General features: G+C 67.5%; 48 protein-coding genes and 1 tRNA gene (1 of these 49 running past the window's edge). 36 read left to right on the plus strand and 13 right to left on the minus strand.

Annotated elements, in window-relative coordinates; translation table 11 throughout:
* Together AC3WLN_RS08565 and AC3WLN_RS08570 are read right to left on the minus strand one after the other, a co-directional pair.
* Window positions 1-791, minus strand: a 791-nt coding sequence (locus AC3WLN_RS08565; protein ID WP_492480597.1) for a TPM domain-containing protein, incomplete at its 3' end; no start/stop codon positions are given.
* A 6-nt stretch (window positions 792-797) separates the two neighbouring features.
* Window positions 798-1436, minus strand: a complete 639-nt coding sequence (locus tag AC3WLN_RS08570) for a LemA family protein (RefSeq protein ID WP_492480598.1) — start codon at window positions 1434-1436, stop codon at window positions 798-800.
* A gap of 228 nt (window positions 1437-1664) precedes the next feature.
* On the opposite strand from AC3WLN_RS08570, the gene AC3WLN_RS08575 reads away from it, so the two are divergent.
* The 7 genes from AC3WLN_RS08575 (at window position 1665) to AC3WLN_RS08605 (ending at window position 9550) form a co-directional block, all read left to right on the plus strand.
* Window positions 1665-1982, plus strand: a complete 318-nt coding sequence (locus AC3WLN_RS08575; protein ID WP_492480599.1) for an Rdx family protein — start codon at window positions 1665-1667, stop codon at window positions 1980-1982.
* Window positions 1983-2005: 23 nt separating this feature from the next.
* Entirely contained in the window at window positions 2006-4204 is a 2199-nt protein-coding gene (locus tag AC3WLN_RS08580; protein WP_492480600.1) for a sensor histidine kinase, read from the plus strand.
* A gap of 554 nt (window positions 4205-4758) precedes the next feature.
* The gene (locus AC3WLN_RS08585; RefSeq protein ID WP_492480601.1) at window positions 4759-6132 is read left to right on the plus strand and encodes a methyl-accepting chemotaxis protein; all 1374 of its coding nucleotides are present in this window, start codon (window positions 4759-4761) and stop codon (window positions 6130-6132) included.
* Between the two features lie 106 nt (window positions 6133-6238).
* On the plus strand, window positions 6239-7771 hold the full coding sequence (locus AC3WLN_RS08590; protein ID WP_492480602.1) for a class I adenylate-forming enzyme family protein: 1533 nt from the start codon (window positions 6239-6241) through the stop codon (window positions 7769-7771).
* A 172-nt stretch (window positions 7772-7943) separates the two neighbouring features.
* Window positions 7944-8035: transfer RNA gene (locus AC3WLN_RS08595), tRNA-Ser, on the plus strand.
* 250 nt (window positions 8036-8285) lie between these two features.
* Window positions 8286-9071 carry a DNA-binding protein gene (locus tag AC3WLN_RS08600; protein ID WP_492480603.1) on the plus strand — a complete coding sequence of 262 codons (786 nt, stop codon included), beginning with the start codon at window positions 8286-8288 and terminating at the stop codon, window positions 9069-9071.
* A gap of 158 nt (window positions 9072-9229) precedes the next feature.
* Window positions 9230-9550, plus strand: a complete 321-nt coding sequence (locus AC3WLN_RS08605; RefSeq protein ID WP_492480652.1) for a GmrSD restriction endonuclease domain-containing protein — start codon at window positions 9230-9232, stop codon at window positions 9548-9550.
* A 96-nt stretch (window positions 9551-9646) separates the two neighbouring features.
* On the opposite strand, the gene AC3WLN_RS08610 is transcribed toward AC3WLN_RS08605, so the two are convergent.
* Entirely contained in the window at window positions 9647-11911 is a 2265-nt protein-coding gene (locus AC3WLN_RS08610) for a hypothetical protein (protein WP_492480604.1), read from the minus strand.
* Between the two features lie 321 nt (window positions 11912-12232).
* Here AC3WLN_RS08610 and AC3WLN_RS08615 point away from each other — a divergent pair, with 321 nt between their 5' ends.
* From AC3WLN_RS08615 to AC3WLN_RS08650, 8 genes are all read left to right on the plus strand, one after another.
* Window positions 12233-12781 (plus strand): metallophosphoesterase, encoded by a 549-nt coding sequence (locus tag AC3WLN_RS08615; protein WP_492480605.1) that lies wholly within the window; start codon window positions 12233-12235, stop codon window positions 12779-12781.
* Window positions 12778-13578: a metallophosphoesterase gene (locus AC3WLN_RS08620; protein ID WP_492480606.1), complete on the plus strand. Its 801-nt coding sequence runs from the start codon at window positions 12778-12780 to the stop codon at window positions 13576-13578. The genes AC3WLN_RS08615 and AC3WLN_RS08620 overlap by 4 nt, the downstream gene beginning before the upstream one ends.
* Window positions 13579-13908: 330 nt before the next feature.
* Window positions 13909-14790 (plus strand): STAS domain-containing protein, encoded by an 882-nt coding sequence (locus AC3WLN_RS08625; RefSeq protein ID WP_492480607.1) that lies wholly within the window; start codon window positions 13909-13911, stop codon window positions 14788-14790.
* Window positions 14791-14795: 5 nt separating this feature from the next.
* On the plus strand, window positions 14796-15200 hold the full coding sequence (locus AC3WLN_RS08630; RefSeq protein ID WP_492480608.1) for an STAS domain-containing protein: 405 nt from the start codon (window positions 14796-14798) through the stop codon (window positions 15198-15200).
* Window positions 15181-15585 (plus strand): anti-sigma regulatory factor, encoded by a 405-nt coding sequence (locus AC3WLN_RS08635; RefSeq protein WP_492480609.1) that lies wholly within the window; start codon window positions 15181-15183, stop codon window positions 15583-15585. Before AC3WLN_RS08630 ends, AC3WLN_RS08635 begins: the two co-directional genes overlap by 20 nt.
* A gap of 2 nt (window positions 15586-15587) precedes the next feature.
* Complete coding sequence (locus AC3WLN_RS08640; RefSeq protein WP_492480610.1) at window positions 15588-16589, plus strand: ATP-binding SpoIIE family protein phosphatase; 1002 nt, start codon at window positions 15588-15590, stop codon at window positions 16587-16589.
* Window positions 16586-18502 carry an ATP-binding protein gene (locus AC3WLN_RS08645; RefSeq protein ID WP_492480611.1) on the plus strand — a complete coding sequence of 639 codons (1917 nt, stop codon included), beginning with the start codon at window positions 16586-16588 and terminating at the stop codon, window positions 18500-18502. Before AC3WLN_RS08640 ends, AC3WLN_RS08645 begins: the two co-directional genes overlap by 4 nt.
* Window positions 18499-19071 carry a GAF domain-containing protein gene (locus tag AC3WLN_RS08650; protein ID WP_492480612.1) on the plus strand — a complete coding sequence of 191 codons (573 nt, stop codon included), beginning with the start codon at window positions 18499-18501 and terminating at the stop codon, window positions 19069-19071. The genes AC3WLN_RS08645 and AC3WLN_RS08650 overlap by 4 nt, the downstream gene beginning before the upstream one ends.
* Before the next feature lie 12 nt (window positions 19072-19083).
* On the opposite strand, the gene AC3WLN_RS08655 is transcribed toward AC3WLN_RS08650, so the two are convergent.
* Window positions 19084-20027, minus strand: a protein-coding gene (locus AC3WLN_RS08655) for an IS630 family transposase (RefSeq protein ID WP_492480613.1) whose coding sequence is annotated in 2 segments (ribosomal slippage) — window positions 19084-19691 and window positions 19691-20027 — 945 coding nt in all. Because the reading frame shifts where the segments join, the coding sequence is not laid out codon by codon here.
* Between the two features lie 220 nt (window positions 20028-20247).
* Window positions 20248-21687, minus strand: coding sequence for an IS1182 family transposase (locus AC3WLN_RS08660; protein WP_492480614.1), 1440 nt, complete (start codon window positions 21685-21687; stop codon window positions 20248-20250).
* 164 nt (window positions 21688-21851) lie between these two features.
* Here AC3WLN_RS08660 and AC3WLN_RS08665 point away from each other — a divergent pair, with 164 nt between their 5' ends.
* A complete protein-coding gene (locus AC3WLN_RS08665; protein WP_492480615.1) occupies window positions 21852-22043 on the plus strand; it encodes a ribbon-helix-helix domain-containing protein in 192 nt (63 codons plus the stop codon).
* 16 nt (window positions 22044-22059) lie between these two features.
* Window positions 22060-24171, plus strand: a complete 2112-nt coding sequence (locus AC3WLN_RS08670; protein ID WP_492480616.1) for a hybrid sensor histidine kinase/response regulator — start codon at window positions 22060-22062, stop codon at window positions 24169-24171.
* A gap of 528 nt (window positions 24172-24699) precedes the next feature.
* On the opposite strand, the gene AC3WLN_RS08675 is transcribed toward AC3WLN_RS08670, so the two are convergent.
* The 5 genes from AC3WLN_RS08675 to AC3WLN_RS08695 form a co-directional block, all read right to left on the minus strand.
* Entirely contained in the window at window positions 24700-27438 is a 2739-nt protein-coding gene (locus AC3WLN_RS08675; protein ID WP_492480617.1) for a PAS domain-containing protein, read from the minus strand.
* Between the two features lie 169 nt (window positions 27439-27607).
* Window positions 27608-29491, minus strand: a complete 1884-nt coding sequence (locus tag AC3WLN_RS08680) for a sensor histidine kinase (RefSeq protein WP_492480618.1) — start codon at window positions 29489-29491, stop codon at window positions 27608-27610.
* Window positions 29469-29615: a hypothetical protein gene (locus AC3WLN_RS08685; RefSeq protein ID WP_492480619.1), complete on the minus strand. Its 147-nt coding sequence runs from the start codon at window positions 29613-29615 to the stop codon at window positions 29469-29471. Before AC3WLN_RS08685 ends, AC3WLN_RS08680 begins: the two co-directional genes overlap by 23 nt.
* A gap of 215 nt (window positions 29616-29830) precedes the next feature.
* Window positions 29831-32824: a response regulator gene (locus tag AC3WLN_RS08690; RefSeq protein WP_492480620.1), complete on the minus strand. Its 2994-nt coding sequence runs from the start codon at window positions 32822-32824 to the stop codon at window positions 29831-29833.
* A gap of 298 nt (window positions 32825-33122) precedes the next feature.
* Window positions 33123-34112, minus strand: a complete 990-nt coding sequence (locus AC3WLN_RS08695; RefSeq protein ID WP_492480621.1) for a zinc-dependent alcohol dehydrogenase family protein — start codon at window positions 34110-34112, stop codon at window positions 33123-33125.
* A 126-nt stretch (window positions 34113-34238) separates the two neighbouring features.
* On the opposite strand from AC3WLN_RS08695, the gene AC3WLN_RS08700 reads away from it, so the two are divergent.
* Both AC3WLN_RS08700 and AC3WLN_RS08705 read left to right on the plus strand, forming a co-directional pair.
* Window positions 34239-35123 (plus strand): LysR family transcriptional regulator, encoded by an 885-nt coding sequence (locus AC3WLN_RS08700; protein WP_492480622.1) that lies wholly within the window; start codon window positions 34239-34241, stop codon window positions 35121-35123.
* 277 nt (window positions 35124-35400) lie between these two features.
* Window positions 35401-36135: a substrate-binding domain-containing protein gene (locus tag AC3WLN_RS08705; RefSeq protein WP_492480623.1), complete on the plus strand. Its 735-nt coding sequence runs from the start codon at window positions 35401-35403 to the stop codon at window positions 36133-36135.
* Between the two features lie 160 nt (window positions 36136-36295).
* On the opposite strand, the gene AC3WLN_RS08710 is transcribed toward AC3WLN_RS08705, so the two are convergent.
* Window positions 36296-36538 (minus strand): alpha/beta fold hydrolase, encoded by a 243-nt coding sequence (locus tag AC3WLN_RS08710; RefSeq protein WP_492480624.1) that lies wholly within the window; start codon window positions 36536-36538, stop codon window positions 36296-36298.
* A 93-nt stretch (window positions 36539-36631) separates the two neighbouring features.
* Here AC3WLN_RS08710 and AC3WLN_RS08715 point away from each other — a divergent pair, with 93 nt between their 5' ends.
* Window positions 36632-37912 carry a flavin monoamine oxidase family protein gene (locus AC3WLN_RS08715; RefSeq protein ID WP_492480625.1) on the plus strand — a complete coding sequence of 427 codons (1281 nt, stop codon included), beginning with the start codon at window positions 36632-36634 and terminating at the stop codon, window positions 37910-37912.
* Between the two features lie 17 nt (window positions 37913-37929).
* Here AC3WLN_RS08715 and AC3WLN_RS08720 read toward each other — a convergent pair whose 3' ends face one another.
* Window positions 37930-38823, minus strand: coding sequence for a LysR family transcriptional regulator (locus tag AC3WLN_RS08720; protein WP_492480626.1), 894 nt, complete (start codon window positions 38821-38823; stop codon window positions 37930-37932).
* A gap of 132 nt (window positions 38824-38955) precedes the next feature.
* Here AC3WLN_RS08720 and AC3WLN_RS08725 point away from each other — a divergent pair, with 132 nt between their 5' ends.
* From AC3WLN_RS08725 to AC3WLN_RS08760, 8 genes are all read left to right on the plus strand, one after another.
* Entirely contained in the window at window positions 38956-39351 is a 396-nt protein-coding gene (locus AC3WLN_RS08725) for a (R)-mandelonitrile lyase (protein ID WP_492480627.1), read from the plus strand.
* A 44-nt stretch (window positions 39352-39395) separates the two neighbouring features.
* Window positions 39396-40598, plus strand: coding sequence for an MFS transporter (locus AC3WLN_RS08730; protein ID WP_492480628.1), 1203 nt, complete (start codon window positions 39396-39398; stop codon window positions 40596-40598).
* 39 nt (window positions 40599-40637) lie between these two features.
* Window positions 40638-41399 carry an SDR family NAD(P)-dependent oxidoreductase gene (locus AC3WLN_RS08735; protein WP_492480629.1) on the plus strand — a complete coding sequence of 254 codons (762 nt, stop codon included), beginning with the start codon at window positions 40638-40640 and terminating at the stop codon, window positions 41397-41399.
* 133 nt (window positions 41400-41532) lie between these two features.
* Complete coding sequence (locus AC3WLN_RS08740) at window positions 41533-41895, plus strand: cyclophilin-like fold protein (protein ID WP_492480630.1); 363 nt, start codon at window positions 41533-41535, stop codon at window positions 41893-41895.
* On the plus strand, window positions 41892-42935 hold the full coding sequence (locus AC3WLN_RS08745; protein ID WP_492480631.1) for an SMP-30/gluconolactonase/LRE family protein: 1044 nt from the start codon (window positions 41892-41894) through the stop codon (window positions 42933-42935). Before AC3WLN_RS08740 ends, AC3WLN_RS08745 begins: the two co-directional genes overlap by 4 nt.
* 35 nt (window positions 42936-42970) lie before the next feature.
* A complete protein-coding gene (locus AC3WLN_RS08750) occupies window positions 42971-45388 on the plus strand; it encodes a membrane-bound PQQ-dependent dehydrogenase, glucose/quinate/shikimate family (protein WP_492480632.1) in 2418 nt (805 codons plus the stop codon).
* A gap of 58 nt (window positions 45389-45446) precedes the next feature.
* Window positions 45447-46214, plus strand: a complete 768-nt coding sequence (locus AC3WLN_RS08755) for an SDR family oxidoreductase (protein WP_492480633.1) — start codon at window positions 45447-45449, stop codon at window positions 46212-46214.
* Between the two features lie 294 nt (window positions 46215-46508).
* The gene (locus tag AC3WLN_RS08760) at window positions 46509-47693 is read left to right on the plus strand and encodes a PQQ-dependent sugar dehydrogenase (protein WP_492480634.1); all 1185 of its coding nucleotides are present in this window, start codon (window positions 46509-46511) and stop codon (window positions 47691-47693) included.
* Between the two features lie 16 nt (window positions 47694-47709).
* Here AC3WLN_RS08760 and AC3WLN_RS08765 read toward each other — a convergent pair whose 3' ends face one another.
* The gene (locus AC3WLN_RS08765; RefSeq protein ID WP_492480635.1) at window positions 47710-48603 is read right to left on the minus strand and encodes a LysR family transcriptional regulator; all 894 of its coding nucleotides are present in this window, start codon (window positions 48601-48603) and stop codon (window positions 47710-47712) included.
* Window positions 48604-48872: 269 nt separating this feature from the next.
* Here AC3WLN_RS08765 and paoA point away from each other — a divergent pair, with 269 nt between their 5' ends.
* The 8 genes from paoA to AC3WLN_RS08805 form a co-directional block, all read left to right on the plus strand.
* A complete protein-coding gene (gene paoA / locus AC3WLN_RS08770) occupies window positions 48873-49466 on the plus strand; it encodes an aldehyde dehydrogenase iron-sulfur subunit PaoA (protein ID WP_238272321.1) in 594 nt (197 codons plus the stop codon).
* Complete coding sequence (locus tag AC3WLN_RS08775) at window positions 49463-50413, plus strand: FAD binding domain-containing protein (protein WP_492480636.1); 951 nt, start codon at window positions 49463-49465, stop codon at window positions 50411-50413. Before paoA ends, AC3WLN_RS08775 begins: the two co-directional genes overlap by 4 nt.
* A gap of 3 nt (window positions 50414-50416) precedes the next feature.
* Window positions 50417-52621: an aldehyde oxidoreductase molybdenum-binding subunit PaoC gene (gene paoC, locus AC3WLN_RS08780; RefSeq protein WP_492480637.1), complete on the plus strand. Its 2205-nt coding sequence runs from the start codon at window positions 50417-50419 to the stop codon at window positions 52619-52621.
* Between the two features lie 52 nt (window positions 52622-52673).
* On the plus strand, window positions 52674-54884 hold the full coding sequence (gene paoC / locus AC3WLN_RS08785) for an aldehyde oxidoreductase molybdenum-binding subunit PaoC (RefSeq protein ID WP_492480638.1): 2211 nt from the start codon (window positions 52674-52676) through the stop codon (window positions 54882-54884).
* A gap of 118 nt (window positions 54885-55002) precedes the next feature.
* Window positions 55003-55401 (plus strand): (R)-mandelonitrile lyase, encoded by a 399-nt coding sequence (locus AC3WLN_RS08790; RefSeq protein WP_244483689.1) that lies wholly within the window; start codon window positions 55003-55005, stop codon window positions 55399-55401.
* Window positions 55402-55436: 35 nt separating this feature from the next.
* Window positions 55437-56156 (plus strand): RibD family protein, encoded by a 720-nt coding sequence (locus tag AC3WLN_RS08795; protein ID WP_492480639.1) that lies wholly within the window; start codon window positions 55437-55439, stop codon window positions 56154-56156.
* Between the two features lie 919 nt (window positions 56157-57075).
* Complete coding sequence (locus tag AC3WLN_RS08800; protein WP_492480640.1) at window positions 57076-57351, plus strand: hypothetical protein; 276 nt, start codon at window positions 57076-57078, stop codon at window positions 57349-57351.
* A gap of 154 nt (window positions 57352-57505) precedes the next feature.
* Window positions 57506-57671, plus strand: the 5' end (the start) of a protein-coding gene (locus AC3WLN_RS08805; protein ID WP_492480641.1) for an AAA family ATPase. Its footprint extends 1880 nt past the window's final position; the window shows 166 of its 2046 coding nt (coding positions 1-166); it begins with the start codon at window positions 57506-57508; its stop codon lies beyond the right edge, outside the window.

Consider the following 57671-nt stretch of genomic DNA (forward strand, 5'->3'; position numbering starts at 1 on the left):
CCACCCGACGAGCCGCCGCCGCCCGAAAAGCCGCCGCCGGAGAAACCGCCGCCATCGAAGCCGCCCGAAACGCCGCCGCTCCAGCCGCCCGAGGACGGCCCGGGCAGGATGATGAAGCCGCCTCCCCCACCGCGACGGCCGCGGTTCATCCGGTAGACGACGAACAGGATGACGAAGAACAGGACGATGAAGATGATCACCTGCCCGGGATCGGCCTCGTCGCTGCGTACCTCCGCCTTGCGGTGCCACTCCTCGGCGTCGCCCGAGAGGATCGACAGCATGGCGTCGACGCCCGCATTGATGCCGCCGGCGTAATCGCCGGTCTTGAAGCGCGGCGTGATCGCCGTGGTAATGATCACCTTCGAGAGGGCGTCGGTCAGCGCGCCCTCGAGCCCGTAGCCGACCTCGATCCGAACCTTGCGCTCGTTCGGGGCGACGAGGAGCAGCGCCCCGTTGTTGGTCTCGGCCTGCCCGAGCTTCCAGGCGCGGAACAGGCGGTTGGCGTAGTCCTCCACCGTGCGGTCCTGCAGGCTCGGCACGGTCGCGACCACCACCTGGTCCGAGGTCTTGTCCTCGTAGGCCTTCAGCTTGGCCTCCAGCGACGTCCGATCCTCGGGCTTGAGGATGCCCGCGGCGTCGACGACCCGCCCGGTCAGGGAGGGAAAGGTCGGCTCGGCCGCGGCGGCCGGAACCACCGCGTGACCGAGGACGAGCCAGACCCCGAGGATCAGACGCTTCGCGAGATCCCGAACGGGATACGCCTCAACCCATCCCGGACGCGGACGGCCCATGGCGCTCTAGAACTTCACGTTCGGCGGGCGCTCGGCATTGGGCGTCGCCGTGAAGGTCTCCATCGGCTTCGCCTCGGGGTAGAACCAGGCCGCGATCCAGCGCCCGGGGATGGTACGGACCTCGGTGTTGTAGTCTTGGACGGCGGCGATGTAGTCGCGGCGCGCGACGGCGATCCGGTTCTCGGTGCCTTCGAGCTGCGATTGCAGGGCGAGGAAGTTCTGGTTCGACTTGATGTCGGGGTAGCGCTCCACCGTGACGAGCAGGCGACCGAGGGCGCCGGACAGCTGGTTCTGGGCGTCCTGGAATTCCTTGAACTTCTGCGGGTCGTTCACCGTGGAGGCATCGACCTTGACGCTGGAGGCCTTGGCCCGGGCCTCGGTGACGCCGATCAGGACGTCCTTCTCCTGCTGCGCGTAGCCCTTCACCGTCTCGACGAGATTGGGGATCAGGTCCGCCCGGCGCTGATACTGGTTCTGCACCTCGCTCCAGGAGGATTTCGCCCGCTCCTCCAGGGTTGGCACGCGGTTGATCGCACCACAGCCCGTCAGGGTCGTGCCGAGCGCAAGGGCGGCGACCGCGATCCGGACCCGGCCGAGCCAGGTCCTGACCGGCCCCGCCGCCGGGATGACGACACCTGAACGCATGCTTGGACTCCTCGGAAGCGGATCGCGGCCGCGGAACGGAAGTCCCGGCGACGCGGAGTGACACATAGGTACGCGTCGGCTGCGATAAAGGCGCACAGTGAAAAACGTGGCCGCACGCGAAACTGGCGAGACACGAATCGCGTCCGCTTCGCCGCCGCCAGGCGCCGCGCGTGCCGGTTGACGAGGTGCCGGTTGACAAGCCGTGAGCGATCGGTCGCTTTACCCGCCATGGACGAAACGCCCCGCCCATCGCCCGAGAAGCCGCGGGTTTCGATCACCTACTGCACGCAGTGCCAATGGCTTTTGCGGGCGGGATGGATGGCGCAGGAGCTTCTGTCGACCTTTCGGGACGATCTCGGCGAGGTCGCCCTGATTCCCGGCACAGGCGGCATCTTCGTGATCCAGTGCGGCCCCCACCTGATCTGGGATCGGACGCGCGACGGCGGCTTCCCCGACGTGAAGGTCCTCAAGCAGCGTGTCCGGGACCAGCTCGCGCCCGACCGCGACCTCGGCCATATCGATCGCGTGGGCGTCGATCGCCCATGAGCAACCCGCCTCACGATGAACCCATGGCCGCGCGCCGCCCGGGGCGTCGGTGGTGGAGGCCGAGATCACTCGCCTCCGCCTACGCCCATGTCCGCCAGCGCGGGTTCTCGACCCAGGTCTACCTGATCGCCCTGGTGATCGCGCTGATCGGACCGGGACTGATCTTCACGGCGATCCTCCTGGTACGCTATGCCGGAACGGAGCGGGCCCGGTTCGAACAGGACGCCCGCGAGAATGTCCGGGGCATCGCCCTGTCCGTCGATCGCGACACGGCCGGCCTCGTCTCCGTGTTGCAGACCCTCGCGACCTCGCCGCGGCTGAAGGACGGCGAGTTCGAGAATTTCGACGCTCAGGCCCGGCTCGTGCGCGACGCGGTCGGCCTCGACATCCTGCTGCGGCGACCGGACGGACAGCAGGTCGTGAACACGGCGGTGCCCCGCGGTGCGCCCCTGCCGCGCAGCGGTCTGCCGTTCGACCGGGAGATCGCCTCGGGTAACCAGCGCGCGGTGGTCTCCGGCTACGTCAAGGGCATGAAGCCGACGGACGCGACCTACGCCGTCGCCGTGCCGGTGCTCGGCGAGGCCGGCGTCCGGCACATCCTCAGCTTCACGGTACCGATCAGCCGCCTGGAGAGCCTCGTCGCCCGGGAAGCCGTCGAGGGGTGGACCACCGGCCTCTCCGATCGCGACGGGATCGTCCTGGCGCGGGTGCCGGACCCCGATACCGTCGTCGGCACGCCGCGCCTCGCGACCCTGCGCCAGCACCAGACCGCGACACCGAACGTCTGGGAGGGCAAGGATCGACGCCTGAAGCCGGTGACCGTCGTCGAGGCGCGTTCGCGTCTCACCGGCTGGACGGCGGCGGCGATCATCCCGCAGGCCCTTGTGGAGGCGCGTCTGCGCAACTGGATCTGGGCCTTCTGCGGCTTCGGGCTCCTGGTGCTGGCGACCTCGTCCATCCTCGCCGTGCACCTGTGGTCGCGGGTCTCGCGCCCCCTGCGCCGGCTCGCAGCGACCGGGCCGGCCCTCGCCCGCGGCGAGGTCATTCCCCGGATCACCTCGCCGATCCACGAGATCCGGCGGCTGGGCGACGTTCTGGCCGATGCCTCGCAGCGCCTGCGCCTGCGCAGCGACGAGCGCGACCGCGCCCTCGCCGAGACCGAGCGCGGCCTGAGCGCCCTGCGCGAGAGCGAGGCGCGCTTCCGGCACATGGCCGATTCCGCGCCGGCCCTGATCTGGATGACCGACGAGACGGCTCAGATCAGCTTCGCCAACATGCATTTCGACCACATGTTCGGTCTCCACACCTCGGCCGTGCTGGCCGGCGAGGATTGGCGACGCATCATCTTCGCGGAAGACTACGAGACCTTCGCGACGCGCTTCCGGGATGCCTTCGCGGCGCGGGTCCCGTTCCAGGCCGACGTGCGGGTGATCGACCAGGACGGAGTCGTGCGCTGGCTGCGCTGCGAGGGCGTCCCGCGCACAGACGATACCGGAAACTTCCTCGGCTATACCGGCTGCAACGTCGATATCACCGACGCCAAGCGGGCCGCCGAGCATCAGCAACTGCTCATCCACGAGCTCAATCATCGCGTGAAGAACACCCTAGCCACCGTGCAGTCCATTGCCGGCCAGTCCCTGCGCCGACTGGAAGGGCCGGAGGCCACCGCCGCCCGCGCCGCCTTCGAGGCGCGGCTGCTCGCCCTCGCGCGGGTGCACAACGTTCTCACCCGGGAGAGCTGGGACGGTGCCGAACTCGGAAACGTCGTCGCCGATGCCATCGCACCGCTGGATGCGACGGAGGGGCAGCGCTCCCGCTTCCTCGTATCCGGTCCCACCCTTCGCCTGCCGCCGCGCCTGGCTCTCTCGATCGCCATGGCGCTGCATGAGCTCGGCACCAATGCGGTGAAGTACGGCGCGCTCTCGCGGGAGGGCGGCACCGTCACGATCGCCTGGTCGGTGGAGCGACAGGCGGAGACCCGCCTGATCCTGCGCTGGAGCGAGGATGGCGGGCCGACGGTCGTCCCGCCGACCCGCACCGGCTTCGGTTCGCGTCTGATTGAGCGCAGCCTCGCCCGGGAGCTCGATGGCGAGGTTCAGCTTCTGTTCGCCGCGACCGGTGTCGTCTGCACCATCGAGGCACCCGTCCCCCCGCCGACCCTGCTGGAGCGCAAGGCCGATCTCATCGGACCGCGCGAAGTCGCCCTGTCACGCTCGGCCTGAGCGGCGATTCCGCCGCAGGTGCCGGCGAGCCGTGCTCAGCGCGGCTTCCGGTATACAACCTGGAGATGTCGCTGTGGCGAGCCTCCCGGGAGGGCCGGTTTTGGTCGCCGCTTGAGCGATTTCAGTTCAGCTTGGCAAAATTCCATCCTGCCCGAGGAACGACTGATCGAGGGCCCCTCCCCGAAGGCGGAGCGGTCGGATCGCGCGACTGTTCGGAAATAGACGTAAGCTCGGGCGCCTCTCCTGGCGCGCCGTCTTATGGGAAAATCGGCGCCGACGTCGGGAAACATTGCCCGCGATCTCGGCTGCCAGGATATTGAAGGCTAATGCTTCGGTTCAAGCCTTATAAATCTTTCCAGCTCGCGAACATCGCGCGACTAGAAGAAAACAAGCACCGATTGCGCGAACGCGGCTTCGTTGTTTTGCAGTGCAGCGAGTTTTGTCGGTGCCCAACTGAGAAGGCTTCAAATTTTGGCGCCGATGTTTGGCGCAATAAGGATACATTAATCGAAGACCGGTAGATCACAGCGTTACACCCTACAGGACCAACCGCGATGCTCGGCCTCCCCTTCGCTCGTTCCGCCACGAAGCAGCCCGCCGGCGACGCTGCGCCGGACGCCACGCGCACCGGCGACGAAGCGCGCCTCGTCCGGGCCGTCGAATCCCTGATGGCGAGTCAGAACATCGCGGGCGTCGACCTGCCCGAGGGACCGCTTCGCGGGGCGATCGAACGGCTGCATGCCGACCGCGAGGCCGATCTTCTGCGCAGCCTCGGCACCACCGCCGCCGTGGCGCGCGAAGCGTCCGAGGCCGCGACCAACACCGGCTGGATGACCTACGACGTCGGCGAGGTGGCGAGCGCGACCCAGACGATCGCCGGCGCCACCGAGGAGATGGCGGCCTCCGTGGCGGAGGTGGCGCAGACCTCCGAGACCGTGGTGACCGTGGCGCAGGATGCCCTCGCGGAGACTCAGGCTTGCATCCAGGACGCCCAGAAGGCGCGCACGGCGATGCACGAGATCGACGAACGGACCTCGCAGATCTCCGAGCGGGTCGTCGTTCTCGAGCGGGCCATCGCCCAGATCGAGGTGATGGCGACCACCATCGCGGCGATCTCGGCCCAGACCAACCTGCTGGCGCTCAACGCCACCATCGAGGCGGCGCGGGCCGGCGAGGCCGGTCGTGGATTCTCCGTGGTGGCCGCCGAGGTCAAGTCGCTCTCGGCCCAGACCGCGAAGTCCACCGGCGAGATCCGCGGGCTCCTGAGCACGCTCACCGCCGAGATGGGTGCGATCTCCGAGGCCGTGCACGAGAGCCGCAGCGCCGTCACCACCGGTCGGACCATCGTGGACCAGCTCGAGCACCGCATCGTCGAGACGAATGCCCGCATCGCCCAGGCGAGCGACCTCAACCAGGCGATCTCCCAGATGCTCGGCCAGCAGCGCGCGGCGACCTCCGAGATTTCCACCAGCGTCCAGAACATCGCCGCCAAGGCTGCCAAGACCCACGAGGAGATCGAGAAGATCACCAGCCGCCTGGTGCGCGCCGAGGCCACGGGCCAGACCGCCCTGAACGCCAACGCCCGCGACGTGCCGCTCTACGCCCTGGTGCGCCTGCCGGCCGATATCGGTGCCTGGAAGCGCAAGCTCGCCCGTGTGCTCGTCGGCATGGCGCAGCCGGACCCGTCGCTCGCGACCCTCTCGGGCCAGCCCGGCCGGAGCCTCAAGGCGGACCTCGCCGGCACGGCCCCCGCCACCCATCCGGCCTTCGCGCGCCTCGCGGCGGCCGAGACCAAGGCCTTCGCGGAGGCCGGTCGGATGCTGGAAGCCCTGAAGGTCAGTAACTGGGACATCGGAACGCCGGCCTATCAGGCCGCCGCCGAGGCGATGAAGGAGATGCTGACGGCCGCCCGGGAGATCACCGGCTGAGACGTCGGACCCGGGGACTGTCGCCGGAACGGTCGATCGCAGGCGGGCGCCCTTGTCGGGGCGTCCGCTTTCGGCTTCCCTGCGCGGGTCGCTCCGGAGCCTTCGCTTGACCGCATCCCCCGCCGCTGCCCCTGAGGCCTCCTTGTTCAACGGCGCGCGCTACTGCCTGGCCGAGAACGCACGCCTGCGTCCCGACAAGACGGCGTTGATTATGGCGGGGGCCGGCGACGACGTCCGGTCCCTGACCTTTGGCGAGGTCGACCGCGCGGTCCGCAGCATCGGTGCCGGGCTTCGGTCCCTCGGTCTCGAGCCCGGCTCTCGGGTGATGATCCGCATGGGCAACGAGGCCGACTACGTCCTCGTCTATTTCGCGGCCCTGGCGGCCGGCCTCGTTGCCCTCCCCTCCTCTCCGCAGCTGACCGAGCCCGAGGCCGCCTTCCTGATGGAGAATGCCGGTGCGTCGGTGGTGGTCGTCGGCGCCGGCCAGTCCATCGATCCGGCCGGGCTCGGCGGCCGCATCCTGCTTCGGTCCGAGGACATCACGGCCATGAAGGCCGGTCCGGGGCTCGCTAACTACGCCGACACCGGGGCCGACGATCCGGCCACGCTGGTCTACACCTCCGGCACGACCAGCCGGCCCAAGGGCGTGCTGCATGCCCACCGCGCCATCCGTGGGCGCCGGCCGATGCATGCGCACTGGCTCGGCCTGTCTGAGCACGACGTGATGCTCCATGCCGGCACGATGAACTGGACCTACACCCTCGGCGTCGGCATCACCGACCCCTGGGCCTGCGGCGCCACGGCCGTGCTCTACGACGGTCCGCGTGACCCGGCGGTCTGGCCGACCCTCATCGCCCGCCATCGGGCGACGCTGTTCGCCGCGGTGCCGAGCCTCTACCGACAGATCCTGAAATATGCCGATCTCGGCGCCGTCGATCTCGGCACTCTGCGCCACGGCGTGACGGCCGGCGAGGCCCTGCCGCCCGAACTTCTGGTGGCCTGGACGCGGGCGACCGGAAAACCCCTCTACGAAGCCCTCGGGATGAGCGAGTGCTCGACCTACGTGTCGAGCGGACCGACGATTCCGGTGCGCCCCGGCTCGCCCGGCAAGCCGCAGCCCGGACGCCGGGTGGCGATCCTGCCGACGGAGGGGCCGGCTGAGCCGCTGCCGCCCGGGCAAATCGGGCTTCTCGCGGTGCACCGCTCCGAGCCTGGCCTGATGCTGGGCTACTGGAACCGGCCCGACGAGGAGGCGGCGGTGATGCGCGGCGAGTGGTTCGTCGGTGGCGACCTCGCGAGCCTCGACGCCGACGGTTATCTCACCTTCCACGGCCGCAACGACGACCTCATGAACGCCCTGGGCTACCGGGTCTCGCCCAACGAGGTCGAGGGCGTCCTGATCGAACATCCCGGCGTCGCCGAGGTCGGCGTGGCGGAGATGCCGGTGCGGGCCGACCTCAGCGTCATCACCGCCTTCGTTGTGCCGAAGCCCGACGCCGTGCTGGAGGTCGACGACATCCTGGCGTGGTGCCTCGATCGGCTGGCCGCCTACAAGTGCCCGCGCGAGGTGCGTTTCCTCGAGGCGCTGCCACGCACCGCCAACGGGAAAGTCCAGCGCAAGCGCCTCGCCAGCGTCTGACGGCCGCGGCACCTTCGGGCGGTTCGCACAGAGATTTCGCGTCGCCGCATGCCTGTCATCCGTCGCGCCTGTGCCCCGGGCGGCACGCGGAGCGGGAAGGCGCCGATTTCCCGATGGCGACCCCAATCGTAGCTTGACCCGCCGGATGCGAAATTCTAGATCGACGGCCTGCGGAGACGTGGCCGAGCGGCTGAAGGCACTCGTTTGCTAAATGAGCATACCCCGAAAGGGGTATCGAGGGTTCGAATCCCTCCGTCTCCGCCATCTACCCCAAGCCGCTGTAAGCCATTGGCAAACAAGCGGCTTTTTCTTTGCCAAAAACTCATATGACCCCGATATGACCCCGAAAATCGGGGGTGTGGAAAACCTGGGCGTGGGCGGCTTCGCCGACCCCTGATACAGGACGCCAGCGCAATCCCGGGGTGAGTCGGGTCAGAACAGGCCGAGAAAGGTTGGAAGGGCTTCTTCAGGCTTGCGGTGCAGGATGGCTCAGACCAGCCGAGCCAGTTTTCAAATGATCCTCCAGCACCTCTTCGATGCCCTTGCCGACGACCTCGTCGCCGAAGGGACCAAGGTGACCTACGACACGGTCCAGGCCGCACTCCTCTCCAAGCGCGGTCATGGAGCGTCCGACCGGGATTTGCAGCAACCCTTCGCGGACTGGCGTCGGCGACGGCGATACAAGGGCCACTTGGCAACGCTCGATCTACCTGAGGAAATGGAGAAGGCGATTGCCGCCTTCGCCGCGACGGCGATGGGCATTGCCGAAGCCAGGGCTCAGGCCGCTCATCCGGTTTTGGTCAGCCAAAGCGGCGCCGGCGGGTTGCTGGAACAGATGCAACGGATTGTCTGTGGCTTGGAAAGGCAACTCGCCAGCCTTGCCGACGACAACAAAGTTCTGCGTGAGCAAATTATCGCCCTACAGCCAAAACCCGTGAACCTGGAGCCAATCGCTGATGTCGCGAAGGCTTCAAGCCCCAGTGGCGTGCGGTCGAGGAAATCCGGGGCAGCGTTGATCGCAGCGACTGCATTCTGGGACAAGGTGGTGGCTGACAGGGCCGCACAAATTCTCGTCCACGGGCGCCCCATGAGCGTCGATGAAATGCTCCTAGAAATATCACAAGACACGAAAGAGTTCGCTGCACTCGCCTTTCAGACTATCGACAAGAAAGCGCTCGACCATAAGATAAGACAGCGCATCGATGGCAGGAAGTACGGACTGTTTCGCCTGGGTGATGGGCGATACAGCGTGATACCGCTGGCTTCGGACTATCATCAGTCCAACGCTCTCGCCGCCTGATGACGCGGAGCTGAGCCAAGGCTTAGAGTACGGTATCAGGTAGAGGGTAGCGCTACCCCTTACCCTACCGCTGATAGGCGTATGCCTATAAATCCGATCAAAGAGCCGACGAGGAGGCGAGAGGTGAGTTCGGTGACAGAGCCGGCGACCCCGCGCTGATCCAGCGCCTCGGTAACCTGATGCTGGTTGAAGGCGCGGTGAACCGCGTGATCAAGGACGTGGCCTACGGAAAGAAGGCCCTCGTCTACCCAACGTCGCAATTTCTCCTGGCCCGCTGCCAGGCATCTCCGATGGCGGCTGGGGTCAACGACAAGATCACGCAAGCGGTCCAGCGCCTGAACCCGTCCCCCGTTTGGAACAAAGCTGCCATCGAGGCCCGGCAGAGGTGGATCGCGGAGGCGGCCGTCGAGGTCTGGGGGCTCGGCACGGCCCCGGGCGTGATCGACGGGTCGGGCGCGTCCGCGGCCTCAACGCCCTAAGTCTCCATGGCGGCATTGGGCGTCCCTCGCCGATGAGCCGCCTGGGCACTGGAGCGATGAACCTACAGAGGCTGCCCGCTACCTGGCGGGTTGCGTCTATCTGCCTTCGGAGGCCAGGGTCACGGCGAGCGGGTGTAGGAGAGCGATGGCCTGTTCACGCGCCCCCTCCTTCCATCCGACTCGGCCGTAGTCGATTTTCAGTGCCGCCTCATAGGCGTGTTCGTCCAGGTGGAGGGACTTCAAGCGCTTCCGAAGGCTTCGGCGTGCAGAGGTGTTGAGAATGTTCTCGAATCCGAACTTCGGTTTCTGCCGAGTTTCCTGGATCGTTTGGTAGACGCCGATCACGGCCATGACGGCGACGGCGCCGAAGACAGCATATTGGTTTGTCGCGATCCCGAGCGTGCTGCCTGCGAAGGCAACGAGGGCTAATCCCCATAGGACGAACAACAGCGTCCGCTCCAGTCGGCGTGTCCCCCGGTTGACGATTGCAATCGCCGCGTCGACGCGAGCGGCATCGCGCGCCCGGGCCGCGAATGCCTCGCTCCGGAGATGCTCTCGTTCCGCTTCGAGTTCGAGCAGCCGCTTGGCGTTCACCCGTAGGACGTTCTCCTTCTCGGCAAGCACTGACTCCGCCGCCGCCTGCTCCGCCAGAAGCTTAGCAGCGGCTTGCTCATCCAGTTTCTTCCTTTGCTGGCCATGCCGCTGGGCTTGCTGCCGAAATTTGAGGTCATACTCGTCATGCACCTCCTGGGCGGTGGCACGCCTCATCTCGTCGAGCAGCTTCTCGGCACTTTCCGCGGTGACGAGGGCTTCCACGTTCAAGGTCTCATCCATCAAACGTTGAACGCTGCGCTGATCGGCCAGCAGGAGCTCGTACTGGGCGGCCTTGTCTGGAGCGAACTCCCGCAGCTTGTCGTGGACGGCCCTCACCACCTCCCGTCGCGGGCGGAGCACCTGCTCGCAGGAGGCGATCAGGTGGCTTCGCGGGATTTCCCGACCTAGCTCGCCGCCAGCCCCGCTCAGGCCTGTCCTTAGCCATGCCGTGGTCGACACCTCGCGCTGGAGAATGACCGGCGGCACCTGCTGCGCATTGATCAGGCGGTTCTGGCGGCAGAAGTCGCGCGCGTAACGGACAAACATCGGGTTGGTGGTCACGAAGGCGAACTTGGACGCGAGAAGGTCGACACGCCGGGTGCCGGACCGAAGCCGCATGGTAAGGGCGGCACAGGTCGCATCGTGCTCGCGGGCATCGACCGAGCCGTGCTTCCAAGTGATACCGGCGAAGAAGTCTTCGTACGTGTCCTTGTCGAAGTGCCGCGCGCCGGCAGGGAAGTTGCCGAGCTCCAGGGGCCGAACAGTCACGCCGACCGAACCTAACGCACGTTCTGGATTGTTTAGTACGGACCGGACGAAGTCCTCGTTGATCTCGCCCTTGCGCATCGCGTCATGGGTCGGCCCGTGCCGGTCCGGAAGCGAGTTCGCCAGCATGCTGGAAAGGTTGCGGGTCATCTCCTCGCAACTAACCGGGAACACGATGAATGAGCAGCCTAGCGCCCGAAGGGACTCTACGACATTGGCGATGTCCCTTTGGGCCTCGGCGCCGGATAGGCCCACGAGGTTCAGGGCGACCGGCGCGTCGAGGATCAGCGTTAGGTCGGATCGCGCGGCCGGTCCGGTCGGCTTGATGAAATCCTGCACCACCTCCGTGAGCAGCGCGATGGAGGCCAGCCGCGCAAGATGCGGCACGAACTCCGGCTTCTCCTTAACGAGGTGCTTCACGAACCGCGCGCAGAGATACCGGGTCTCCGGCGTCAGCGGCTTGCCGCCCTCGTCCAACTGATCGAGGAAGGAGCGGCGGTCGAGGTCCAGCTTCATCCGCTCGACCTGCTCAACGAAGGCGCGCTCCGTGTAGGCGTCGAGCGAAATGAGGAAGCGGATCAATGCATCCTTGAGTTCGTCTCGGTCGAGGTTGAATTGGAATAGGTCGGTGACCTTCGGTGGGAAATCCTCGAACTCGTTCGTAACTCGTTCCAGGATGGTCGCGATCTCGATCTCGCCATCGTCCTGCCGGGGACCGGGCTCGAACTCGACGACCAGGATGTTGCGGGCTGCTCGCTTCAGATAGCCCTTCGATAGCAGGCGGCCGGCGAACTGCTCGGCGACATCACGGTTGAAGCGCCACCCGTATAACCGCTGCACGCCAAGCGCGAGTAACCCGGGGTCGAACACCTTGCCGTGCATCAGCCCAAGGACGGGCTCCATGAACGGGATGAGGGCATCGACAACGTCACCGCCATTGTCTGCCTTCAACCCTGAGAGGGCCGCGTAGACGCGTAGGGCATGGCGCGTGACAATCGTCATTTGGAAAAGATCAGCTCCTAGGCGCCCAAGTGTCGAGCCAGCAGCTTAGCTGGCCAGAGGTGCTTCGTCGCCTACCTGGAGTTGACCGAGGCTTCCAACCAAAAGCTATATCAAAGGGGTTTTCGAGCGAGTTTTTCGAAGCTTCCGCGGTCGTGATCGCCTTCGCTGTGGATCCGCATTTCCGACCTTGCCTATCGGAACCGGCCAGGTCACCTTCGCCGCCCTTAAAGGAGCCCTCCGATGATACGCGCGCACCGCCACCCGACCGACTGATCCCGGAGTGCCGACACGTGCGGAAACCTCCGATTCTGAGAGGCTTCCGTGACCCAATTCTTTATCGCCGACACCCATTTCGGCCACGCCAGCATCCTCTCCAACAGGATGCTGCCCCCCCGACCGTTCGCCTCCATCGAGGAGCACGACGAGACCCTGGTCGCCAACTGGAACGCCGTCGTGCGCCCCGAGGACACCGTCTGGCACCTCGGCGACTTCTGCTACCGCTGCCCGGAGGCGCGCGCCCGAAGCGTATTTCGCCGTCTCATCGGAAACCGGAGGCTCGTGCGAGGCAACCACGATAAGATCGCCTCGCGGCTGCCTTGGGACGGACCCGTCGTCGACGTCATCAGGGTCGTCGTCGAGAACGCTGACGGCAGCACCACCGGGGTCTGGTGCTCCCACTACGCCCATCGTGTCTGGCCGCGCCAGCACTACGGCGACCTCCACCTCTACGGACATTCGCACGGCAGCCTGCACGGCACGGCGACCAGCACTGACGTCGGCGTCGACTGCTTCGGCTTCAGGCCGGTGACCCTGGGCGAGATCCGCTTGCGCCTCGCCGAGAACGCCATGGCCGCGGGAAGCGAGCGATGACCGCCCCCCAACGACTCTGGATCTTCTCGGACCTACACCAGGACTGCCCCGAGAACGCCTGGGACCCCACCGCCCACACGCCGGCCGGCGGCTTCGACGTGGCCGTGGTCGCGGGCGACGTCCACATGCCGCTCTTGCGGGCCCTGGACTGGCTCGGCGAGCGCCTGCCGGGCGTCCCCGTCGTCTACGTGCCCGGCAACCACGACTTCTGGTGGGACCGCGGCGAGGAGCGCTACACGATCCACGACCAGATTTCGCGAGGACGCGACCGGGCCGCCGCGCTCGGGATAACGCTCCTACTGGACGATGCGGTAGCGCTCGGCGGTACCCGCTACCTCGGCGGCACGCTCTGGACCGACTTCCGGCTCGGGTCCTTCAGCCTGACGCATGGCATGCGCAGCGCCCAGGGCCGGGATGGTATGGTCGACTACCGCCGCATCCGCACCGGGCGGAGCTCAAGGCATCGGATCGAGCCGGGGGACGTCCTGGCGATGCACCGGCGAACGCGCGCGTTCCTCGATGCCGAACTCTCCCAAGCCCATGACGGCCCCACCGTGGTCGTGACCCACCACGCGCCGCACCAGGACAGCCTGCCGTCGGTTCACGCGCACCTTGCCTGGTGCGACGCCTCCGACCTGTCGGACATCATCGAGGGGCACGGGCCGGACCTGTGGGTGCACGGGCACGTCCACCGGCATTCTGACTACCGGATCGGCCAGACCCGCATCGTCTGCAACCCACAAGGCCATATGGACGAGGATACCGGATTTATCCCCGGCATGGTCACCGTGGTCTGACGCCCGCTCGGAGCCGAAGCCGAACTGTCGGCAATCGGACGGCGAAGCCCCTCGGCCAAGATCCCAATCGGCGATGTCAGCGTCATGGGCGCGGCACCGGCCGTGTGTGGACGGCGACGGCTCGGCTCGATCACGCCGATTAGCTGATCTGGCGCCGCTACGGATCGTCTATGGATTGCGAAGACGCCCTGAGAGGAGCCTTTTTGGACTTTGATGATCGAGCGACGGAGGTTTTTTCTCTAGAAAGATCAGCACGTAATCGGGTTTCATACCGTTCTTCGTTGAGCTACAGCGTTTGGCAACGAGACAAAAACTTTTCCGAGGACTGCCATGGCGACCGACGGTACCGAGGTCTTGGTCAGGACCGTCACGCACGAGGAAGCCGCGATCCTCGAAGCCTGGATCGGGTTCCTCAAGGCTGGGACCTCCCTGCATACGGGCCGCATCCGCGAGGCCGAACTCCAGACCCAGGCGCGGACGGTACTCGGCCAACTCCGCGAGGCCCTGGCGGCGGGCGGCACGGACACCGACACGGATGCCTATGCCCCGCTGCGCGAGACCCTGACGGACGTGTCGCGTTCGCGCGCGCTGCAAGGGTTCACCCCGACCGATACGGCCAACTTCGTCCTGTCCCTCAAGGAACCGATCTTCGATGGCTTGAAGCGGGTCTGCACGGACGACGTCGCCGAGGCAGCGGCCGGGATGTGGTCGGCGAGCAAGGTGCTCGACCAGCTCGGCCTGCACACCATGGAGGTGTACCTCGCAAGCCGTGAGGAGGTGATCGGACGCCAAAGCCAGGAGATCGCCGAACTCTCGACCCCGGTGGTCAAGCTCTGGCACGGCATCCTGGCGCTGCCGCTGATCGGCACCCTCGACAGCGCACGCACCGGCGTTGTGATGGAGAACCTCCTCCAGGCCATCGTCGACGAGGAGGCGGAGATCGCCATCATCGACATCACTGGCGTCCCGACGGTCGACACCCTTGTGGCACAACACCTCCTGAAGACGGTGGCCGCCGCCCGCCTGATGGGTGCCGACTGCATCGTCTCCGGCATCCGGCCGCAGATCGCGCAGACGATGGTGCACCTTGGGGTCGAGCTCAACGTCGTCTCGAAGTCGACCCTCGCGGATGCCTTTGCCCTCGCCCTCAAGCGCACCGGACGCGTCGTGACACGCGTGAAGCCGCCCGCCGCCATCGAAGGGGCGCGCTGAGACCCATGGACCGCATCCCGATCCTCAAGATTGGCGGCGCGCTGGTCGTCACCATCCAGGTCGACATGCACGACCGCCTCGCCCTCGCCCTGGAGGAGGATCTCACGGCGATGATCGCGCGCCACGGTGCAAGGGGCGTGCTGATCGAGATCTCGGCGCTCGAAATCGTCGATTCCTTCATCGGACGCATGCTCGTGAACATCGCCGCGGTCTCACGCATCCTGGATGCCGAGACCGTCGTGGTCGGCATGCGTCCGGCGGTTGCCATCACGCTGGTCGAGCTCGGGCTTGAACTCACCGGTATCCGAACGGCCTTGAACGTCGAACGTGGCATGGCCCTGATCCAGGCCCGTTTCTCCGAGGACGATGGCGACGGCCTCGGGAGCGACCGTGCCGGTCACGAAGACTGAGACCCTTCCCATTCGTTCGGGCGACGACGTCGTGCGCGTACGGCAGCGGGTCCGCGCGCTCGCCGTCGAGATTGGACTGGGCCTCGTCGACCAGACGAAGATCATCACCGCGGCCAGCGAACTCGCCCGCAACACGCTCGATTACGGCGGCGGAGGGGACGTCCGTGCGGAGATCGAGCAGGTCGGCACCCGCAAGGGGCTGCGTCTGACCTTCGAGGACCAGGGGCCGGGCATTCCGGACATCGAGAAGGCGCTCACCGACCACTACACGACGGGCGGCGGCCTTGGCCTGGGGTTGGGCGGTGCCAAGCGCCTCTCGAACGAGTTCGACATCGCATCGACGCCCGGGGTCGGGACCCGTGTCACCATCGCGCGCTGGAAGTGAACATGCTTTCGGTCATGATGACGGAGGGTAGCCAGGTGGCCGAGGCGCGACGGCGCGCCGTGGCCGTTGCGCAGGGCATCGGCTTCGGTGAGACGGCGGCGGGACGCGTCGCCATCGTCGTGACCGAGCTTGCCACGAACATCGTCAAGTACGGGGTGCCCGGCGAGCTCCTGCTCGGCACCTACGAGGACGCGACCGGCACAGGCGTCGAAGTGCTCGCCATCGACAAGGGACCCGGCCTGTCCAATCCCGGCGCCTCCCTCCGGGACGGGCACTCGACCGGAGGGAGTGCGGGCACCGGGCTTGGTGCGGTTCGGCGCCTGTCGAATGCCTTCGACCTCGCTTCCTCGCCAGGCAAGGGCACGGTCGTGCTGTCGCGCATCGGCGCTTCCCCGAGCTCCCCTGGCACGACCACGGATGAACTGCCGCCGTTCGGCGCGGTGACGGTCCCGTTGCGGGGGGAGACCGCGAATGGGGACGCCTACGCGGTCCGCGAGAGATCCGGTGGCTGGACCGCCATCGTTGCGGACGGACTCGGCCACGGCCCCGAAGCCGCGAAGGCATCCGAGGAAGCGGTCCGCCTGTTCCATCGCCACCGGGACGAGGCGCCGGGCACGATCCTGGCCGCGATCCATGCGGGCCTTCGACATACCCGCGGCGGCGCCGTCTCAGTGGCTTGCTACGACCGGGACGCCGGCATCCTCACCTTCGCCGGCATCGGAAACGTGACGGGCGCAGTCGTCGCGTCCGGGATCAAGCGGACGGTCAGCCTCGCCGGGACTGCAGGGCATGTCGCCAAGCGCATCCACGAGTACCAGTACGAACTCGGGCCCGACGGGCTCTTCTTGATGTGGTCGGACGGCCTCGCCTCCGGCTGTTCGCTCGAAGCCTACCCCGGTCTTTCCGGTGCCCACCCGAGCCTCGTGGCCGGCGTGCTCTACCGGGACTTCTCCCGCCCCCGCGACGACGCCACCGTCCTTGTCGTACGGGGAGCCGCCCCATGAAATGGCGCCTCCTCACGACCTTGGTGGAGCGGGAGGAGGACATCGCATCGGTGCGCCAGCGCGTGCGGAGCCTGAGCGAGCGCCTCGGCTTCGGTCTCCAGGACCAGACACGCATCGCCACGGCCGTGTCGGAGATCGCGCGCAACGCCTACGCCTACGCCGGCGGCGGCCGCGTCGAGTACGGGGTCGACGATGCGGATGGGCGGCAATCCCTGACGGTTCGGATTGCCGACGCGGGTCCCGGCATCGCGGACCTCGAAGCGGTTCTGGAAGGGCGCTACCGGTCCCCGACAGGGCTAGGCATCGGCATCACCGGCTCGCGCCGCCTGATGGATCGCTTCGACATTGAATCGGTCACCGGAAGCGGGACCGTGGTGACCTTCGGCAAACGCATTCCGATGGACCACGACGCGTTCACGGGCACCCGTCTCGCGGCGATGGCGGAGGACGTCGCCCGCGCCCGGCTCGACGAGCCGACGACGGCCCTGCGCGAGCAGAACCGCGAGCTGATGCGAAGCCTCGCCGCCCTCGCCGAGCGCGAGGAGGAGACGCAGCGGCTCAATCGCGAGTTGAGCGAGACCAATCGGGGCGTGGTCGCCCTCTACGCGGAGCTGGATGCCCAGGCCACCCTTCTGCGGGAGGCGGGCGCGTCGTTGGAAGCCCAAGTGGTGGCGCGAACCGCCGAGCTCGCCCAGGCGAACGCTCGGCTCGTCGCCGAGGCGGCCGAGCGCGAGCGCATGGAACAGGACCTGCGCCAGTCGCAGAAGCTCGACGCCATCGGGCAGCTCACCGGCGGCGTGGCGCACGACTTCAACAACCTCCTGACCATCATCCGTTCGTCGGTCGACTTCCTGCGCCGGCCGGACCTGCCCGAGGAGCGACGTAGCCGCTACATCAACGCCGTCTCGGAGACCGTGGATCGGGCCGCCAAGCTCACCGGCCAACTTCTCGCCTTCGCGCGTCGGCAGTCGCTGAAGCCTGAGGTCTTCGACGTCGGACAGCGGCTGGCCGCGGTGGCGGACATGCTGGACACGGTGAGCGGTGCGCGTATCCGCGTCGGCATCGACGTGCCGGATTCACCCTGCTTCATCCGGGCCGATGCGAACCAGTTCGAGACCGCGTTGGTGAACATGGCGGTCAACGCCCGCGACGCCATGGACGGTGCCGGCACGCTGACCCTCCGCGTCCGGTCGGGTCAGCCGATGCCGACGATCCGCAGCCACGAAGGATCGGATGGACCCTTCGTGGCGGTTCTGCTGACCGATACCGGTTCGGGCATCCCCATCGATATCCTCGCGCATATCTTCGAGCCGTTCTTCACCACCAAGGAGGTCGGTCGTGGAACGGGCCTCGGTCTCAGCCAGGTCTTCGGGTTCGCCAAACAGTCCGGCGGCGACGTCGACGTCGACAGCCGACCCGGGCTCGGCACCACCTTCACCCTGTACCTTCCCGAGGTGCCTCCTCCCTCGGTCACGGCTCGTCCATGCGAGATCGGTCCTGACGCGTCTCCCGTGGGCCTTGGGCAACGCATCCTCGTCGTCGAGGACAATCTGGAGGTCGGCCGCTTCTGCACGCAGATCCTGGAGGACATCGGCTACCTGCCGGAATGGGTGGTGAACGCCGAGGACGCCCTGGAACGGCTGGGCGCCGACGGCGCAGGCTTCCTGGCGGTGTTCTCGGACGTGGTCATGCCGGGCATGGGTGGCCTGGAGATGGCCAAGATCCTGAGGCTTCGTCTGCCCTGGATGCCGGTGGTGCTGGCATCCGGCTACAGCCACGTCCTCGCCCGGGAGGACAGCCACGGTTTCGAACTCGTCCACAAACCCTATTCGGCCGCCCAGGTCGCCCAGGTCCTGCGACGTGTCCTCGCGCTCCCCGCTCCCATGCCCACCGATACGAAAGCCCAAGCGTGACGCAACGTCCCGACACCTCCCGGGAAGCGTTCAATCCAGAGCGCCTCGGGGCCCTCGATGAGTACGCCATCCTGGATACGTCTTCCGAGCCCGGCTACGACGCCATCGTCGTTTTGGCACGCGCGCTCTGCTCCGCGCCGGTCGCACTCGTGAGCCTGGTGGCGGGGAACCGCCAATGGTTCAAGGCGCGCTCGGGGTTCGCCGCCTGCGAGACCGACCTCGACGCCTCGGTCTGCGTCCACGTCCTCGGACAGCATGATCTGCTGGTGATACCGGACCTCAAGAACGATGCACGCACCCAGGCCAACCCCCTGGTGACCGGCGAACCGCACATCCGTTTCTACGCCGGCGCTCCCTTGCTGACGCCGACCGGCCACACGCTGGGCTCCCTCTGCGTCATCGACACGGAACCCCGGCCTTTCGGCCTCACGGAGGAACAGGCGGAATGCCTGCGTTCGCTCGCCGGTCTGGTCATGACCCAGATGGAAGCCCGGAGGGCTCTGGCGGCCCGGGACGCCGAGATCCAGGCGCTCCGGAACCAGGATTACGGTCAGCGGAGCCAGCCCTAGAGCGTTTTCGGTTTAATCTGGTTCGTATCCTGCGGCTGCGAAGAAGTTCGCGCACTCGTGGGGTGTGACGGTGTCGACGAGGCGTCCGATGGCCGACCACAAGCTCTCGACGGTGCGTTCGGCCGCCTTGCGCAGCAGTGCCTTCAGCTTCGAGAACGCCATCTCGATGGGGTTGAAGTCGGGCGAGTAGGGCGGGAGGAACAGGAGCCGCGCGCCTGCCGCCTCGATGGCCGCCCGCACGGCCGGTCCCTTGTGGCTGCCGAGGTTGTCCATGACGACGATGTCGCCGGGGGCGAGTTCGGGCACCAGGACCTGATCGACGTAGGCCTGGAAGGCGTCGCGGTAGATCGGCCCATCGAGCACGAACGGCGCGGCGATCCCGGACAGGCGCAGGCCGGCGACCAGGGTCGTGGTCTTCCAGTGACCGTGCGGGATGGGCGAGCGAAGCCGCTCGCCGCGTGGCGAACGCCCGCGGGTGCGAGCCATGTTGGTGGCCGTCCAGGTCTCGTCGAGGAAAACCAGGCGCGCGGGGTCGAGATCGGGTTGGCCCTCGAACCAGGCCTCGCGCGCCGCTTTCACGTCCGGGCGTTCCTGCTCGGCGGCGTGTGCTGTCTTTTTTTGTAGGTGAGATCGCGTGCGTCGAGGAAACTCCACAGGGTGCCGAGCCCGACCGTGAGGTCGTGCTCGTCCCGGAGCCGAGCGCGCATCTCCTCAAGGGTGACGTCGTCTTGTCCGTCGATCAGGCCGCGCAGGAACGCCTCGTGCGGGTCGAGCTTCGAGCGGCGCGCCCGCCCTTGCGGACGAGCGGCCACCGTCCCGGTCGCCGTGAGCGCGGCCATCCAGCGGATCGAAGTGGCGATGCCGACCCCGAACCGCGCAGCCGCCTGCCGGCGGGAGGTCGTTGCAGCGGCTTCCACCACCCGCTCGCGCAAATCCTGGCTGTAGGGTCGTCCCATCCGTCGCTCCTTCTCCAGAGCGATCAGTGAATCAGCCCGTCACCTCTGTGTGAACCCCGCTGCATCGACTCAGCGCGAACCGAAAACGCTCTAGGGGTCGAAATCTGACGGATGGAACCCATGCCCTGGGTCCGCTCCCGACCGAGGCTGTGTCAAAACGCATTGATCGTGGTCGCCAGCGCTGGTCGGCAGGATGATGACGGCGGCGCGGTCGACCGCTTCAGGCTCGAATGGCCTGGATGAGCCAGGTTGCGCCGAACAGGCGGATCATCCGTTTCACGTTGTAGGCGAGGATCGCGAGGCTCATCTCGGTTCGCACACCTTTTAGTCCCTTCGTTAGGAAGGGTGTGCTGCCCATCCAGGCTTTCAACGTCCCGAAGACGTGCTCGACCGTGGCGCGTCGTACCGCCATGGCGTCAGGCATGGCGTCGAGCCGCCTCTGCATGGCCTCCAGTACTGCCTCGTGCTTCCAGCGCTTGAAGCGTTTGAACTTTTCAGTCGTACAGCGCGCTCGCATCGCGCAGCCATGACAGGCGTCCAGGTTGCGGTAGTGGTCGATGTCACCGTGTCGATCGGAGCGCGCGTTGGACTTCGTCAGTACAGCGCCGGCGGGACAGACGTAGTGATCAGCCGCAGCGTCGTAGACGAAGTCGGCGCGCACGAAGAGCCCCTTCTTGGCTCGACCCGACGTGTCGGCCCGCGGCATGGCCGGCAGGATGCCCGTGCCTTCGCAGGCCAGAACCTCGTCGCCGCTGTAGTAGCCGCGATCGGCCAGGACCGTGACCTCCTCCGCGCCGATGGCCTGCTTGGCCCGACCGCCCATCGGCACGAGCTGGGTTCGGTCGTGACCCTCGTTGACGACCTCATGGGCGACGACGAGATGATGCTCGGGATCGACCGCAATCTGGACGTTGTACCCGACGATGCCGGTGCCGCGCCCGCTCGTCGCCATCGAGCGCGCGTCCGGGTCGGTCAGCGAGACCTGTCCGTCGTCCGCGGCCTCTACCTGCTCCTGCATCTCGCGCAGGAAGGCCATCTGGCGGCGTAGGGCGGCGATCTTCTCGCCAATCCGCTGCGTCCGTGCCTCGGGCACGTCGTTGACCTCCCGATCCGCCCGGTCAAGCGCCGCGAGGTAGCGGGCGATGCTGGCATCCACCTGTTCCAGGCGCTTGGCGACCTTGGCCACGGTGTAGTTGCGGTCCCGGTTGTTGACCGCCTTGAACTTCGATCCGTCCACGGCGACGGTTGCACCGGCGAAGAGCTGCAGATCCCGGCACAGCACCACGAACTGCCGGCAGGCCGCCTGGATCGCAGGCCCGTTGTCGCGCCTGAAGTTGGCGATCGTCTTGTGATCGGGAGCCAAGCGACCGGTCAGCCACATCACCTCGATGTTGCGCTGTGCCTCCCGCTCAAGCCGCCGGCTCGACGGCACCCGGTTGAGATAGCCGTAGAGGTAGAGCTTCAGAAGCGTGGCCGGATCATACGCAGGCCGCCCCGTCGCTGCGGGCTCGAAGCGGGTGAAGCTGAGGGCGCCCAGATCGAGTTCGTCGATGAAGACCTCGATCACCCGAACCGGATTGTCCGCGGTGACGTAGTCGTCCAGCGAACTGGGCAGCAACCAAGACTGCCGACGATCCTGTCCTTCGACGAACCGACCCATGCTGGCCTCCGCAGATGAGGCGGCAAGTCTATCTCAGATGGGACTTTTGACACAGCCTCGACCCATTGCAGAACTTTGGAAGGTCCGCTCTCGGGCGCTCCATCACCGCGACAAGTTCGTGACTTGTAAGGCTAGCTCTTACAGGGCACAGCCCGATCATGTCCGTGCGCAGAACCATCACCGTCTCGATCACGCAGGAGCAGGACGACCTGATCCAGACGTGCCTGCGATCAGGCCGCTTCGCGAGCACCAGCGAGGTCGTGCGCGCCGCCCTGCGCTTGCTCGACCGCGATGAGGCAGGGACCCACGAAGCTGCAAAGACACCCATGGCAGACCGTGGCAACGCTCGTGCCTGATACGATGCCGTTGACCATGCAGAAGGCCGTCCCGCCCATGATTGGCGGTGGCGCGATGGGCCGCCTCGTGCGCGAGACCGATTGGTCGGTCACGCCGCTCGGTGACTTCTCAACATGGCCGCAGTCGCTACGCTCCTCCCTATCGCTTGTGCTGAACGCCAAAGGCATCGCGGCGCTGTATTGGGGGCCGGAGCAATGGCTGCTCTACAACGACGCTTATGGAGCCGCGCTCGGCGACCGGCATCCGGCTGCGTTCGGGCGTCCGATGCCGGAGGTGCTGACCGACATCGCACCGATCCTTGGACCGCAGGTGGCGGAGGTGCTGACCACAGGTGAAGGCTTCGCCATCGAGAACCTGTCGATGGTGATGCACAGGCACGGCCGAGACGAGGAGACCACCTGGACCTACAGCTTCTCCCCCGTCCAGGGCGAGACTGGCGAGTTCGCGGGCGTGCTGCTCCTCGCCACGGAGATGACAAACCAGCACAAAGCCGAGAAGGCGCTGCAGAGCAGCGAGGCGCGCCACCGCCTTCTCTTGCAACAGATGCCCGGCTTCGTCGCTGTGCTGAACGGTCCGACGCACATCTACGAATACGTCAACGAAGCCTACGTGACGATAGCGGGTGAGCGCAGCTACCTCGGGCACGGCGTGCGTGACTTGTTCCCGGACATCGTGGGACAAGGCTTCTTTGAATTGCTAGACGGCGTATATGCGACTGGCGAGCCTTTCTCGGCCAGAGCCATCCCGATCCGCTTCGGTGACGACGACGAAGACCGCTTCATCGATCTTCTGTACCAGCCAATCCGCAACGATGACGGCGCGATCAGCGGCATATTTGTCGGCGGTTACGATGTCACCGTGCAGAACCGGGCAGCGGTCGCGTTGCGCGAACTGAACGATGCGCTCGAACAACAGGTCTCGGAGCGTGTTCAAGAACTTCGCTCGGCCGAGGAAGCGTTACGCCAATCGCAGAAGATGGAGGCGGTGGGCCAACTAACCGGCGGTTTGGCGCACGACTTCAATAACCTGCTGGCGGGCATCTCGGGTTCGCTAGAGATGATGCAGAACCGCATGCAGCAGGGCCGGTTCAACGATGTCGAGCGCTACATGGCGGTGGCGCAGGGTGCGTCGAAGCGCGCTGCCGCCTTGACCCATCGCCTCCTCGCCTTCTCGCGCCGGCAGACCCTGGACCCGAAGCCCACCGACGTGAACCGGCTCGTCGCCGGCATGCACGAGATGGTCCAGCGCACGGTCGGACCGGGCATTCCTGTCGAGGTGGTCGGCGCCTCCGGGCTCTGGCCCGCGCTGGTCGATCCCCCGCAGCTTGAGAACGCCTTGCTCAACCTCTGCATCAACGCCCGCGACGCTATGCCAGATGGGGGGCGCATCACCGTCGAGACGGCCAACAAGTGGCTCGATGAGCGCGCTTCCCGCAAACTCGATATGCCGGAAGGGCAGTACCTGTCGCTGTGCGTGACCGACACCGGCACCGGCATGGCGCCGGAGGTGGTCGCACGGGTGTTCGAGCCGTTTTTCACGACGAAGCCCATCGGGGAGGGCACCGGGCTCGGCCTCTCAATGATCTACGGCTTCGCCCAGCAGTCAGGCGGGCAGGTGCGGATCTACTCCGAGGTCGGCGAGGGAAGCACGATCTGCATCTACCTGCCGCGCCACTACGGAGAGGTCGAGGTCGATGATCCGACCGCCAAGCTCGCCATGCTGCCCCGTTCGGAGCAGGGTGAGACGGTGCTGGTGGTGGACGACGAGCCGTCCGTGCGCATGCTCGTCACCGACATCCTCGAAGATCTCGGCTACACGGCCATCGAGGCGGGTGACAGCGCGGCTGGCCTCAAGGTGCTGCAATCGAACGTGCGCATCGACCTGCTGGTCACGGACGTAGGCCTGCCCGGCGGCATGAACGGGCGCCAAATGGCCGATGCGGCTCGCGTGTCGCGGCCGGACCTGAAGGTGCTGTTCGTCACCGGCTACGCCGAGAACGCACTTCTCGGCAACGGGCACCTCGCGCCGGGGATGGCGGTCCTGACCAAGCCGTTTCCGATTGAGACCATGGCCGCACGCATCCGCTCGATGATCGAGGGCGGCAAGGAAAAGATGCGCCGATCCTAACCCACTGTCCGCTTAGAGGCGATGGGGCAGGGTCCGCTTGCCACCCGGTACGGACGTTCGGCGCAGGCACCAAGCGTCAGGTTTCTGCAACTAGCGGGCATGTGCCGGATGCGTCGGGTTTCTCACGCCGTTCCGTTTCCGCTGATCGCGTCGCAGACCTCGCCGTCCATCAGGCGCGCCTCCCGGGATGCAAGGACACTTGGATCAGCACGAAGTCATCTCCGACTCGAACATTCGACCGCCTTCCGAGGCGTCGGGGCGATGTTGCGGGTGGGCGTGCCTGACATGCCCAGGCGTCCCACGCCTGCCGACAGCTGTCGAAGGTTGTCAGCTTTCGGCCGGTCGCGATCCGATCCACGGGATTGACGCAGGTGAAGTTACCACCCCGCGCACGAGGGATGATGTTAAGGAGGCGCAAGGTGGAAATCGCGCCGTCCGCGACGGTGGGCGTCGCAATGGTGCCTCCCACCTAGGGACAAAAGGGTCACGAAAGCTCGGGGCACGGTCCGAAAAATCGCGCCTGGTCAGCTAGTGGTTGGTCGCGGGCGTATCCTCGGCCTGCAGCCCCCTGAGTGGCGCGTCGATGGTGCAGACGACGCCCGTGGCGGGATAGGACAGGTCGACCTCGCCTCCGAAGTTGCCGGCCAAGCCCCGCCCGATCAACCGCGATCCGAAGCCGGTGCAAGTCGGCGGCACCACGGCGGGACCTCCCGCCTCCGACCAGCGCAGGGCGCAATGGGACTCGTCGCCCACGTCCCGTAGCTGCCATGTGATCGACACCTGGCCGTTCGCCGTCGAGAGTGCCCCGTACTTGGCCGCGTTGGTCGCAAGCTCGTGCAGGATGAGCGACAGCGACATCGCCGCCCTGGCCCCGACGGTGAAGGTCGGTCCCTCCAACTTGAACCGGCCCTGATTGTCCTCGTGGGTCTGGAGGGCGCTTCCGATCAGGACCTCGACCGGGGCCGCTCCGACCGCTCCGCCAAGCAGCAGGTCGTGCGACCTGCTCAGCGCGATCAGCCGACCGGCCAGGACCTCCTTGGCGGTATCGAGATCGCTCGCCGTTCGCATTGTCTGGGTGGCGATGGACTGGACCATCGCCAGCATGTTCTTCATGCGATGGCTGAGTTCGAGGTTCAGTGTTTGCTGTCGTTCCTCCGCATCGATCCGGGCCAGGGCGGCCCGGGTCCGGTCCGCGATGTTGTTGGCGAAGCTGATCTCCTCGGGCTTCCAGGCATACGGGGCATCCTTCAGGGCATAGAGCAACGCCACGAACCTACCGTGCTCCATCAGCGGCAAGTTGAGCAGCGAACGCACGTGAAGGGCCGCGAGGGCGCCGGCATCGGAGGCGGTCCGAGGATCGCCCGTGACATCGTCGATGATCACGGCATGGCCGCCCTTCAGGGCCTCGATGTACGAGCCGTAGTCACGGAATCCGTGCCGGCCGCCGATGCTCGGCAACCCCGGTGCCGTCCATCCCTGGTCGATGAGGATGGTCTCACGCTCGTGGTCGACGGCACCGTAGCCGGCATGGGACAGGCCCAGCGTCCGGCCAAGAATCTCCGCCGCGACCCTCGCGATCTCGGCCGGATCGCTCGTGTTGCGCAGCCGGTCGCCGAGCTCGACGAGGGCCGTTCGCCGGTCATCCGCGCGCTTGCGGTCAGAGATATCGATGAACATTGCGGCGAAGCGCGTCTCGGTCTCGCGATAGGCACGAACTTCGAAAACGCGTCCGAGTTCGTGCACCGCGATGTCGAACACCTCCGGGATGCCGGTCTCGACCACCCGCGCGTAGGTCTCTATCGGCCAATCGGGAATGTCCGGGATGAGCTCGCGGATCGTGCGTCCCACGGTCTCGGCCGGCATGCCGGACTGTGCGGCGAAGGCCGGGTTGACCTCGACGAAGCGATAATCGAAAGGCCGGCCCTTCTCGTCGCGGATGATCTCGCCGCTGAAGAACCCTTCCTGCATGCCCTCGAACAGACCGCGCCAGCGCTTCTCACTGTCCGCGATCAACTGTTCGGAGGCCCGCTGCCGGGTGATGTCGCGCGCGACCACCAGGAGACGCTCGGGCTGGCCGTCGGCTCCCCGGATCGGGGTGACCTGCACGTCCCACCACTTCGGCGTGCCCTTGAGGGTGTCGGCTTGTGCCTGGAAGTGACCGGTGCCGCCGGACAGCGCCTCCCAGAAAGCGGACTTGGCGTCGGCCCGTGCCTGCCCATGCCAGAACCCGGTCCAGTCGCAGCCCCGCACCTGGTTGAAGTCTTCGGCCTCCATCACGGCTAGGCCGCCCTCGTTCATGAAGGTCAGCCTGGCATCAGGATCGAGCACCTGGATGCAATCGGCGGAAGAGGTCAGCACGCCCCGCATGAAGGCGGCGTCAGCCTGCTCCTTGGCGGCGGCATTCCGCTGTTCCGTGCGGTCCCGTAGGATCTTGAGGAAGCCCTCGTGGCGGCTGTCCTCGTCCCTAAGCGGCATCATCTCGCCGTTGGCCCAGAACAGCGTTCCATCCTTGCGCAGGTGCCACCGCTCGTCGGTGCCGCGCCCGTGCATGAGGGCAGAGGCCATCTCCTGCTCCGGGATGCCCGCCGAGACGTCGTCCTCCGTGAAGAAGACATGGGCCGGCTTGCCGCACATCTCCGCTTCGGACCAGCCGAGGATGCGTTCGGCGCCGGGGGACCAGCTCGTCACCATGCCTTTCAGGTCCATGGAGACGATGGCGTAATCGACTGCGCTTTCAAGGATGGCCTTGTTGCGCCGGTCGCTCTCCTTGCGCAGTCGGAGCGACCGGCGCAGTTCCAGGGTGGTGACGACCTGGTGCGCCAACGTGCGCAGCACGAACGCCTGGGCGGGCGTGAGCCTGTTTGGCTTGGTGTCGAGGACGCACAGCGCACCGAGGGCCACGCCGTCCGGGGTCTTGAGTGGAGCGCCGGCGTAGAACCGGACCTGTGGCCCCTCGGTCACCAGGGGATTGGCCGCCGTTCGTTCGTCCCGGGTCAGGTCCTCGATCTCGAAGACGTCGTCCTGTTGCACGGCGTAAGCGCAGATCGATTGGGACAGGGGTGTCTCGGACTGGCCGAAGCCCGTCTCGGCCTTGAACCATTGCCGGTCGCCGTCGAGAAGCGAGATCAGCGACACCGGCATGCCGCAGGCATCGGACGCAACCTTAACGATGTCGTCGAACTCGGACTCCGCAGGCGTGTCGAGAATGGCATAGCTGGCCATCTCGGCCTGCCTGCGCTTTTCGATCTGCTCGTCCCGACCGAACATCAATCCGCCCATCGTTCCCTTAGTGCCACTCCGGATACGAGGCCGGCTTAGGAGGGGTTTGCCCGCATTCGTCAGAGCCTACAATGTCATGCCGTCCACCAGCCCGGCCGGATCCCCATGTCATGGGACCGGACAGCGGCACGCCTCCGGTGGAAAGACCTTCGTGCGCTCAGGCCGTGCCGAATGGTCGCGTGCCGGCGACCTCGCTGAACGATGTGAAGCGGTCCGGCTCGTCGAGGGGAACGTCGAGGCTACAGCGCAGTCCCTGCGATGCGAACTCCAGCTGGACTATGCCGCCGAGCTCGCGGCTGACCCCACCCGTGATCAGGCGTGTGCCGAACCCGCGCTTGCCCGGCTCCTGCACCGGCGGCCCTCCGCTCTCCCGCCACTCCATGATAAGGCGCCTGGCGCCACTCTCGCCGGTGACGACGTCCCAGGAAACGTCGACGCGCCCCGCCTCGCTGGACAACGCGCCGTACTTGGCCGCGTTGGTGGTCAACTCGTGAACGGTCATGCCGAGCGCCAGGACGTAGCGCGGCGGCAGGTCGAGGTCGGCCCCCTCAAGAGCGAAGCAGTGCGCCTGGTCGTCCCGGAAGGGGGCGAGCTCGTTCTCCAGAACCGTGCGCAGCGAGGCGCCGCCCCAATCGTCGCGCGACAGCAGGTCGTGGGTCTTGGACAGGGAGAGGATGCGCCCTTCCAGCCGTTCGCCCCGGTCGTCGTCGCGGCGGGTCTGTCGGGCCAGCGACTGCACGGTCGTCAGGGTGTTGCGGACGCGGTGGTTCAGCTCATGCAGCATCATCGTCTGCCGCTCCTGCAGGACGTGGCTGCGGGCGACCTCGTCGCGCAACTCGCCCTCGTGCCGCTGCAGCGACGCGGCCATGGCATCGAACGCCTCGCCGAGCTGCCCGAACTCGCCGCTTCCGGAGATTCCGGTGCGTGCCCCCAACTCGCCGGCGCGCCAGGCGCTGGCCGCCGCGAGCAGGCGTCGCACGGGTCGGCGGATGAAGGCACGTCCGGCCAGGAGGGCGGCCATGATGGCCATGGCGGCACCGAGGCCGATCAGCACGATCCCGCGCCGGGTCGCGGCGTCGATGTCCGCGAAGGCGGTGGCCGGCGACAGGCCCACCGCCACGGTGATGGAATCGAGGGCGTCGGACGAGCCTCCGGCCACCGCCGTGATGCGGGTGTCGCCGAGCAAGCCGGTAAGGTCGGCCACGCCCCCACGGTGTTCCTTCAGGGCGGTCCAGAAGGTCGGTGGCAGCGGCTTGCCCGCCCATCGCTCGTGGTCCGGCAGACGGGCCAGGATCGTGCCATTCCGGTCCGCGACCGTGAGCGCCGCGTCGGGCGGCAGCCCCGCGGTGGCCTGCCGGGCCGCGAGGTAGGACAGATCGATGCTTGTGATCACCATTCCGTCGGGGCGACCGTCGCCATCGCTGTCGCCGATGGCCTGCGCGAACTGGATGGTCGGGCGGTGGGTGACCCGCCCCGTCACGACCTCCCCGACGGCGAACCCGCCGGTACGCATCGCATCCTTGAAATACGAACGGTCGGCGACCGAGTAGGACCCCGCCGGAGACCCGATTGTGTTGCATCGGATGCGCCCGTCCGCTTCGACCACGCCGAAGAAGAAGGAGCCGGGTACCTGCCCGACGACCGTGGACAGGTACGCGGTGCAGGCCCGTTCGTCCTTGCCTCGGATCTCCGGCAAGCCAGCCAGGATGCCGAGTACCTGCCTTGCCCCGCGTCCGAACTGCCCGAGGTCGGCCGCGACGCTCCGGGCCGCACGCATCGCCTCGTTCCGGACGGCCTCGGCGCGGGCGGCGCGCAGCGCGTACTCGTTGTAGCCCTGGACGGCCAATGCCGGGATGAGGGCCAGGACGACCAAGCCCACGATCCGCTTCGTCAATGACATCGAGAGCTTCGTCCTGAGCCTGGGTACCCCCGTCGCGCGTCTCGGGATCTGCTCACTGAAGTAGGCAGGGTTCCCGGGATGGCCATGGCGATCCTGCCGATCCGTGAAGGACGCGGCATCACGTGTGCTCCGCCGGCTCATTGCGCCCCTCGATCATCGAGCGGATGCGGGCGGCCATGGACTCAATCGGGAACGGTTTGATCACGACCGCCATGCCGGACGCGAGCTGGCCGTTCCCGAGCACGTTGTGTTGAGCAACGGTCACCTGTCCCCTGGCATGGCGGTCGTGACGAAGCCATTCTCAGTCCACAAGAGGGACGAGCGCATCTGCGTGAGGATTGAGAACGCGCGTTCGGCCGAACCGAGAATCCCCGGTCCCGATCCGTAGACGCGTGCCGCGCCTCAGGGCTGAGGTTCTCATGCGTCCCATTCGCCAGGAAGGACGGCGGGACGCGTCCGTTCCCGTCGACGGACCGTTCGCTATGGGACGTCACCCGAGGGGGGCGACAATAGGGGGCGCAGCAGTGCGGGGAGTTCATTGAGACCGACCTGCCCCTTTCGCAGTACGCGGTCGGCCTGCCCGGCCAATCGCCGCCGGTCCTCGCCGTCAACGTCCTTGGCGGTCAGTACGACCACCGGGATCGAGCCCCACCCGGCCTTGGCCCGCAGGGTGCTGAGGAACGTGAAGCCGTCCATCTCGGGCATCATCAGGTCGAGGAGGATCAGGCATGGCCTCTCTGCAGCGACGGCGGCAAGGCCGGCCTTGCCGTTCTCCGCCGTCGCGACCCGCCAGCCCTCACGGGACAGGCGGATCGACATCCGCTCCCGGGCGTCCGCATCGTCGTCGATGACCAACAACGGTCCCTCGTTCGCCTGGGGACGGAACCGGTCCATCACCCCGTGGAGCTCGTCCCAATCGACCGGCTTCTGAAGGTAGTCGGTGGCACCGAGGGAGAACGCGAGGTTTCGCTCGCCCAGCACCGTCACCATGATGACCGGCGTATGCCCGAGCGCAGGATCGCTCCGAAGCGCGCGCAGGACCGACCAGCCGTCCAACTGCGGCATGGTCACGTCGAGCAGGATCACGCGTGGCCTCAGTTTCCGGGCCAGGGCGAGGCCTTCCCTCCCGTCGACGGCCACGGCGACCTTGAAACCGTCGCGTTCGAGGAAGCGCGCGACGAGGTCGCGCGTCGCTGGGTCGTCGTCCACCACGAGGACCATGCTGTCCGTGGACAGGACATCGCCCGCCTGCGGCTCACCGGCTTCCGCGGCTGCTAAGGCGGCGTCATCGGCGGCGGTCCCAGCGAGGAATGCGGGCATCCGCAGCGTGAAGGAGGTGCCGTGGCCCTCTTCGCTCGCGACCGAGATGTCGCCTCCCAGCATGGACGCGAACGCGCGGGTGATGGACAGGCCGAGGCCCGTGCCGCCGAACTTCCGCGTGGTCGAGGCGTCGGCCTGGGTGAAGCGCTCGAACAATCGCGCCTGCTGCTCCGGGCTCATGCCGATGCCGGTGTCGCTCACCCGGAACGTCAGCCACCCGGTTCCCTCTCGCTGCTCTCGCATCGCAGACAGGGTGATCCGCCCGCCTTCCGTGAACTTTGCGGCGTTGCTCAGGAGGTTGATCAGGCACTGGCGGAGCTTGGTCACGTCGGAGTGCGCCTCGCCCAGGTCGGCGGCGAGTTCCAGGGTCAGGACGTTGTCCTTCCCGGCGACGAGCGATTCCACCGTCGAAGCCACATCGCGGATCACGGAATCGAGCGCAAAATCCTCGACGTAGGTCTCCATTTTCTCGGCCTCGATCTTCGATAGGTCGAGGACGTCGTTGATGAGCCCGAGAAGGTGGCGCGCGTTCGCCTCGATCTTGCGCATGTCGGGCAGCAGGCCTTCGATGCCCGCGTCCTCCATCTCCTCCTGAAGCATTTCGGAATAGCCGATCACGGCCGCCAACGGGGTACGGAGTTCATGGCTCATATTGGCGAGGAATTCGCTCTTGGCCCGGTTGGCCCCTTCGGCGGCTTCCTTCGCGGCCGCGAGTTGAAGCTGATCCCGCTTGCGTCCGTCGATGTCGGTGACCACAACCACCGCGCCGACGTGGCGACCATCGACGTCCAACATCGGCGCGGCAGAGAACCCTACCCAGGCGCGGGTGCCGTCGCCGCGCTGGTAGTCGACCTCAAGCTCCGCGCGTGGCTCGCCGTCCCTGGCGACCCTGAGGAGCGGCCACTCGTCGGCATGGACGTCGCGGCCATCCGCGTGGAAGGCGATCCATCGTGCCGGACCCGTCCCCGATGCATCGGGCAACACATCATGACCGAGGATGGCCTTGGCGCGGGCGTTGTGTCCGACGATGCGGCCGGAGGGAGCCTCCGCGATCAGCACGCCGACCGGCAGCGTTTCCATTACCGTGCGCAGGGTGGCCTCGCCGGCCCGGATGCCGCGTCGCGCCTCGGCTTCGCCGGCCTCCGCCAACCCTGCGGGGATCGTACTGGCGAACAGGGTTGCCGTGCGAAGGTCCCGCCCCGAAAATGCGTCCGGACGACCTGATTGGAGCTTGAGGACGCCGATGGCGGTATCCCCTCGATAGACCGGAACGTAGATGGCCGAACGCATCCCGAGGGTGGCGATGGCATCCCGGTTGACGCGGGGGTCGAGCAACACGTCCGGGCATAGGACCGGCTTGCCGGTGGTGAGGCAGTGACCCGAGAGGCTACCCTGCAAGGGCAGCCTGCGACCGACATGCTCGGCGAGCGACCCACGTCCCGAGCGGTAGACGAGTTCATCTCCCTCGCGCAGTTCGATGCCACCGCCATCGGCCTCGGGGATGGCATCCATGGCGCCAGCCACCAGCGCATCGAGGATGGCGTCCCGGCGGCCGGCCGCCCTGGTCACAGCGGCCTGGGTCGCGATCAGGGCGTTCTGCTGGGCGATCAGCGATGCCTGGCCCGACAGGATGCGCTCGCGCTCGGACACGGAGCGGCGCAGGTCCATCTGGGACATCACCTGCCCGGCGAGCGCCCGAAGGGCGACGGCCTGCCGGTCCGTGAGCCCCTCAGGGCGGGGCGCGAGGTCGATCACGCAGAGGCTCCCGATCCGCTTGCCTCCTGCCGCCTGCATGGGCGCGCCGGCGTAGAACCGCAGGTACGGCTCCCCGGTGACGAGGGGATTGTTCCGGGTGCGTGGGTCCAGCGCCAGGTCCGGGATGACTAGCAAGTCCGGCGAGCCCAGGACGTGGGCGCATACCGACTTGTCGAGAGAGGTCTCGCAGGGCGCGAAGCCCGAGCGGGCCTTGAACCATTGCCGGTCGCCCGCGACCAGGCTGACCAGCGCGACCGGGGCTTCGCACGTCATGCGCGCCAACTCGACGATGTCGTCGAACCCCTTCTCGGGAGGCGTATCAAGGATGTCGTAATCCCGCAGTGCATCGAGGCGCCTGGGGTCGGCGACCTCCGCGGGGAGCGAGCTCGTATCGGTCAATGGGGGTTCTCCGGCGAGGGGCTTTGGCCGCGCCTCTGCGTCCCGCATGCCGGCGGACCACGAATGCCGGGGACTTTCGACAACCCCGTGGCGCCTTCGTGGTTGCCTGGGCCTGGGATCGCACCGGTTTGACCAACTGTGGGCTCTGGACCGACGTCCCGCGGGCGGGTTTCCACCCAACCCGGTCGTAAAGCGGACGGACGGGCCCCGATCCAACCTCGCCGGAACGCAGGGGGCATCCGGTTTCCGTAAGTGGACGCTCCCCCATCGGCGGGCGGGCTGAGCCCTCGTGCTGCGGCTAGACCGTGACCACGATCTTTCCGATCTGCTCGTTGCTCTCCATGAACCGGTGCGCCTCGACGATGTCATCGAGGTTGAAGGTTTTGGCGATGACCGGCTTGAGTGCCCCCGAAGCGAGGCCCTCGACGATGTACGCCTTCGCCTTCTTCAGGCGATCCGGGTTCTTGGTGATCTCGAAGAGTTGGTAGCCGCGTACGGTCAGGTTCTTGCCGAGCAGCGAGAGGACCGGGATCGTGATGGGCGTGGTGTCGAGCGCGCCGTACTGGAAGAAGATCCCGAGGGTACTTAAGGCTTCAAGGATCTTACCGACCTCCGGTCCGCCGACCGGGTCGAAGGCGACACGGGCGCCCTTGCCGTCCGTGATCCGCATCACCTCGGCGACTAGGTCCTGCTCCTCCGTTGCGATGACGTGGGCGGCGCCATGGGCCAGGAGCTCGTCACGCTTGCTGCTGCGCCGGGTCAACGCAACGGGAATGGCGCCGAGGGCCTTTGTGATCTGGATCGCGGCGAGCCCGACGCTGCTGGACGCGGCGCGGATCAGCACCGTCTCGCCGGCCTTGACGTCGGCGATGTCGACCAAGGCGCCGTAGGCAGTCGTGAACATCATCCAGGCGGCGGCCGCCTCCTCCCAGGACAGCGTGTCCGGGTGCTTCACGACACCAATGGCCGGTGCGTTCACGAGTTCACCGTGGAGGCCATACTCCCCCAGCATGAAGCAGGGGACCACGCTGACGGCATCGCCGATTGCAAAGCCCTGGATCTCCGGTCCAAGTGCCTCGACGGTGCCCGCGGCCTCGTACCCGAGGATGGCCGGAAAGGTCGGCTCGGTGACGTACTGGCCGGTCCGGAACATCACCTCGGCGCGGTTCAGCCCCATCGCCTTGACCCTGATCTGGACCTCGCCGGCCTTCGGCGCCGGTACCGTGACGTCCTCGACCTTAAGGACATCGGGTGCGCCGATCTCATGGAATCGTACGATGCGCGTCATGGGCTGTTTCCTGTCGCCGATGCCATTCCCTCGCATCGGGAATGGGCTGGTGTCTCGAACCTAGGGGTGGGAGACTGTTGCGATAACCTGCTAGTTTCTGCGCGCGGTGCTGAATGAGACAGAACAATGCGTGCGGCGGAATTCGGCGAGATGTCGACCTTCCTGGCGGTTGCCAAGCATCGCAGCTTCCGGAAGGCCGCGACGGAGCGCGGCGTCGCTTCCTCGGCGGTCAGCCATGCCATCCGCAGCCTTGAGGAGCGCATCGGCGTTCGATTGCTCCAGCGCACGACCCGGTCCGTCGCCCTGACCGACGCGGGCGAACGCTTCCTCGCCGAACTTTCGCCCGCCTTCGAGCAGATCGCGAGAGCCCAGGAGAGCCTGAACACCTTCCGCGAGACGCCGTTCGGCACCGTCAGGATCAACCTGCCGACCTCGATTGCCCCTTTCCTGCTGCGCGACGTCATTGTCCCGCTGATCGAGAAGAACCCAGGCCTGAAGCTCGACGTCGTGGCGACTGACCGCCTGATCGACATCGTCGAGGAAGGTTTTGACGCTGGCATCCGGTTCGGCGAGGTCCTGTCCCGGGACATGGTCGCCGTCAGGATCGGGCCGGTTCAGAGGCTCGTCGTGGTGGGCTCGCCGGATTACCTGAGCAAGAACCCGCGTCCGGAGCACCCGCGCGATCTCGCTCGGCACACCGGCATCCGGTACCGCTTCCCCAGCGGCAAGATGTTCAACTGGCGGTTCGAGCGGGGGGGCGAGGCTATCGAGGTCGAAGTCGACGGCCCGATCACCCTCGATGACCAGGGCCTGATGATCGAGGTGGCCACCAAGGGAGGGGGCCTGGCCTACGTTTGGGAGGATCGCGCCAGGCCGTACCTCGATGCCGGGACGCTAGTCCTGTGTTTAGAGGATTGGTGCCCAGTGAAGGGCGACCTGTTCCTCTACTATCCGAGCCGGCGGCATGTCTCCGGAGGTCTCAGGGTCCTAGTTGATCGCATGAGGATCTGATGTCGAGGACGGAATGAACTGAGGAGGCCGGGGATGCGTGAGATGGTGGTCGCTTCGGCGAAGATCTTACCGAAAGTGGACTGGCTAAAATCCACCCTGAGTGGTCATCCCGCTTCCGACTCAACCAGGCTGCGTCGAACGCGTGTCCCCGCCTCCCGAAACCGGCCATGCCCCGGATACGCATTGGTCCCGGCTTGGGGTGGCAAGCAGATCCATCAAACGCTACCGAGGATGCTGCTGGTGGCCATTCCGCCTCTTACTGAACGACGCCCACACCATGACCTCGCCGAGCGATAGCAGACCTACGGTTACCGTTCTGATCTCCGGAGGCTTCGAGCTAGCCTATCGAAAGGCGATCCCGGACTTCGAGCAGGAGACAGGCATCAGAATTGAGACGCGGTCGGGGGCCTCGCAAGGAACTGGCCCGAAGACGATACGCTACCAGCTTGACCATGGTGCCGAGGTCGATGTCGTCATCCTGTCCAACGAAGGGCTTCATGAACTCATCGACGCGAACCTGATCGCCGAGGGCTCGATTGCCGAGCTTGCGACCGCTCCCCTTGCGGCTGCCGTGCAGACGGGCGCGCCGAGGTCCGATGTCAGTTCAGTTGCGGCGCTCACCCAGACCTTACTGGATGCCCGCCTCGTCGTGATGCCGGGCAGCACCAGTGGCCTCTTCATCCAGAGGGAAATCCTTCCAGCGCTCGGCGTCGCCGACAAAGTTCGTTTGAAGGTCTATCCACGAGGAACGGACTCTGCCGCCGCGCTGGCAGCAGGCGAGGCTGATCTTGCGTTGGGTCCCATCAGCGAACTCGTCAATATTCCTGGCGTCGAGCCGGTTGGGGTTCTTCCTGACGAGGTTCAACTCGTCCAAACGTTCAGCGCAGCAATGAGGGCGACGGCCAAAAACCCGGATCTGGCGAAACGGCTGATTGCTTTTCTACAGTCCGACAAGGCCGAAGCCGCAGTGAGACAAGTCGGGATGGAGCCGCTCCGGTCAGGTCTTGGATAGCCTGCCTAGGATGCTGAGTCGTCTGCTTCGATGCTTATGCCCTTCAAGAGCCTACGGGCAAAAAACACCCAACCCGGTCCTTTAGCGGACGGACGGGTCCCGACCCAACATGGTCGTTCGGCCGGACGCTTCCGTCGCCCGTAAGCGGACATAACCCTTCCTACAGGAAATCCGTGATGGCGCTGACGAGCGCCTTGGCGTTCTCCTCTGGCACCCAATGGTTGGCCCGTTCGATAGTCCGGAAGGTCACATCCTTCGCCACCTCTCGCATCATTCCTTCAGTGAAAGGTGCGAACGCGCTGGCCGCTCCGGGGAGTGCAAGTACCAGCATCGTCAGCTTTCCGCCCCGCTTGAGGTCGTCCCTGTTGCGTTCCACGTCCACCGGGAAGGCGCGATAGAGCACGAAATCCGCCCGTATCGCGCCGGGTCGGGAAAAGGCCCGGACATATCGCTCACGAACCTTGGAAGCTGTGTTGGCGGACCTCACCTTTATCCCATGGGCAGCGCGTTCGACGTCATCATCGTAGGGGGAGGTGCCGCGGGCATCGGTGCCGCCCGGCAGCTTGCGGCCCATGGGTCATCAGCTCTGCTTCTTGAGGCGTCGTCGCGCCTTGGCGGCCGCGCGCACACGCAGGAAATCGATGGGTACCCGCTCGACCTCGGGTGCGAATGGCTCCATTCGGGCGACCGCAATGCCTGGGTCGGCATTGCCGAAACGTTGGGCTTCCCGGTCGACCGAGGCGAGCCGCCTTGGGCCAAGGCTCACCCCGGCATCACCCAGGACGAAGGCGCCCAGGAGGCAGCGCAAAAGGCGTACGGCGACTGGGAAGAGCGGCTCCGCCTGGTCGCGGCAAGTAGTGACCAAGCCAGCGATGCGCTTGAGCCCGGCGGCACCTGGAACGCCTACGTGCGAGCCATCGCCGGGTTCATGAGCGGCGTTGGCCCCGAGGCGATCTCCGCCGCCGACTACCTGGCCTACGACGACGCCTCGACCGGCCGGAACTGGCATTTGCCGCTCGGCTACGGCACGCTGGTCGCCGCCAGCCTGCCGTCCTCGACGACGCTGCGCCTCGCCACCCCCGCCGAGCGGGTCGATCTGACGGCGGACGGCGTCGCCGTCACCACCCGCGCCGGCATCGTCCGCGCGGGGGCCGCCATCCTCACCGTCTCGACCGCGGTCCTGGCGGACGACGCGATCCGCCTTCCCTCCGGGGTCGACCCGTGGCGCGAGGCGGCCGCCGCCCTGCCGCTTGGTCGCAACGAGAAGGTCTTCCTGGAGATCGGGCGCGAGGCCGCGTTCGGGCCGGACTCGCATGCCTACGGCAATCTCCACGACTCAAGGGCTGCCGCGTACTCGATTAGACCCAACGGATGGCCGGTGATCGAGGCCTTCCTCGGGGGCGATGGCGCCCGCATCGTGGAGGAGGAAGGCCCAGCCGCCGGCTTCGCCTTCGTCTCGGCGGAGTTGGCCGCCCTGTTCGGCAGCGACGTAGCCTCGGCGATCCGGCCGTTCGCGGCGACGTCGTGGAGCCGGATGGCCTCCATTGGGGGTGCGTATAGCTGCGCGCTGCCGGGCCGATCCGGTGCGCGGGCACAGCTGGCCCGGCCCTTCGAGGACCGGCTTTTCTTCGCGGGCGAGGCGACCCACCCCTTCGACTTCACGACCGCCCATGGGGCCCACGATAGCGGGCAAAGGGCTGCCGACGAGGCGATGGCGGCGCTTCGGGACAGGCACGGCCTGGGGCTGCGAGGCCCTCTCGCCGCTACGGGAACGTGAGCGGCGCTACGGCGACCTCATCCCCGGTAGCGCAGCGCCTCGACCAGCACGACGAACGCCGGCGAGGGCCGGCACAGGGTCTGATAGTACAGGTGATAGCCTGAGAATGGCGGGCACCAGTCATCCAGCACCCGAGTGAGCCGACCGTCGTCCAGGCCAGCCTGCACCTGGTCCTGCGGCAGGTAGGCAATCCCGAACCCGTCGAGCGCCGCCTCCAGGATCAGGGTGACCGTGTTGAAGACGAGTTGCCCCTCGACCCAGACGCGGACGTCCCGCCCGCCCTTCTCGAATTCCCAGGCATAGAGCCCCCCGAGCGTCGGCAGGCGCAGGTTGATGCAGGAATGGTCGGTGAGGTCCTCCGGCCGCTGGGGACCCGGACGACCCGCGAGGTAGGAGGGCGCCGCGACGGCGGCCATGCGCATGTCGGGCGCGATCCGCACCGCGGCCATGTCCTTGGCCACCGTCCCCCCCAGCCGGATGCCGGCGTCGATGCCCTCGGCGACGATGTCGGTCAGGCCGTAGTCGACGATGGTCTCCACCTTGATGTCCGGATTACCTGGCAGGACGCGTCGGAGGGCGGGCCAGAGAACGGTTCGTGCCGCGTGTTCGTCCGCGGTGATCCGAATGGTCCCAGCCGGCCTGCCGCGTATCTCGGCCAGGTCGACGAGGCCGGCCTCGATCTCGTCGAAGCGCGGTCCCACGGCCTTGAGGAGCCGCTCACCTGCCTCGGTGGCCGACACGCTCCGGGTCGTGCGCGCAAGAAGCCGTATCCCCAAGCGCGCCTCAAGGGCCCGGACCGTCTGGCTTAGCGCCGGCTGGGATACCCCGAGCTGCGTGGCCGCCTTCGTGAAGCTGCCCGCCCGCGCCACGGCGACGAAGGCACTCAGGTCGTTCAGACTCTCACGCAACATCCATAAGCCCTGCTCATGACCCCATGTTGATTTGAGCACCTAATCGGGTTCGCGCCCAAACGCTAGTTTCCGATCCAGCATCGCCGGGGGCCTACGCGCTCCCGGACCCATCGATCACGACGGAGCATGGCCATGGACATCAAACGCGCGGGCTCGCAGCCCTCCGGCAAGGGCCCGGACGAATGGTTCACCGGCACGGTCCGCGTCGACCCGCTCTTCGGCGCGACGGAACCGGCCCGCACCAGCGGCGCCCTCGTGACCTTCGAGCCGGGCGCCCGTACGGCCTGGCACACCCACCCGCTTGGCCAGACCCTGGTTGTCACGGCGGGGTGCGGTCGGGTCCAGCGCGAGGGCGGCCCCATTGAGAAGATCCGCCCCGGCGACGTGGTCTGGTTTCCGCCCGGCGAGAGGCACTGGCACGGCGCCGGGCCGACCACCGCCATGAGCCACATGGCCATCCAGGAGGCGCTGAACGGCAGCCCCGTCGACTGGATGGAGAAGGTCTCCGACCAGCAGTACGGCGCCTGAAGCCCGCCCTCGACCTCGAACACCCAGGAAGGGGCGGCCTGCCCATGATTTCGAACCAAGCCTGCGCGAACGATGCCGCCTTCGGTCGCGAGACGGCGGCCCGCGGATGGGGCGCGGTGTTCGCCATGACCCTCTGCGTCGCGACACTGATCGCCTCCGAGTTCATGCCCGTCAGCCTGCTGACGCCGCTCGCGGCCGACCTGCACATGACCGAAGGGCATGCCGGCCAGGCCATCGCCGTCTCCGGCCTGTTCGCGGTGCTGACGAGCCTTGTCATCTCGACGGCCACGCGCGGGATCGACCGCCGCACCGTTTTGCTCGTGCTCACCGTCCTGATGATCGCCTCGGGCCTGATGGTGGCCTTCGCGCCGAACACCGCCATCTTCATGGCCGGGCGCGCCCTCGTCGGCGTCGTCATCGGCGGCTTCTGGTCGATGTCGACCGCGACGGTCATGCGCCTCGTGCCGGAGTCCGAGCTGCCGCGCGCCCTCGGCCTGCTCAACGGCGGCAACGCCCTGGCGACCACGGTGGCGGCACCGCTAGGCAGCTTCCTAGGGGCGTATATCGGCTGGCGCGGCGCCTTCTTCTGCGTCGTCCCGCTGGGGGCGGTGACGCTGGCCTGGCTCTTCCTGAGCCTGCCGGCGATGCCGTCCGACCGGACGGTCAACGGCGGCACCGTCTTCCGGGTCCTGCGCAAGCGCCAGGTGCCTCTGGGTATGCTCTCGGTCTCGCTGTTCTTCCTCGGGCAGTTTGCCCTCTACACCTACCTGCGCCCGTTCCTGGAGACGGTGCCGCGCGTGGATGTGGCCACGCTGTCGCTCATCCTGTTCGGCACCGGCGTGGCGGGTCTCGTCGGAACCTACCTGATCGGGTTCCTGCTCAAGACACGCCTCTTCAGCCTGCTGATCGCCATGCCTCTCGTGATGGCGATCATCGCCGTCGCCCTGACGGTGGTCGGCGGGTCATCGGTTGCGTCGGCGACGCTGCTCGCCGGATGGGGCCTGGTCGCCACGGCGGCACCCGTGGCGTGGTGGACCTGGCTGAGCCGGGCGCTGCCGGACGAGGCCGAGGCCGGCGGCGGGTTGCTCGTCGCCGTGGTGCAACTCGCCATCGCCCTCGGGGCCACCCTTGGCGGCCTCGCCTACGACGAGAGCGGCTACCGCGCCACCTTCGCGGTCAGCGCCGCCGCGCTCTGCGCCTCGGCCCTGGTCGCGGCCCTCGCCTGGCGCCAGCGGCCGAACGCCTGAACCCCGAAATCCCGCCCAAACCGATACCGAGGAACCCCCATGCAGATCACCTTCGAGAACAAGGTCGCCCTCGTCACCGGCGCGGCCATGGGCGTGGGTCTGGCGACCGCCCGGATGTTCGCCGAGGCGGGCGCCGCCGTCGTGCTGTCCGACCAGAACGAAGAGGCTTTGCGGGCCGCCACGGATCGCCTGGAGGCGGAGGGCCATCAGGTGCTCGGCGTTCGCTGCGACGTCAGCAAGGCTGACGATGTGGCCGCGATGGTCCGGCGCACGGTCGACACCTACGGCCGCCTCGACGCCGCCTTCAACAACGCCGGCATCCAGATCCCGGCCAACGACGTCGTGGACGTCCCGGACGCGGACTACGAGCGGGTCATGGCGGTGAACCTGCGCGGCGTCTGGAACTGCATGCAGGCCGAACTGCGCCAGATGCAGGCCCAGGGCAGCGGCGCCATCGTCAACTGCTCGTCCATCGGAGGGCTCATCGGCAATCCCGGCCTCGCCGCCTATCACGGCACCAAGTACGGCGTGATCGGGATGACCCAGAGCGCGGCCCTGGAGAACGCTCCGCGCGGCATCCGGCTGAATGCCGTCTGCCCCGGAACCATCGATACCCCGATGGTCGCCAAGATGCTCAAGGAGCAGCCCGAGGCGATGGACGTCATCATGGGCAAGCAGCCCAACAAGCGTCTCGGCCGGCCCGAGGAGGTCGCCGCAGCCGTACTGTTCCTCTGCAGCGACGCGGCGAGCTTCGTCCTCGGCGTCGCCCTGCCGGTCGACGGTGGCTACACCGCCACCTGAGGGGTCGACCATGCGACGCAACGTGTCCGCACCGGCGCTCCTGGCAGCCATACTCGCCAGCGTGTCCGCGCTCCACGCCGCACCCGGCCCCGGGCCCCGCACTTCCGGCCCCAAAACCGAAAAGGCACCCGCCATGGAGACCGTGCAAATCCGATTGGCCTCCGCGAACGGCGAGAGCGTCACCGCGACCCTCGGTGGCGGCGCGTCCGCCCGCGCGTTTCGCGCTCTCCTGCCCCTTACGGTGGAGCTGACCGACTTCAACGCGACGGAGAAGATCGCGGACCTGCCGAAGCGTCTCGCGACCGAGGGCGAGCCGCCGGGTGTCGATCCGGAGCCCGGCGACCTGGCCTACTACGCCCCCTGGGGCAACCTCGCGATCTTCTACAAGGACTTCACCTATTCGCGCGGGCTCGTGCGCCTCGGCCGGTTGGACCGCATCCCCGATGCCTTCTGGAAGTCCGCCCCGGTCAAGGTGACCATCGAGGCCGTCCCATGACGCGGGGATTACGGAACAGGCACGCCCTTGCCCTGACGCTCGCCGTCGTGGGCTGCCTCGCGGGCACGGTCGGAGCGCCATCGGCCGACGAGGCGCCGGGCAAGCTGACCTACGATGCGCGGACACGCGGACCGGTGCCCATCCCGCCCGGCGAGCGGGACTTGCAGAGCGTGGTCGCCCAGCCCTGGTTCAAGGTTTCCGACGAAGGGATCCCCCTGGAGGGGCCGTCCTTCGACCGGGCCGGCGACCTGCTGCTCACCGATGCCGGCACCGGCCGCGTGCTGCGCCTGACGCCGGACAGGCGACTGACCACGGTCGTTCCGGCGAACGCCCTGAACCTGGGTGGTCTCGCGGTCCACAGGGACGGCCGCATCTTCGCCGCCGGCACCGGTGGCTTCAAGCGCGGCTCCATCGTCTCGGTCCGACCGGATGGCACGGACATGCGGACCGTCATCCCGTCGGAGGCGGGATACGTCGTCAACGACCTCGTCTTCGATGCCGAGGGCGGTTTCTACTTCACCGATTTCCGGGGCACCTCCACCGATCCGAAGGGGGGCGCCTACTACGTGGCGCCGGACCTCAAGACCGTCACCCCGATCCTGCCGAACCTCGCGCTGGCCAACGGCGTGGCGTTGAGCCCGGACGGCAAGACCCTGTGGGTCACCGAGTTCGGTCGCAACCTGCTGCACCGGGTCGACCTCGCGGACGCGACCACGCCGACGCCGCTCGGGACCACGGTGGCCTACCATTTCACCGGTCCGGCACCCGACTCCATGCGCGCGGATTCCGACGGGAACCTCTACGTCGCCCTGTACGGCCAGGGCCGCGTCCTGGCGTTCAACCGCAACGGCATCCCCATCGGGCAGGTGCTGCTGCCGGGCCGGGACGACGGCCACAACCTGCGCTCCACCAGCATGGCGCTGCGGCCCGGCACCGACGACCTCCTCATCGTCACGAACGACGGCACCGGCGGCCAGGGCTCCACCATCTTCCACGCCCGGGCCTTCGCGAAGGCGCTGCCGCTCTTCTCGCATCGATGACGCCCGCCACCGGTCCGACAACGGAAACCACCACCATGAAAACCAACGAACCGGTGCCCCTGTCCGGGGCCGCGGCAATCGGGGACGGCCCCGTGACGGTGTGGACGCGGCGTGCGGTCGCCGGTCTTCTCGTCCTTGTCGGGCTCATCCTCGGCGCCGGGGGCGCCGCCTTGGCCTGGTACGGCGGCTCGCCGTACTACCTGCTGACCGGGATCGCCGTCCTGGCGAGCGGCGTCCTGGTCTGGCGTCGCGACCCGAGGGGTGTCCCGCTCTTCGCTGCGATGTTGGTGTGGACAACCGCCTGGGCCGTCTGGGAGGTGGGCTTCAACCCCTGGCAGCTCCTGCCACGGCTGCTCGCGCCTTTCGTCCTCGGACTGGCGCTCCTGTTGCCACCCGTCCGGATCGCCGGCCCCCGCAGGCTCACCGGGGCATGGGGATGGCCGGCCTTCGCCGGGGCCCTGATCCTCGCCGTGGTCGCGGGCGGTGCTCTGCACCCGACGGCACCGGCCGAGCCCATCATGCGCCGCGGCGTCGCCGAGCGCGCGCCCGGTACCCTGCCGCAACCGCTGGCCCGCATCACGGGCGAGGACTGGCCGAGCTTCGGCAACGACCAGGGCGGCACGCGCTTCAGCCCTCTTACGGACCTCACCCCGCAGAACGTCGGGAAGCTGGAGGTCGCGTGGGAGGCCGAGACCGGTCCCGACACGCCCGGACCGGCGACCGCCCTGGAGGCGACGCCGATCATGGTCGGCGATGCCCTCTACCTGTGCGACGGCCACAACCGCGTCATGGCCCTCGACGCCGAGACCGGGCGCGAGCGCTGGCGCCACGACATGTCGAACGGCACCCCGCCCTCGGGCAAGCCGTGCCGCGGCGTCGCGCATTACCGCGTGCCAAACGCGACGGGCCTGTGCGCCACCCGCATCATCGCGGCGAGCCAGACCCCCGAGCTGATCGCCCTCGACGCCGCCACCGGCAAGCCCTGCACCGACTTCGGCAAGGACGGACGCGTCGATCTGCTCGAAGGGATCAGCACCTATCCCGCAGGTCAGTATTACGTGAGCTCGGCCCCGCAGATCATCCGCGGCAAGGCGGTAGTCGGCGGCGGCATCCCCGACGGCCAGTTCTGGGGCGGCCCGTCCGGCGTGATCCGCGCCTTCGACGCCCGCACCGGCGAACTGTCCTGGGCCTTCGATCCCGGCCATCCCGACCGGATCGGCGCGCCGCCGCCGGGCGAGACCTACACGCCGTCCTCACCCAACAGCTGGGCGCCGATCAGCGCCGACGAGGCGCTCGGCCTCGTCTACCTGCCGATGGGCAACGCCACGCCGGACAACTTCGGCGGCCTGCGACGGCCGTTCGACGAGGAGGTCTCCAGCGCCGTCATCGCCCTCGACGCCGAGACCGGCCGCCTGCGCTGGCGCTTCCAGGCGACCCATCACGACATCTGGGACTACGACACCCCCTCGCAGCCGACCCTGATCGACATGCCCACGGCGACCGGAATGCGGCCCGCCCTCATCCAGCCGACCAAGCGCGGCGAGATCTTTGTGCTCGACCGCGAGACCGGGCAGCCGATCAAGCCGGTGACCGAGGTGGCGGCGCCGCAGGGAGACCTCGGCCCGGGGGAGCGCCTGTCGCCGACCCAGCCCGCCTCCCTCGACCTGCCGGCCTTCCGGGGCGCGACCCTGCGGGAGTCCGACATGTGGGGCGCGACCCCCGTCGACCAGTTGCTCTGCCGCATCCTGTTCCGGCAATCGCGCTACGAGGGGCACCTGACCCCCATCACGTTGGGCAAGCCGGTCCTGATCGATCCGGGCTCGGTCGGCGGCGTCAACTGGGGCAGCGCCTCCATCGATGTCGACCGCGGCATCATGATCGCGAACTGGATGCGGTTCCCCGACCGGGTCGAGCTCGTGACCCGCGAGGTGGCGAACCAGCGCAAGCTGAAGCTGTCGGACGGGCAAAGCCCCGGTGGCGACGCCGACCGGCCGATGCTGAATACGCCCTACGGCGCCTATGGCGGGCTGTTCATGTCGCCGCTCGGCGTGCCCTGCACCGCGCCGCCCTGGGGGCTCATCGCCGCCGTCGACCTGTCGAGCGGGCGCCTGCTCTGGTCCAAGCCGCTCGGGACCGCCCGTGACACCGGGCCGTTCAACATCCCGTCGATGCTGCCCCTGACGGTGGGCACGCCGGTGTCGGGCGGCGCCGTTACCACGCGCGGGGGCCTCGTCTTCGTCGGCGCCAGCATGGACCGCACCTTCTGGGCGCTCGACGCCACCACGGGACGCGAGCTCTGGCAGGCCCGGCTTCCGGGCGGCGGCAACGCCACGCCGATGACCTACCGCAGCCCGGTCAGCGGGCGCCAGTTCGTGGTGGTCGCGGCAGGCGGGAAGCCCCCGCTCACCATCAGCCTCGGCACCAAGCTCGTCGCCTACGCGCTGCCGCGCTGAACCCGTTCGTGAGGCCTTCCGAGGCCGCGCGGTGATCCCACAGATTCCGGAGATACCGATGACCCAGACCCATGACTTCAACGGCAAGGTCGCCTTCGTGACGGGTGCGACGAGCGGCATCGGGCGCGCCACCGCCCTGGCGTTCGCCAAGGCCGGCGCGGCCGTCACGGTCGCCGACGTGTCCGCGGAGGGCAACCTGCAGACCGCCCGCCTGATCGAGGAGGCCGGTGGCCGCGTGCTCGCGGTGCGTTGCGACGTGAGCAAGTCCGAGGACGTGAAGGCCGCGCTCGACCGGACAATCCAGACCTTCGGGAAGCTCGACTTCGCCTTCAACAACGCCGGCATCGAGCAGCCGGTGGCCCCGGTGTCCGAGATCGAGGACGAGGACTTCGACCGCCTCGTCGCGATCAACCTGCGGGGGATGTTTCTCTGCCTGAAGCATCAGGTCCCGCTGCTGCTGAGGAACGGTGGCGGCGCCATCGTAAACACCTCCTCGGGCGCGGGCGTGAAGGGTATCGCTGGCCAGGCCGCCTACGCCGCGACCAAGCACGCCGTGATCGGCATGACCAAGAGCGCCGCCCTGGACTACGCGAAGGACGGCGTCCGCATCAACGCGGTCTGTCCCGGCATCATCGACACTCCGATGATGCAGCGGTTCACCGGCGGGACCCCGGAGGGCCTGGCACGGGTGATCGCGCAGGAGCCGGTCGGACGAATGGGCAAGTCTGAGGAGATCGCGGCGGCGGTGCTCTACCTGTGCTCGGACATGGCGGCCTTCGTGATCGGCCACGCCATGGTGGTCGACGGCGGCCAGACCGTCGCCTGACGCGGTCGACCCCGATGGGGAGCCCACGGACCCTGCACCGTGGGTCCCCGGCCGGTCCGAAATCACGTCTCCGGCACCCTACGATCCTTTGATGCCTCCTCCTTTCCCGCACCAAGACGGAAGCCGCAGCGTGCGGTCGACCGATCCGTCCATTCGACCTCGGAGCCCTCGTTGATAAAGACCCGTACGTGCATTCTCATCGCCACGTCCCTGCTGTGCGCCGCACCGGCCACGGCCCAGCAGTCCAATAGCGTCGGCCTCCCGAACAGGGGTGGACGCGCGCCTGACGGGCCGGTGACCCCGGGGCAACCGCTTCGCACCAACGCTGCAACGGCTCCCGACCAGAAACCGGCCTTCGACGGACAGGTCCGGGCCCCGGCGGTCGTCACCCGGACGCCGATCTCGGTCGAGGTCAAAACCGAGAACCTCGACCATCCCTGGGGCCTCGCCTTCCTTGGGGACGACAAGCTCCTCGTATCCGAGAAGCCGGGGGCGATGCGCATCGTCGACATGGCGACCGGAAAGCCCGTGGCGGGGGTGAGCGGCGTGCCGACGGTGGTCTATGGGGGTGACGCGGGCCTGCTCGACGTCGTCGCCGACCCGGCCTTCGCCCGGAACCGCACGATCTACTTCACCTACGTCGAACCCCGCGGCGAGCATGACAGCGGCGTCGTGGTCGCGAAGGCCCGCCTCCAGGCACCGAAGGGCGGCAACCAGGCCCCGATGTACCGGCTGGAGGACGTGACGGTCCTGTTGCGGGTCGACCCCGCCGTGGCCCAGCACGCCCATTACGGCTCACGGCTCGTCTTCGACCGAGCGGGCTTCCTGTTCGTATCCCTGGGCGAACGGTTCTTCCTCCCCACCCGGGCGGAGGCGCAGTCGACCTATTCATGGCTCGGCAAGGTGCTGCGCATCGACACCGAGGGCAAGCCGGCGCCCGGGAATCCGTTCGACCGCGATCAGGATGCGGAGAACCACACCCGGGCCGAGATCTGGAGCTACGGCCATCGCAACCCGCAGGGCTTGGCGATCAACCCGGTGGACGGCGAACTATGGGACGCGGAGCACGGACCGGACGGCGGCGACGAGGTGAACCACGTCGGTCGCGGCGCGAATTTCGGTTGGCCGCTGGTCGCCTACGGCACGAATTACGACCGCACCCCGATCAACGGCGGGCGCACCCAGATGCCCGATACGGTCCAGCCGCGTTACGTCTGGGAGGCGGCGGTCGGTCCGGGCGGGATGACCTTCTACGCGGGCGACCTGATCCCGGAATGGAGGAACAACCTGTTCGTGGCGGCGATGACCGGCCAGCACCTGGCCCGGCTCGTCGTCGAGGGCGACAAGATCGTCGGCGAGGAGCGCCTGCTCCAGGATCAGCATCAGCGCATCCGTCATGTCGCCCAGGGGCCGGACGGCGCGCTGTGGGTGATCACGGACGCAGCGGACGGCCGGCTGCTCCGCCTCTCCCCGCGTTGAGGCGGAGGGCTCGCCCTCATCCGCGATGGCGGAGCGCCTCAAGCAGGACGGTGAAGGCCGGGGCGGGCTGGCGCCGGCTCGGATAGTACAGGTGGTAGCCCGGGAAGGGCTCGCACCAATCCTTCAGCACCCGCACCAACCTGCCCTCGGCCACGTCTTGCGCCACGTGATCCTCCGGCAGGTAGGCCAAGCCGAGTCCGGCGAGCGCCGCCTCCCGGATCAGGGGTAGGCTGGTGAACACGAGTTGGCCCTCGACGCGGACATTCAGGGCCTGTCCCTTCCGTTCGAACTCCCATGGGTAGAACCCGCCGCGGGTCGGCCGGCGCAGGTTGATGCACCGGTGGGCGGTGAGGTCCTCGGGGTGCTTGGGTTTCGCGCGCTTTCGGAGGTAGGTCGGCGCCCCGACCACGGCCATGCGCATATCGGGTCCTATGCGCACAGCGACCATGTCCTTCTCGACGTGCTCGCCGATACGCACGCCGGCGTCGAAGCGTTCGGCAACGATGTTCGTCAGGGCCTGCTCGGTCACGATCTCGACGTTGATGTCGGGGTAGTCCGGCAGCAGGCGCGCCAGGATCGGCCACAGGACGGTCGCCGCCGCGTCCTCGGACGCCGTGATGCGGACGGTGCCGGCGGGCTTGTCGCGGAGCTCTGTGAGCGCGGCAAGCTCGACATCGATCTGTTCGAACTGGGGTCCCACGATCCGTAGCAGGCGCTCCCCCGCCTCGGTCGGCACGGCGCCGCGGGTGGACCGGGTCAGCAGGGGCACGCCGAGCCGGGCCTCAAGGCCCTTCAGGGCGTGGCTGAGGGCCGATTGCGTGACGCCCAGGCGCGTCGCGGCCCGGGTGAAGCTGCCCTCCTGCGACACCGTCGCGAAAGACAGGAGGTCGGTCAGGTCCGTGCGCGCCATTGACCGGTTCCTCGCTGCATTCCGAAGGGTGGACGAGATCGTCCGGGTCCGTTCGCGGGCGATCCATAAGCCTCGCTCATGACCCTATGTGGCTGGGAGGCACTAATCAACGAGACGTGACGCCGTACCTTGGAGCCTATCCAAGGTGTGTGTGTTTCCACGGGCATCCCGCCCTCGACGGGCGGCCGTCGCGCCATCGCCCCCCTGCAGCAGGCTCGGAGACCAAGATGGGACGACCTGGAGATTACGATTTGAACCGGAGAGATTTGATGGTGGCTGCATCAGCCACGGCGGCCCTGGCCGCCGTCCCCTCGGCAGCTGGCGCCGCGCCCGCGGGAACCGACAAGCCGGTGCTGGCCAAGGTCGGCTTCACGGTGAACGGCGAGCGCCGCGAGCTCGAACTCGATACCCGGACCAGCCTGCTCGACGCGGTGCGCGAGCACCTGCACCTGACCGGCGCCAAGAAGGGCTGCGACCACGGTCAGTGCGGCGCCTGCACCATGATCGTCGACGGTCGACGCATCAATTCCTGCCTGACCCTCGCGGTCATGCACCAGGACGCCAGCGTCATGACCATCGAGGGGCTCGGCAAGCCGGGCGACCTCCACCCAATGCAGGCGGCCTTTGTGAAGCACGACGGCTACCAGTGCGGCTTCTGCACCCCGGGCCAGATCTGCTCCAGCGTGGCGGTCATCGCCGAGATCAAGTCCGGCATCCCGAGCCACGTCAGCGCCGACCTGAACGGGACCTACGAGGTTACCGACGCCGAGATCCGCGAGCGCATGAGCGGCAACATCTGCCGCTGTGGCGCCTACTCCAACATCGTCGAGGCGATCACCGAGGTCGCGGGGAAACAGGCATGAAGTCCTTCACCTACGAGCGCCCGGGCACGCCCGCCGAGGCCGCAGCCGCCGTCGCCCGAACCCCGAACGCCAAGTTCATCGCCGGGGGCACCAACCTGCTCGACCTGATGAAGCTGCAGATCGAGACCCCGACCCACCTCGTTGATGTCAACGGCCTCGGCCTGGACAAGGTCGAGCCGACGCCGGAGGGCGGGCTTCGGATCGGGGCGCTAGTGCGGAACACGGATCTGGCCGCTGATGCCAGAGTCCGGAAGGATTACGGCGTTCTCTCGCGGGCGCTGCTCGCGGGCGCTTCGGGACAGCTCCGCAACAAGGCGACCACTGCCGGCAACCTGCTGCAGCGGACCAGGTGCCCGTACTTCTATGACACCGCCCAGGCCTGCAACAAACGCCAGCCGGGGTCCGGTTGCTCGGCCATCGACGGGGTCAGCCGGCAGCTCGCCGTGATCGGTGCGAGCGAAGCCTGCATCGCGACCTATCCGGGCGACATGGCGGTGGCCATGCGCGTGCTCGACGCCACCGTCGAGACCGTCGACGCCAAGGGGGCATCGCGAAAAATCCCCGTCGCCGACTTCCATCGCCTGCCCGCCGACAAGCCGGAGCTCGACACGACGCTCAAGGCCGGCGAGCTCATCACCGCGGTGACGCTGCCGAAGCCGGTCGCCGGAACGCACATCTACCGCAAGGTCCGCGACCGGGCCTCCTACGCCTACGCCCTCGTCTCGGTCGCCGCCATCATCGGCAAGGACGGGACCGGGCACGTGGCGTTCGGCGGGGTAGCGCCACGTCCCTGGCGCGTCGAGGCGGCCGAGGCCGACCTGCCGCGGGGTGCCAAGGCGGTGACCGACAAGGTCTTCGCGGGGGCCAAGCCAACCGAGGACAACGCCTACAAGCTGAAGCTCGCCGAGCGCACGCTCGGTGCCGTCCTGACCGAGGCGAGGGCCTGATCCATGAAGTTCGACACCCCCGCAGGCACCAACCCCATCGACCAGCTCAAAGTCGTGGGGAAAGCCACCGACCGGATCGACGGACCGTTCAAGACCACCGGTACCGCCCCCTATGCCAACGACTGGCATGACCCGCAGGCCAAGCTCGCCTACGGCGTCGTCGTCGGCGCCGGCATCGCCAAGGGCCGGATCGCCTCGATGGATCTCGGCGCTGCCAAGGCCGCCCCGGGCGTCGTCGCCATCGTGACCGCCGAGAACGCGGGCAAGCTCGGCAAGGGCAAGCTCAACACCGCAAAACTCCTCGGTGGCCCCGAGATCGAGCACTACCACCAGGCGGTCGCCGTGGTGGTCGCCGAGACCTTCGAGCAGGCACGCGCCGCCGCGGCGCTGGTCAAGGTCAAGTACACGGCCTCGAAGGGCGCCTTCGACCTTGCCGCGGTGAAGGACGGGGCGAAGGACCCGGGCGACGTCCAGGGAAGTCCGTCCTCCTCCTCCGTCGGCGACTTCACCGGCGCGTTTGCCTCGGCGCCGGTCAAGCTCGACGAGAGCTACGAGACGCCGGACCACGCCCACGCGATGATGGAGCCCCATGCCTCCGTCGCGTCCTGGGACGGGGACAAGGTCACCGTCTGGACCTCGAACCAGATGATCGCCTGGGGCACGCGTGACCTCGCGCTGACCCTGGACGTCCCGCAGGAGAAGGTCCGGCTGGTGTCGCCGTTCATCGGCGGCGGCTTCGGCGGCAAGCTCTTCCTGCGGTCCGAGGCGCTCCTCGCGGCGTTGGGCGCCCGTGCGGCCGGTCGGGCGGTGAAGGTCGCACTGACGCGTCCGCAGATGTTCAACAACACCACGCACCGGCCCGCCACGCTCCAGCGCATCCGCATCGGCGCGACCCCGGACGGTAAGATCACCGCCATCGGCCACGAGAGCTGGTCGGGCGACCTGCCCGAGGGCGGTCCCGAGGCGGCGGTCTTGCAGACCCGTCTGCTCTATGCCGCCCCGAACCGGATGACTGCCCTGCGCCTCGCCGTGCTCGACCTGCCCGAAGGCAACGCCATGCGGGCCCCGGGCGAGGCCCCCGGGCTGATGGCGCTTGAGGTCGCCATGGACGAGATGGCGGAGAAGCTCGGTATAGACCCTGTGCGGTTCCGCGAGATCAACGACACACAGGTCGATCCGGAGAAGCCGGAGCGTGCCTTCTCCCAGCGCAGCCTCGTCGCATGCCTGCGCCAGGGCGCCGAGCGCTTCGGCTGGGACAAACGGGGCAAGCCCGGCCAGGTCCGCGACGGCCGCTGGCTTGTCGGGATGGGGATGGCCTCGGCCTTCCGCAACAACATGGTCCTGAAGTCGGCCGCCCGCGTCCGCCTCGACGGCAAGGGCATGGTGATCGTCGAGACCGACATGACCGACATCGGCAACGGCAGCTACACCATCATCGGCCAGACGGCGGCTGAGATGATGGGGGTCACCCTCGACAAGGTCATCGTGCGCCTCGGGGACTCCGATTTCCCGGTCTCCTCGGGCTCGGGCGGACAGTTCGGCGCCAACTCCTCGACGTCGGGTGTCTACGCCGCCTGTATGAAGTTACGTGAGGCCGTGGCCGGCAAGCTCGGCTTCAACTCGGCCGACGCCGTGTTCGAGGACGGGCAGGTCCGCTCGGGCAATCGCACCGTTCCGCTCGCTCAGGCAGCTACCGGCGGAGACATCGTGGCCGAGGACGCCATCGAGTTTGGCGACCTCGACAAGACCCATCAGCAATCGACCTTCGGCGGCCACTTCGTCGAGGTCGGCGTCGACGTGGCCACGGCCGAGATCCGGGTCCGCCGCATGCTGGCGGTCTGTGCCAGCGGACGCATCCTCAACCCGAAGTCGGCCCGCAGCCAAGTCATCGGCGGGATGACCATGGGCGTGGGCGCGGCCCTAATGGAGGAGCTCGCGGTCGACACCAAGCGCGGGTACTTCGTCAACCACGACCTCGCCGGCTACGAGGTCCCGGTCCACGCCGACATCCCGCACCAGGAGGTGATCTTCCTCGACGAGGTCGATCCGATGTCCTCGCCGATGAAGGCAAAGGGCGTCGGCGAACTCGGAATCTGCGGGGTCGGCGCTGCGGTGGCGAACGCCGTCTACAACGCCACCGGCGTGCGGGTCCGCGACTACCCGATCACCCTCGACAAGCTCCTGAACCGCATGCCGGACGCGGCTTGAGCACGTCTGACAATAGGAGCGTCGCCGAAACCGTAGGTCGAGGAGCGAGATCATGAAGTTCGACACCCCCGCCGGCATTAACCCCATCGACCGGCTCAAGGTCGTCGGGCAGCCGCTCGACCGGGTCGACGGTCCGCTCAAGGTGACCGGCACCGCTCCCTACGCTTCCGACTGGCACGATCCGCAGGCGAACCTCGCCTACGGCTTCATCGTCGGTGCCGGCATCGCCAAGGGGCGCATCGTGGCGATTGATCTTGCTGCCGCCAACGCCGCCCCGGGTGTCGTCGCCATCGTCACCCATGAGAACGCTGGAACGCTCGGCAAGGGCGAGTTCTACGTCCAGCGTTTCCTCGCCGCGCCAGAGATCGACCACTACCACCAAGCCGTCGCGGTCGTGGTCGCGGAGACGTTCGAGCAGGCCCGTGCCGCCGCCGCCCTGGTCGAGGTAAAGTATGCCCGGGCGGAGGGGGCATTCGACCTGTCGGCGTTGGTGGCGACGGCGCCGGTGGCCAAGGCCGGCCAGTTCGGAGGCAAGCCCGAGACCAGCGTCGGCGACTTCGAGGTCGCGTTCGCGGCGGCGCCGGTCAAGCTGGAGGAGACCTACACGACGCCCGACCAGGCGCACGCGATGATGGAACCGCACGCCACCATCGCCTCCTGGGATGGCGACCGCCTGACCTGCCACACCGCGATCCAGCAGATGAACTGGGGCGTTCGCGACCTCGCCAAGACCCTTGGCATCACCAAGGACAAGATCCGTCTGGTGTCGCCGTACATCGGCGGCGGGTTCGGCGGTAAGGGGACCGTGCAGACCGACCTCGCCCTTGCCGCGGTGGCCGCGCGCGTGGCGCGTCGACCGGTCAAGCTGGCCCTGCAGCGCCCGATGATGTTCAACACCACCATTCACCGCCCGGCGACGGTCCAGCGCATCTGGATCGGGGCGACGACGGACGGCCATATCACCGCCATCGGTCACGATAACCTCAACGGCAACCTTGCCGGGGGCCGGACCGAGCCGTCGACCGCCGCGACGCGGTCGTTCTACGCCGGCGCCAATCGCATGACCCGCCAGAGGCTGGCGGTGCTCGACCTCGCCGAGGGCAATGCGATGCGAGCCCCGGGCGAGGCCCCGGGATTGATGGCGCTTGAGATCGCTATGGACGAGATGGCGGAAAAGCTCGGCATGGACCCGGTTGCATTCCGGGTCCTGAACGACACCCAGGTCGACCCCGAGCATCCCGAGATGCCGTTCTCAACCCGCCCGTTCGTGGAGTGCCTCCGCACCGGTGCCGAGCGGTTCGGGTGGGATCGACGTAAGGCGGCGCCGGCCAGCGTCCGTGACGGGCGCTGGTTGGTCGGGATGGGTATGGCGGGCGCGATCCGCGCTGCGAAGATTGCCAAGTCCGGTGCCCGCGTGCGGCTCGATGCTCGGGGCGTGGTCACGGTCGAGACCGACATGACCGACATCGGCACCGGCAGCTACACCATCGTCGCCCAGACGGCTGCCGAGATGATGGGCGTCGGGATCGACCGGGTCGTCGCGCGACTCGGGGATTCCGATTTTCCCGAGTCGCCGGGTTCGGGCGGCCAACAGGGCGCGCCGTCCGTCACCGCAGGCGTCTACGCCGCATGCGTGAAGCTGCGCGAGGCCGTGGCCCAGAGACTGGGGTTCAATTCAGCCGACGCGATCTTCGCCGACGGCGAGGTGCGCCTTGGTAATCGCGCCGTACCGCTCGGCGATGCGGCGAAGGCCGGCGACATCGTCGTCGAGGACACCATGGAGTTCGGCGACCTGTCGAAGAGGTTCGCCCAGCAGACCTTCGGGGCGCACTTCGCCGAGGTCGGCGTGGATGCGGACACCGGCGAGATCCGCGTCCGACGGATGCTGGCGGTCTGTGCCGCGGGCCGCATCCTCAATCCGAAGACGGCCCGCAGCCAGGTCATCGGCGGCATGGTCATGGGCGTGGGCGCCGCCCTGATGGAGGAGATGGCGGTCGACACCAAGCGCGGCTTCTTCGTCAACCACGACCTCGCGGGTTACGAGGTACCGGTCCATGCCGACATCCCGCACCTCGACGCGATCTTCGTCGATGAGGTCGATCCGACGATGTCGCCGATCAAGGCGAAGGGAGTCGGGGAGCTTGGGCTGGTCGGCGTCGCACCTGCCGTCGCGAACGCGATCTACAACGCGACCGGGGTCCGCGTGCGCGACTATCCCATCACGCTGGACAAGCTCCTCGACCGCATGCCCGACGCGGCCTGAAGGTAGCGCCAAGGACACCGCCATGCACATACCCGTCGGGGCCGCCTCGCTCGTCCTTGCAGCGACCCTCGCCACCGGAATGAACTGGCATTGCTCCGCCAGTCCCTCGCAGGAGGCGGTGACCGTCGAGCGCAGCGGTACCGTGCCCTCCGTAAGGGGCGCGCCGGAGAACTTCACGGGGACCGTACGCGTCGACCCGATGATCCAGGAAAGGCCGCCTTCACGGTTGTCGGGCGGCCTCGTTACCTTCGAGCCCGGCTCTCGGACGGCTTGGCATACCCATCCCCTCGGTCAGACCCTGATCGTTACCGCCGGGGTCGGTCGAGTCCAGAACGAGGGCGGTCCGGTGCTGGAGATCCGGCCTGGCGACGTGGTCCGCATCCCGCCCGGCGTGCGCCACTGGCATGGGGCCTCGCCTACCGCAGGCATGAGCCACATCGCGTTGTCGGAGGCGCTCGACGGCAAGGTCGTCGATTGGATGGAGCACGTCACGGACGCCGAGTACCGCGGCGAGTGACCTGACCGTAACCCGAGGAAGAGTGAGTTCGCGAGATGCGTCCGAAGATCATCTGCCACATGGGAAGCTCCATCGACGGCCGGCTCCACCCGAGCCGCTGGACCCCTCCCGCCGCGGGCATCGAGCAGGACCTGGTTCACCGGTACTACGACGAGACCGCGGCGCGCCTGGATGCCGAGGGCTGGATCGTGGGTCGCACGACCATGGCCGAGATCGCCAAGGGGCATCCGCGCAAACCCGATACCGTTCCTGATGACCTCCGCCAGACTCATGTCGGCAAGCGAAACGGCCGCGACCTGGCCGTCGCAATCGACCCGCACGGCAAGGTCCATTATGGCCGGGACGACGCAGGCGGGGACCATATTGTGGCGGTCCTCGGCGAGGGCGTCACGGACGACTATCTGGCTGAGCTCCGTGAGGACGGGGTCTCCTACATCTTCGCCGGTCCGGACGGCCGGGACCTTGTCGGTGCGATGGCGACCCTGGGCGAGACCTTCGGCGTGAGGACCCTGCTGCTGGAGGGCGGCGGCATCATCAACGGCGCTTTCCTGAAAGCCGGATTGATCGACGAGGTCAGCCTGCTTGTCTCGCCCGCCCTTGATGGTCTTGCGGGTGTACCAACCATCTTCGAGTACCACGGCGAGCCTGACGAGCGGCCGGCGGCTGGCAAGGCGCTTCGGCATCGCCACACCGAGACTTTGGAAGGTGGCACCGTCTGGCTCAGGTATGCCGTCGAGGATGCTCCCGGCGCCTGAGCCTCGTGAGCATGAACCGCCGCCGGTCAAAGGCCGCCCGACCCGATTTCGTAAGCTGGAAAAGACAGGGCCGCAGGAAATTGCCGTGCGGCCCTGTCATAACTCTAGGTTGATTTAGAGCGTAACTTTGGTGCGCCGAACCGGATTATTGGGTCGGCTATCAAAAGCGGGCGTATCAGCACTGCCGTAGTGCAGGACGACCATTATGTTGGTGATATTAATCGTCGGGTTCGCGCCATGTGTAGTAGCGCCCCTGTATCGGTCGCTAGTTCCTGCAGCGTCGTATTATTCTCGGCTTTGACGATGAGAGCGGCTGAGCGGAAGGGTAGGCCTCTGTCGATAGGACCTATGTCTGCTTAAAGACATCAGCCACCGAAAGCAGCCAGACCGCTACCCACCCAACTCAGACGTTCGGAGCGGGTACTAAGCGGCAGCTTCCATCACCAGGGCGGGACGCCCGCCTAGTTCGAGGCGCCGATCCAGGATATCCGGGGCATGTCGCCAGGTCCCATGACCCGACGGAATGGCCGGCGCCCCAAATCAACGATGCATGCACGCCATCGACGGGGGACCGTTAACCGCGATAGGGCGCAGGGGTTGGAGACCTCGGGCGCGTACGTCGAAAATTACCCTGGACTTCGGGATATCTTCCCCAGCACTCCACAGCCTGCATCAGCTCAAACTACCGAGATGCATCACTCATTCGAATCAATGGCCTTGACGCCCAGGCTTTGGGATTCAAAGTAAACACCGATGGCGGTTGCTTCCCGTTCCCGCCGACAAGAGACCACGACCGTGACCCTGGCCCGCCTCATACGGAACCCCCTGCCCAGCGGCAGGACCGAGTTTCCCATCCCCCCCATCGCCCGGGCCTAGGCGGCGCGCACCCAGCGCCCGGCGGCCCGCGTTCGAGGCCGCCATGACAACGCATCCCATCGACGACGACACCCGGACCAACGACGACCTCGTGGGCGAACTTTTTCGTCGGCTCTTCATCATGAGGGGCTTCCACGAACCCGTCTTCCGGGCCGCCCTGCGCGACGCCATCCTGGCCGTGGCGCGCGCCGCCCACGCCGAGGCCGAAGCCCGCAGCCGCCGCGTCGCCGAGCGGACCGGTTCCTGGCCGACCGACTTTAGCGGCACGCCCTGGGGCCAGCGTCGCCCTACCGAGGGCGACGACCTCCCCGAAGGCTGACCCCCTCCCACCAGGACATCACCATGACCGTCTTCAAGATACCGCGCTTCGCCGGCCAGCCGAAACGCTTGCCGAGCCTCCGTCCCCCACCCCTTCCCGACACCCATTCCAGGGCCTGACCGGCGCATGCGCGCGGCGGCCCTACGAGGCCGCCATGACCAAGAAGACCAAGATCCCCGCCAGCATCCTCAAGAGCCTTCCCCGGAAGGCCAACCGAAACTTCGAGGACGCCTACGACGACGGCTATCCGCAGGACGATGAGCCCACCGACGAGACCAAGCCGTCCACGCCTGAGGAGGTGCTGGCTACGGCGAGCGTCA

This window comes from Methylobacterium sp. FW306-05-D (genome assembly GCF_058782155.1).

What these genes read in the sequence shown, in the direction of transcription:
- AC3WLN_RS08745 (WP_492480631.1), top strand. Translation starts at nt 41,892, where the DNA reads ATGACGCGGGGATTACGGAACAGGCACGCCCTTGCCCTGACGCTCGCC.
- AC3WLN_RS08585 (WP_492480601.1), top strand. Translation starts at nt 4,759, where the DNA reads ATGCTCGGCCTCCCCTTCGCTCGTTCCGCCACGAAGCAGCCCGCCGGC.
- AC3WLN_RS08610 (WP_492480604.1), bottom strand. Translation starts at nt 11,911, where the DNA reads ATGACGATTGTCACGCGCCATGCCCTACGCGTCTACGCGGCCCTCTCA.
- AC3WLN_RS08775 (WP_492480636.1), top strand. Translation starts at nt 49,463, where the DNA reads ATGAAGTCCTTCACCTACGAGCGCCCGGGCACGCCCGCCGAGGCCGCA.
- AC3WLN_RS08730 (WP_492480628.1), top strand. Translation starts at nt 39,396, where the DNA reads ATGATTTCGAACCAAGCCTGCGCGAACGATGCCGCCTTCGGTCGCGAG.
- AC3WLN_RS08720 (WP_492480626.1), bottom strand. Translation starts at nt 38,823, where the DNA reads ATGTTGCGTGAGAGTCTGAACGACCTGAGTGCCTTCGTCGCCGTGGCG.
- AC3WLN_RS08765 (WP_492480635.1), bottom strand. Translation starts at nt 48,603, where the DNA reads ATGGCGCGCACGGACCTGACCGACCTCCTGTCTTTCGCGACGGTGTCG.
- AC3WLN_RS08725 (WP_492480627.1), top strand. Translation starts at nt 38,956, where the DNA reads ATGGACATCAAACGCGCGGGCTCGCAGCCCTCCGGCAAGGGCCCGGAC.
- AC3WLN_RS08660 (WP_492480614.1), bottom strand. Translation starts at nt 21,687, where the DNA reads ATGGGTCGGTTCGTCGAAGGACAGGATCGTCGGCAGTCTTGGTTGCTG.
- AC3WLN_RS08795 (WP_492480639.1), top strand. Translation starts at nt 55,437, where the DNA reads ATGCGTCCGAAGATCATCTGCCACATGGGAAGCTCCATCGACGGCCGG.
- AC3WLN_RS08600 (WP_492480603.1), top strand. Translation starts at nt 8,286, where the DNA reads ATGATCCTCCAGCACCTCTTCGATGCCCTTGCCGACGACCTCGTCGCC.
- AC3WLN_RS08675 (WP_492480617.1), bottom strand. Translation starts at nt 27,438, where the DNA reads ATGTTCGGTCGGGACGAGCAGATCGAAAAGCGCAGGCAGGCCGAGATG.
- AC3WLN_RS08645 (WP_492480611.1), top strand. Translation starts at nt 16,586, where the DNA reads ATGAAATGGCGCCTCCTCACGACCTTGGTGGAGCGGGAGGAGGACATC.
- AC3WLN_RS08580 (WP_492480600.1), top strand. Translation starts at nt 2,006, where the DNA reads ATGGCCGCGCGCCGCCCGGGGCGTCGGTGGTGGAGGCCGAGATCACTC.
- AC3WLN_RS08680 (WP_492480618.1), bottom strand. Translation starts at nt 29,491, where the DNA reads ATGAGCCGGCGGAGCACACGTGATGCCGCGTCCTTCACGGATCGGCAG.
- AC3WLN_RS08755 (WP_492480633.1), top strand. Translation starts at nt 45,447, where the DNA reads ATGACCCAGACCCATGACTTCAACGGCAAGGTCGCCTTCGTGACGGGT.
- AC3WLN_RS08630 (WP_492480608.1), top strand. Translation starts at nt 14,796, where the DNA reads ATGGACCGCATCCCGATCCTCAAGATTGGCGGCGCGCTGGTCGTCACC.
- AC3WLN_RS08625 (WP_492480607.1), top strand. Translation starts at nt 13,909, where the DNA reads ATGGCGACCGACGGTACCGAGGTCTTGGTCAGGACCGTCACGCACGAG.
- AC3WLN_RS08620 (WP_492480606.1), top strand. Translation starts at nt 12,778, where the DNA reads ATGACCGCCCCCCAACGACTCTGGATCTTCTCGGACCTACACCAGGAC.
- AC3WLN_RS08740 (WP_492480630.1), top strand. Translation starts at nt 41,533, where the DNA reads ATGGAGACCGTGCAAATCCGATTGGCCTCCGCGAACGGCGAGAGCGTC.
- AC3WLN_RS08800 (WP_492480640.1), top strand. Translation starts at nt 57,076, where the DNA reads ATGACAACGCATCCCATCGACGACGACACCCGGACCAACGACGACCTC.
- AC3WLN_RS08735 (WP_492480629.1), top strand. Translation starts at nt 40,638, where the DNA reads ATGCAGATCACCTTCGAGAACAAGGTCGCCCTCGTCACCGGCGCGGCC.
- AC3WLN_RS08695 (WP_492480621.1), bottom strand. Translation starts at nt 34,112, where the DNA reads ATGACGCGCATCGTACGATTCCATGAGATCGGCGCACCCGATGTCCTT.
- AC3WLN_RS08715 (WP_492480625.1), top strand. Translation starts at nt 36,632, where the DNA reads ATGGGCAGCGCGTTCGACGTCATCATCGTAGGGGGAGGTGCCGCGGGC.
- paoC (WP_492480638.1), top strand. Translation starts at nt 52,674, where the DNA reads ATGAAGTTCGACACCCCCGCCGGCATTAACCCCATCGACCGGCTCAAG.
- AC3WLN_RS08670 (WP_492480616.1), top strand. Translation starts at nt 22,060, where the DNA reads ATGCAGAAGGCCGTCCCGCCCATGATTGGCGGTGGCGCGATGGGCCGC.
- AC3WLN_RS08640 (WP_492480610.1), top strand. Translation starts at nt 15,588, where the DNA reads ATGCTTTCGGTCATGATGACGGAGGGTAGCCAGGTGGCCGAGGCGCGA.
- AC3WLN_RS08700 (WP_492480622.1), top strand. Translation starts at nt 34,239, where the DNA reads ATGCGTGCGGCGGAATTCGGCGAGATGTCGACCTTCCTGGCGGTTGCC.
- AC3WLN_RS08575 (WP_492480599.1), top strand. Translation starts at nt 1,665, where the DNA reads ATGGACGAAACGCCCCGCCCATCGCCCGAGAAGCCGCGGGTTTCGATC.
- AC3WLN_RS08750 (WP_492480632.1), top strand. Translation starts at nt 42,971, where the DNA reads ATGAAAACCAACGAACCGGTGCCCCTGTCCGGGGCCGCGGCAATCGGG.
- AC3WLN_RS08705 (WP_492480623.1), top strand. Translation starts at nt 35,401, where the DNA reads ATGACCTCGCCGAGCGATAGCAGACCTACGGTTACCGTTCTGATCTCC.
- paoA (WP_238272321.1), top strand. Translation starts at nt 48,873, where the DNA reads ATGGTGGCTGCATCAGCCACGGCGGCCCTGGCCGCCGTCCCCTCGGCA.
- AC3WLN_RS08570 (WP_492480598.1), bottom strand. Translation starts at nt 1,436, where the DNA reads ATGCGTTCAGGTGTCGTCATCCCGGCGGCGGGGCCGGTCAGGACCTGG.
- paoC (WP_492480637.1), top strand. Translation starts at nt 50,417, where the DNA reads ATGAAGTTCGACACCCCCGCAGGCACCAACCCCATCGACCAGCTCAAA.